This is a genomic window from Reyranella aquatilis, assembly GCF_020880995.1.
Lineage (GTDB): Bacteria > Pseudomonadota > Alphaproteobacteria > Reyranellales > Reyranellaceae > Reyranella > Reyranella aquatilis.
Map to the genome: position 1 here is coordinate 393,886 of NZ_JAJISD010000002.1, position 55,534 is coordinate 449,419.

54 protein-coding genes (2 of these 54 running past the window's edge) are annotated in these 55,534 nt (G+C 67.0%); 25 read left to right on the plus strand and 29 right to left on the minus strand.

What is annotated here, in order from left to right; genetic code table 11:
- The 4 genes from LJ725_RS07710 to LJ725_RS07725 all read right to left on the minus strand — a co-directional run.
- Window positions 1-753, minus strand: the 5' portion of a protein-coding gene (locus tag LJ725_RS07710; RefSeq protein WP_230550052.1) for an acyl-CoA dehydrogenase family protein. 408 nt of this gene lie to the left of the window's left edge; only the first 753 of its 1,161 coding nucleotides appear in the window; the start codon lies at window positions 751-753; the stop codon falls past the left edge of the window.
- Window positions 754-774: 21 nt separating this feature from the next.
- A complete protein-coding gene (locus LJ725_RS07715; RefSeq protein WP_230550053.1) occupies window positions 775-1,794 on the minus strand; it encodes an ABC transporter substrate-binding protein in 1,020 nt (339 codons plus the stop codon).
- Entirely contained in the window at window positions 1,791-2,579 is a 789-nt protein-coding gene (locus LJ725_RS07720) for a YdcF family protein (protein WP_230550054.1), read from the minus strand. Before LJ725_RS07720 ends, LJ725_RS07715 begins: the two co-directional genes overlap by 4 nt.
- Before the next feature lie 170 nt (window positions 2,580-2,749).
- Window positions 2,750-3,049, minus strand: a complete 300-nt coding sequence (locus LJ725_RS07725; RefSeq protein ID WP_230550055.1) for an HU family DNA-binding protein — start codon at window positions 3,047-3,049, stop codon at window positions 2,750-2,752.
- A 185-nt stretch (window positions 3,050-3,234) separates the two neighbouring features.
- Here LJ725_RS07725 and LJ725_RS07730 point away from each other — a divergent pair, with 185 nt between their 5' ends.
- Genes LJ725_RS07730 through LJ725_RS07740 form a run of 3 tightly spaced genes read left to right on the plus strand, consistent with a single transcriptional unit; the run spans window position 3,235 to window position 5,775 of the window.
- Complete coding sequence (locus LJ725_RS07730; protein ID WP_230550056.1) at window positions 3,235-4,131, plus strand: acyl-CoA thioesterase; 897 nt, start codon at window positions 3,235-3,237, stop codon at window positions 4,129-4,131.
- A gap of 10 nt (window positions 4,132-4,141) precedes the next feature.
- Complete coding sequence (locus LJ725_RS07735) at window positions 4,142-4,357, plus strand: hypothetical protein (RefSeq protein WP_230550057.1); 216 nt, start codon at window positions 4,142-4,144, stop codon at window positions 4,355-4,357.
- The gene (locus tag LJ725_RS07740; RefSeq protein WP_230550058.1) at window positions 4,354-5,775 is read left to right on the plus strand and encodes an amidase; all 1,422 of its coding nucleotides are present in this window, start codon (window positions 4,354-4,356) and stop codon (window positions 5,773-5,775) included. The genes LJ725_RS07735 and LJ725_RS07740 overlap by 4 nt, the downstream gene beginning before the upstream one ends.
- A gap of 111 nt (window positions 5,776-5,886) precedes the next feature.
- Here the strand turns inward: LJ725_RS07740 and LJ725_RS07745 are convergent, their stop codons facing one another.
- Window positions 5,887-7,389 carry an aldehyde dehydrogenase family protein gene (locus tag LJ725_RS07745; protein WP_230550059.1) on the minus strand — a complete coding sequence of 501 codons (1,503 nt, stop codon included), beginning with the start codon at window positions 7,387-7,389 and terminating at the stop codon, window positions 5,887-5,889.
- 229 nt (window positions 7,390-7,618) lie between these two features.
- On the opposite strand from LJ725_RS07745, the gene LJ725_RS07750 reads away from it, so the two are divergent.
- Window positions 7,619-8,479, plus strand: coding sequence for an amino acid ABC transporter substrate-binding protein (locus LJ725_RS07750; protein ID WP_230550060.1), 861 nt, complete (start codon window positions 7,619-7,621; stop codon window positions 8,477-8,479).
- Between the two features lie 23 nt (window positions 8,480-8,502).
- On the plus strand, window positions 8,503-9,522 hold the full coding sequence (locus tag LJ725_RS07755) for an LLM class flavin-dependent oxidoreductase (protein WP_230550061.1): 1,020 nt from the start codon (window positions 8,503-8,505) through the stop codon (window positions 9,520-9,522).
- 163 nt (window positions 9,523-9,685) lie between these two features.
- Here the strand turns inward: LJ725_RS07755 and LJ725_RS07760 are convergent, their stop codons facing one another.
- Window positions 9,686-10,267, minus strand: coding sequence for a hypothetical protein (locus LJ725_RS07760; protein ID WP_230550062.1), 582 nt, complete (start codon window positions 10,265-10,267; stop codon window positions 9,686-9,688).
- Window positions 10,268-10,353: 86 nt separating this feature from the next.
- Between LJ725_RS07760 and LJ725_RS07765 the strand changes: the two genes are divergently transcribed.
- A complete protein-coding gene (locus tag LJ725_RS07765) occupies window positions 10,354-12,759 on the plus strand; it encodes a DUF6600 domain-containing protein (RefSeq protein WP_230550063.1) in 2,406 nt (801 codons plus the stop codon).
- A gap of 34 nt (window positions 12,760-12,793) precedes the next feature.
- On the opposite strand, the gene LJ725_RS07770 is transcribed toward LJ725_RS07765, so the two are convergent.
- Window positions 12,794-13,762, minus strand: coding sequence for a D-2-hydroxyacid dehydrogenase (locus tag LJ725_RS07770; RefSeq protein ID WP_230550064.1), 969 nt, complete (start codon window positions 13,760-13,762; stop codon window positions 12,794-12,796).
- Between the two features lie 58 nt (window positions 13,763-13,820).
- Between LJ725_RS07770 and LJ725_RS07775 the strand changes: the two genes are divergently transcribed.
- The 3 genes from LJ725_RS07775 to LJ725_RS07785 are packed head-to-tail and all read left to right on the plus strand — an operon-like array spanning window position 13,821 to window position 17,933.
- Window positions 13,821-14,669: an HpcH/HpaI aldolase family protein gene (locus LJ725_RS07775; RefSeq protein WP_230550065.1), complete on the plus strand. Its 849-nt coding sequence runs from the start codon at window positions 13,821-13,823 to the stop codon at window positions 14,667-14,669.
- Between the two features lie 19 nt (window positions 14,670-14,688).
- Window positions 14,689-16,773 (plus strand): S9 family peptidase, encoded by a 2,085-nt coding sequence (locus LJ725_RS07780; RefSeq protein ID WP_230550066.1) that lies wholly within the window; start codon window positions 14,689-14,691, stop codon window positions 16,771-16,773.
- A complete protein-coding gene (locus LJ725_RS07785) occupies window positions 16,770-17,933 on the plus strand; it encodes a serine hydrolase domain-containing protein (protein WP_230550067.1) in 1,164 nt (387 codons plus the stop codon). Before LJ725_RS07780 ends, LJ725_RS07785 begins: the two co-directional genes overlap by 4 nt.
- On the opposite strand, the gene LJ725_RS07790 is transcribed toward LJ725_RS07785, so the two are convergent.
- Genes LJ725_RS07790 through LJ725_RS07810 form a run of 5 tightly spaced genes read right to left on the minus strand, consistent with a single transcriptional unit; the run spans window position 17,921 to window position 22,504 of the window.
- Window positions 17,921-19,171 (minus strand): adenylate/guanylate cyclase domain-containing protein, encoded by a 1,251-nt coding sequence (locus LJ725_RS07790; RefSeq protein ID WP_230550068.1) that lies wholly within the window; start codon window positions 19,169-19,171, stop codon window positions 17,921-17,923. The two genes, LJ725_RS07785 and LJ725_RS07790, sit on opposite strands and share 13 nt — an antisense overlap.
- A 7-nt stretch (window positions 19,172-19,178) precedes the next feature.
- Window positions 19,179-20,093 (minus strand): polysaccharide deacetylase family protein, encoded by a 915-nt coding sequence (locus tag LJ725_RS07795; protein ID WP_230550069.1) that lies wholly within the window; start codon window positions 20,091-20,093, stop codon window positions 19,179-19,181.
- 2 nt (window positions 20,094-20,095) lie between these two features.
- Window positions 20,096-20,938, minus strand: a complete 843-nt coding sequence (locus tag LJ725_RS07800) for a phytanoyl-CoA dioxygenase family protein (protein WP_230550070.1) — start codon at window positions 20,936-20,938, stop codon at window positions 20,096-20,098.
- Between the two features lies 1 nt (window position 20,939).
- Window positions 20,940-21,701: an SDR family oxidoreductase gene (locus LJ725_RS07805; RefSeq protein ID WP_230550071.1), complete on the minus strand. Its 762-nt coding sequence runs from the start codon at window positions 21,699-21,701 to the stop codon at window positions 20,940-20,942.
- A gap of 41 nt (window positions 21,702-21,742) precedes the next feature.
- Complete coding sequence (locus LJ725_RS07810; RefSeq protein ID WP_230550072.1) at window positions 21,743-22,504, minus strand: TerC family protein; 762 nt, start codon at window positions 22,502-22,504, stop codon at window positions 21,743-21,745.
- 149 nt (window positions 22,505-22,653) lie between these two features.
- On the opposite strand from LJ725_RS07810, the gene LJ725_RS07815 reads away from it, so the two are divergent.
- Window positions 22,654-23,820 carry an MFS transporter gene (locus LJ725_RS07815; RefSeq protein WP_230550073.1) on the plus strand — a complete coding sequence of 389 codons (1,167 nt, stop codon included), beginning with the start codon at window positions 22,654-22,656 and terminating at the stop codon, window positions 23,818-23,820.
- On the opposite strand, the gene LJ725_RS07820 is transcribed toward LJ725_RS07815, so the two are convergent.
- The 3 genes from LJ725_RS07820 to LJ725_RS07830 all read right to left on the minus strand — a co-directional run bounded on the left by LJ725_RS07820 (window position 23,793) and on the right by LJ725_RS07830 (window position 26,390).
- Complete coding sequence (locus LJ725_RS07820; RefSeq protein ID WP_230550074.1) at window positions 23,793-24,773, minus strand: aldo/keto reductase; 981 nt, start codon at window positions 24,771-24,773, stop codon at window positions 23,793-23,795. The genes LJ725_RS07815 and LJ725_RS07820 overlap by 28 nt on opposite strands.
- A gap of 79 nt (window positions 24,774-24,852) precedes the next feature.
- The gene (locus LJ725_RS07825; protein ID WP_230550075.1) at window positions 24,853-25,848 is read right to left on the minus strand and encodes a hydroxyacid dehydrogenase; all 996 of its coding nucleotides are present in this window, start codon (window positions 25,846-25,848) and stop codon (window positions 24,853-24,855) included.
- 62 nt (window positions 25,849-25,910) lie between these two features.
- Window positions 25,911-26,390, minus strand: coding sequence for an Lrp/AsnC family transcriptional regulator (locus tag LJ725_RS07830; protein WP_230550076.1), 480 nt, complete (start codon window positions 26,388-26,390; stop codon window positions 25,911-25,913).
- A gap of 91 nt (window positions 26,391-26,481) precedes the next feature.
- Here LJ725_RS07830 and LJ725_RS07835 point away from each other — a divergent pair, with 91 nt between their 5' ends.
- The 3 genes from LJ725_RS07835 to LJ725_RS07845 all read left to right on the plus strand — a co-directional run bounded on the left by LJ725_RS07835 (window position 26,482) and on the right by LJ725_RS07845 (window position 28,039).
- The gene (locus LJ725_RS07835) at window positions 26,482-26,730 is read left to right on the plus strand and encodes a DUF6356 family protein (protein ID WP_230550077.1); all 249 of its coding nucleotides are present in this window, start codon (window positions 26,482-26,484) and stop codon (window positions 26,728-26,730) included.
- A 59-nt stretch (window positions 26,731-26,789) separates the two neighbouring features.
- Window positions 26,790-27,587, plus strand: a complete 798-nt coding sequence (locus LJ725_RS07840) for an alpha/beta hydrolase family protein (RefSeq protein WP_230550078.1) — start codon at window positions 26,790-26,792, stop codon at window positions 27,585-27,587.
- 68 nt (window positions 27,588-27,655) lie between these two features.
- Window positions 27,656-28,039, plus strand: coding sequence for an HPF/RaiA family ribosome-associated protein (locus tag LJ725_RS07845; RefSeq protein WP_230550079.1), 384 nt, complete (start codon window positions 27,656-27,658; stop codon window positions 28,037-28,039).
- A 9-nt stretch (window positions 28,040-28,048) separates the two neighbouring features.
- Here LJ725_RS07845 and LJ725_RS07850 read toward each other — a convergent pair whose 3' ends face one another.
- The 4 genes from LJ725_RS07850 to LJ725_RS07865 are packed head-to-tail and all read right to left on the minus strand — an operon-like array spanning window position 28,049 to window position 31,159.
- Window positions 28,049-28,657 (minus strand): DsbA family protein, encoded by a 609-nt coding sequence (locus LJ725_RS07850; protein WP_230550080.1) that lies wholly within the window; start codon window positions 28,655-28,657, stop codon window positions 28,049-28,051.
- Window positions 28,654-29,187 (minus strand): hypothetical protein, encoded by a 534-nt coding sequence (locus LJ725_RS07855; RefSeq protein WP_230550081.1) that lies wholly within the window; start codon window positions 29,185-29,187, stop codon window positions 28,654-28,656. The genes LJ725_RS07850 and LJ725_RS07855 overlap by 4 nt, the downstream gene beginning before the upstream one ends.
- Entirely contained in the window at window positions 29,184-30,359 is a 1,176-nt protein-coding gene (locus LJ725_RS07860) for a M20 aminoacylase family protein (protein WP_230550082.1), read from the minus strand. The genes LJ725_RS07855 and LJ725_RS07860 overlap by 4 nt, the downstream gene beginning before the upstream one ends.
- Before the next feature lie 5 nt (window positions 30,360-30,364).
- The gene (locus LJ725_RS07865; protein ID WP_230550083.1) at window positions 30,365-31,159 is read right to left on the minus strand and encodes an alpha/beta fold hydrolase; all 795 of its coding nucleotides are present in this window, start codon (window positions 31,157-31,159) and stop codon (window positions 30,365-30,367) included.
- A 49-nt stretch (window positions 31,160-31,208) separates the two neighbouring features.
- Here LJ725_RS07865 and LJ725_RS07870 point away from each other — a divergent pair, with 49 nt between their 5' ends.
- Window positions 31,209-31,559, plus strand: a complete 351-nt coding sequence (locus LJ725_RS07870) for an MliC family protein (RefSeq protein WP_230550084.1) — start codon at window positions 31,209-31,211, stop codon at window positions 31,557-31,559.
- 139 nt (window positions 31,560-31,698) lie between these two features.
- Here LJ725_RS07870 and cydB read toward each other — a convergent pair whose 3' ends face one another.
- Genes cydB through LJ725_RS07885 form a run of 3 tightly spaced genes read right to left on the minus strand, consistent with a single transcriptional unit; the run spans window position 31,699 to window position 35,524 of the window.
- The gene (gene cydB / locus LJ725_RS07875) at window positions 31,699-32,706 is read right to left on the minus strand and encodes a cytochrome d ubiquinol oxidase subunit II (RefSeq protein WP_329958346.1); all 1,008 of its coding nucleotides are present in this window, start codon (window positions 32,704-32,706) and stop codon (window positions 31,699-31,701) included.
- A complete protein-coding gene (locus LJ725_RS07880; protein ID WP_230550086.1) occupies window positions 32,703-34,136 on the minus strand; it encodes a cytochrome ubiquinol oxidase subunit I in 1,434 nt (477 codons plus the stop codon). The genes cydB and LJ725_RS07880 overlap by 4 nt, the downstream gene beginning before the upstream one ends.
- 11 nt (window positions 34,137-34,147) lie before the next feature.
- Window positions 34,148-35,524 (minus strand): aminotransferase-like domain-containing protein, encoded by a 1,377-nt coding sequence (locus tag LJ725_RS07885; protein ID WP_230550087.1) that lies wholly within the window; start codon window positions 35,522-35,524, stop codon window positions 34,148-34,150.
- 75 nt (window positions 35,525-35,599) lie between these two features.
- Here LJ725_RS07885 and LJ725_RS07890 point away from each other — a divergent pair, with 75 nt between their 5' ends.
- The gene (locus LJ725_RS07890; protein WP_230550088.1) at window positions 35,600-35,986 is read left to right on the plus strand and encodes a DUF983 domain-containing protein; all 387 of its coding nucleotides are present in this window, start codon (window positions 35,600-35,602) and stop codon (window positions 35,984-35,986) included.
- Between the two features lie 21 nt (window positions 35,987-36,007).
- Here LJ725_RS07890 and LJ725_RS07895 read toward each other — a convergent pair whose 3' ends face one another.
- The 3 genes from LJ725_RS07895 to LJ725_RS07905 are packed head-to-tail and all read right to left on the minus strand — an operon-like array spanning window position 36,008 to window position 39,245.
- The gene (locus tag LJ725_RS07895) at window positions 36,008-37,027 is read right to left on the minus strand and encodes an asparaginase (RefSeq protein WP_230550089.1); all 1,020 of its coding nucleotides are present in this window, start codon (window positions 37,025-37,027) and stop codon (window positions 36,008-36,010) included.
- Window positions 37,024-37,551 (minus strand): hypothetical protein, encoded by a 528-nt coding sequence (locus LJ725_RS07900; RefSeq protein WP_230550090.1) that lies wholly within the window; start codon window positions 37,549-37,551, stop codon window positions 37,024-37,026. Before LJ725_RS07900 ends, LJ725_RS07895 begins: the two co-directional genes overlap by 4 nt.
- The gene (locus tag LJ725_RS07905; RefSeq protein WP_230550091.1) at window positions 37,548-39,245 is read right to left on the minus strand and encodes a hydantoinase B/oxoprolinase family protein; all 1,698 of its coding nucleotides are present in this window, start codon (window positions 39,243-39,245) and stop codon (window positions 37,548-37,550) included. The genes LJ725_RS07900 and LJ725_RS07905 overlap by 4 nt, the downstream gene beginning before the upstream one ends.
- Before the next feature lie 79 nt (window positions 39,246-39,324).
- On the opposite strand from LJ725_RS07905, the gene LJ725_RS07910 reads away from it, so the two are divergent.
- From LJ725_RS07910 to LJ725_RS07920, 3 genes are all read left to right on the plus strand, one after another.
- A complete protein-coding gene (locus LJ725_RS07910) occupies window positions 39,325-41,661 on the plus strand; it encodes a xanthine dehydrogenase family protein molybdopterin-binding subunit (RefSeq protein WP_230550092.1) in 2,337 nt (778 codons plus the stop codon).
- 19 nt (window positions 41,662-41,680) lie between these two features.
- Window positions 41,681-43,039 (plus strand): bifunctional 3-(3-hydroxy-phenyl)propionate/3-hydroxycinnamic acid hydroxylase, encoded by a 1,359-nt coding sequence (locus LJ725_RS07915; protein ID WP_289298025.1) that lies wholly within the window; start codon window positions 41,681-41,683, stop codon window positions 43,037-43,039.
- Window positions 43,040-43,145: 106 nt separating this feature from the next.
- Window positions 43,146-44,399: an SGNH/GDSL hydrolase family protein gene (locus LJ725_RS07920; protein WP_230550093.1), complete on the plus strand. Its 1,254-nt coding sequence runs from the start codon at window positions 43,146-43,148 to the stop codon at window positions 44,397-44,399.
- 21 nt (window positions 44,400-44,420) lie between these two features.
- Here LJ725_RS07920 and LJ725_RS07925 read toward each other — a convergent pair whose 3' ends face one another.
- Both LJ725_RS07925 and LJ725_RS07930 read right to left on the minus strand, forming a co-directional pair.
- On the minus strand, window positions 44,421-44,816 hold the full coding sequence (locus LJ725_RS07925; protein ID WP_230550094.1) for a Zn-ribbon domain-containing OB-fold protein: 396 nt from the start codon (window positions 44,814-44,816) through the stop codon (window positions 44,421-44,423).
- 3 nt (window positions 44,817-44,819) lie between these two features.
- Window positions 44,820-45,992, minus strand: a complete 1,173-nt coding sequence (locus tag LJ725_RS07930; RefSeq protein WP_230550095.1) for a thiolase domain-containing protein — start codon at window positions 45,990-45,992, stop codon at window positions 44,820-44,822.
- A gap of 128 nt (window positions 45,993-46,120) precedes the next feature.
- Between LJ725_RS07930 and LJ725_RS07935 the strand changes: the two genes are divergently transcribed.
- On the plus strand, window positions 46,121-46,957 hold the full coding sequence (locus LJ725_RS07935; protein ID WP_230550096.1) for a metal-dependent hydrolase: 837 nt from the start codon (window positions 46,121-46,123) through the stop codon (window positions 46,955-46,957).
- 13 nt (window positions 46,958-46,970) lie between these two features.
- Here the strand turns inward: LJ725_RS07935 and LJ725_RS07940 are convergent, their stop codons facing one another.
- Window positions 46,971-47,546 carry a class I SAM-dependent methyltransferase gene (locus LJ725_RS07940; RefSeq protein WP_230550097.1) on the minus strand — a complete coding sequence of 192 codons (576 nt, stop codon included), beginning with the start codon at window positions 47,544-47,546 and terminating at the stop codon, window positions 46,971-46,973.
- 3 nt (window positions 47,547-47,549) lie between these two features.
- Complete coding sequence (locus LJ725_RS07945) at window positions 47,550-48,764, minus strand: LLM class flavin-dependent oxidoreductase (RefSeq protein WP_230550098.1); 1,215 nt, start codon at window positions 48,762-48,764, stop codon at window positions 47,550-47,552.
- 81 nt (window positions 48,765-48,845) lie between these two features.
- Between LJ725_RS07945 and LJ725_RS07950 the strand changes: the two genes are divergently transcribed.
- The 6 genes in view from LJ725_RS07950 to LJ725_RS07975 are tightly spaced (at most 56 nt apart) and all read left to right on the plus strand, a layout consistent with a single transcriptional unit that may run on beyond the window.
- Entirely contained in the window at window positions 48,846-51,185 is a 2,340-nt protein-coding gene (locus tag LJ725_RS07950; RefSeq protein WP_230550099.1) for a CaiB/BaiF CoA transferase family protein, read from the plus strand.
- Window positions 51,186-51,188: 3 nt separating this feature from the next.
- Window positions 51,189-52,169, plus strand: a complete 981-nt coding sequence (locus tag LJ725_RS07955) for an NAD(P)H-dependent flavin oxidoreductase (RefSeq protein ID WP_230550100.1) — start codon at window positions 51,189-51,191, stop codon at window positions 52,167-52,169.
- A 56-nt stretch (window positions 52,170-52,225) separates the two neighbouring features.
- Window positions 52,226-53,338, plus strand: coding sequence for an S-(hydroxymethyl)glutathione dehydrogenase/class III alcohol dehydrogenase (locus LJ725_RS07960; RefSeq protein WP_230550101.1), 1,113 nt, complete (start codon window positions 52,226-52,228; stop codon window positions 53,336-53,338).
- A 41-nt stretch (window positions 53,339-53,379) separates the two neighbouring features.
- Window positions 53,380-54,261 (plus strand): MBL fold metallo-hydrolase, encoded by an 882-nt coding sequence (locus LJ725_RS07965; protein WP_230550102.1) that lies wholly within the window; start codon window positions 53,380-53,382, stop codon window positions 54,259-54,261.
- Complete coding sequence (locus tag LJ725_RS07970; RefSeq protein WP_230550103.1) at window positions 54,258-55,097, plus strand: SMP-30/gluconolactonase/LRE family protein; 840 nt, start codon at window positions 54,258-54,260, stop codon at window positions 55,095-55,097. The genes LJ725_RS07965 and LJ725_RS07970 overlap by 4 nt, the downstream gene beginning before the upstream one ends.
- A gap of 10 nt (window positions 55,098-55,107) precedes the next feature.
- Window positions 55,108-55,534, plus strand: partial view of an SDR family NAD(P)-dependent oxidoreductase gene (locus LJ725_RS07975; RefSeq protein WP_230550104.1) — the 5' portion only. 392 nt of this gene lie beyond the right edge of the window; only the first 427 of its 819 coding nucleotides appear in the window; the start codon lies at window positions 55,108-55,110; the stop codon falls past the right edge of the window.

The window sequence follows — 55,534 nt, forward strand, 5'->3', positions numbered from 1 at the left end:
CATCTGCAGGCGACGAATCGTGAGACGCATCTGCATGGGTGCGAAGCCCGCCCCGATGCGCCCCAGGACCTGGCTCTCGGGCACGCGGCAATCCTCGAACACGACCTCGTAGGTGCGCTGACCGGCCAACATCGGGATGGCGCGCGCCACCACGAGGCCCGGCGTGCCCTTATCGATCAGGAAGGCAGTGATGCCGCCGCGCGAACCGAGGTTCGGGTCGGTCACCGCCATGGCGATGGTGAAGTCGGCCTTGGCGATGCGGCTGATCCAGATCTTGCGGCCGTTGATGACCCAGTCGTTGCCGTCCTTCACCGCCCGGGTCTTCATGCCGGCCGGGTCGCCGCCGGCACCGGGCTCGGAGATGGCAATGGCGGAGCTGGTCTCGCCCGCCGCGTAGGGCTCGAGGTACTTCTTGCGCTGCTCGGGATTCGCGGTGGCGAGCAGCATGTGCAGGTTGGGCGAATCGGGCGGGAAGGTGAAGGGCACGCAGGTGTAGCCCAGCTCCTCGTTGACGCCGACCAGCGCCACGGCCGGCAGGTTGGCGCCGCCGACCTCTTCCGGCACGTCCAGCGCCCACAGTCCGAGATCCTTGCACTGCTTGAAGAGCTTGGCGTTCTCGTCGTCTGACAGCGAAGCCTGCTGGCCGGTGGCGAAGCGCTCGAGCACGTTCTTCTCGAGCGGCATCAGTTCGTTGCGCACGAACTTCTTCACGAGATCGCGCAGCATCTGATGTTCTTCGTTGACCTGGTACATGCCTGTTCCTCCTGAATTCCGCTACGCCGGTTTCCCGACGCCCTTGTTGACGAAGTCGAGCGTGTAGGCCCGGCCCACATCGAGCCCCCTGGGCAACACGTCGACATCGACCATCGACTGATAGAAGGCCTGCCAGCGCGCATCGGTCATCGCCCCGACGCCCGCCTGCAGCGCGTCGCCCGAGAGCACGATGCCGCGCTCGTTCATCACCTTGATGGCGTACTGGATACGATCGTCGGTCTGCTCCGGATTGGCCTTCTTGATGAGGTCATTTGCCGCTTCGGTGGCCGGGCCTCCCTTGAGATACTGCGCCCAGCCTTCGAGCGTCGCATTCACGAAGCGTTGAATGAGGTCGCGCTTTTCCGTCGCAAGCCTGCGCGAGATCGCGATGGTCGTCTGGTAGGCGCTGAAGCCGGCATCGGCGATCAGCAGGTAGGGCGGCATGCGCCCGAGCGCCCGCGAGATCGAATAGGGCTCGGAGGAAATGAAGCCCTGTTGCACCACGTTCCTGTCGGCGAGATAGGGCGCCATGTTGAACGTGTAGGGCCGCAGCTGGTCGTCGCTGAGCCCGTACTTCTTGCGCAGGTACGGCCAGTAGGTGACGCGGCCGCCGCTGCCGATCAGCAGCGTGCGCCCCTTCAGGTCGGCAAAGCCGTTGAAGCCGGTGTCGGGATGTCCGATCAGGACCTGCGGATCCTTCTGGAAGATCGCGGCGATCGTGAAGAACGGCGCATCCTCGCGCACGTAGGTGAAGGCCTCGAAGCTGTTCGACATGGTCATGTCGACGCGGCCCATCAGCAGGAGCTGGCTGATGTTGAGGCTCGGTCCGCCCTGTCGGATCTCGCAGTCGATCCCGGCCTTGCGGTACAGGCCCGCGGCGACCGCCTGGTAGTAGCCGCCATGCTCGGCCTGGGCGCGCCAGTCGGTCTGGAACACGAGCTTCTCGAGCGTCTGCGCCCGCGCCGGGCGCACCAGCGGCCACAGAAGCGGCGTTGCCGCAAGGCCGAGGGCCGCGCGCCGGCTGAGACGGTAGGCGGTCATGGAGCAAGAACCTCCCCGCGGCGGTCGAAGCGAAGCGCAATCAACTCCTTCAGAGCCATGGCCGACTCGCCCAGCGCGCCGATCGAGGGCATCCAGTAATCCCACCACACGGTGCCGTCGTCGGGGACCGTCCAGTCGACGCCGAAGATCGCGAAGTCGAGGCTGGCCCACCGGGCAAGCTTGGCCGCCCGCGGAATATGGAAGGCCGAAGTGACGATCGCCACCCGGCTGCCCTTCACCATCTCGCGTACGTTGCGGATATTCTCGATCGTGTTGAGCGCCTTGCCCTCGGACACGATGACGTCGTCGGGAACACCCAGCGCGACCAGGAACCGGCGCATGGCCTCCGCCTCGGTGGTCGCGGGGCCACCCCGTTGCTCGCTCAACGAGCCGCCGGTCACGATGATCTTCGGGGCCGCGCCGGCATGGAACATCCGCGCCGCCAGCCAGATTCGATCCGAGGCGTCGGTGAGTTCAGGCTCCATCGTATGCGGCGGCTGCGCCGGGGTGATGCCGCCGCCCAGAACGACGATCGCCTCGTAGCAGCACGGCTTGTTGCCGGCGACAAGCCGGCGGGCCTCGGCCTCGAGGATCCCGTTCAACAGCGTCGACAGAGGGGTGAACGACAGAACCAGCGTCTGCAGGATGGCGAGCCCCAGAACCACCGACGCCAGACGACGCCATCCGAACAGGCGCATCGACAGCCACAGCACGACGCCCAGCGCCAGCGAAGCCGGCGGCAACATCAGGTTGGCGAGGATTTTCAGGAGGATGAAGGTGTTCATGCCGGGACGCGTGCTCCGGCTATACTAGAAGAGCTGCCGCCAATCTCGTGCAAACGAACGCAGGCGTGTCGCTCTGCGATGAGGGAGTCGCACTGAAGCGTCGGGCCCAAAAAGAAGGGCGGGCCCGGCCTGCGCCGGGACCCGCCCGATCCTTACTCGTCGGAAACGAGTTAGATCGCTTCCTTGAGATCCTTGGCGACGCGGAAGGCCACCTTCTTGGAAGCCTTGATCTTGATCGCTTCGCCGGTGGCCGGGTTGCGGCCCATGCGCGCCGGACGGGCGCGGACCTGCAGGATGCCGAGGCCGGTGATACGGACCTTGTTGCCCTTCTTGAGGTGACGGACGACCAGGTTGACGAATTCGTCGAGCGCGCCCGTCGCATCCTTCTTGGTCATGCCCGTCTTCTCGGCCAGCTCGGCTGCAACCTTGGACAGCGGAACGGTCGGAACGGTGGTGGGTTTGGTAGCCATGGTTGAGGGGTTCCTTACATTTCTTGGTTTCGCCGACGTCCCTGACGCCCCAGGGCACCGTCGACGGCGCCAAGGTTATCCACGAATCAATCCCCCGCAAGTCCGGAATCCACGGAAAATGTCGATTTTTGGGGCTTTTTGGGCCATCAGAGGCAGTCATCCACAGATTGCAGAGAGAGTTTAGCGTGTCGAGTCCCGCCTTGATCCCGACTTTCAGCACCGCCGTGAACACGTGGCAGTGCGACGAAAACAACCATTTGAACGTGCAGTTCTACACCGAGTTCGCCCACGAAGCGTCGGCCAGCCTGCTGGCGCATCTGGGCTTCGGACCGCGTGCCCAGCGGAGCGCCGGCTCGATCAGCCGGCCGGTCGACGACCATGTCCGCTACCTGCGCGAGTTCCGCGTCGTCGAACCGGTCGAGGTCCACTCGGCCCCCGTTGAAGTCGGCGAGCGCGATCTCGTCGCCTATCACGAGGTGCGCAATCCCGCGAAGGGCGAGGTCGCCGCCACCATCCGTCGCCGCATCGAATGCGACCGTCCCTGGCCGGCTGCCTTCCGCGCGCGCGCCCAGGCGGCCTGCGTGCCCTTTCCCGAATCCGCACGGCCGCGCAGCGTCGGCAAGCTCGCCCTGCCTGACCTGACGCTCGCCGAGGCGCCCGCGATCGGGCTGGTTGAGGTCGGTCGCACGCAGATCACGCCCGACGAATGCGACGAACGCGGCGACTTCCTGCCGCGTCATCATTTCGGGCGATACTCCGACGGCGCACCGGTCCTGTGGAACCACATGGGTTTCGATCGCGCCGCCATGCAGGAACGGCAGGAAGGCTCGGTGGTGGTCGAGATGCTGAACCGCTATCGCCGGCCGCTGAAGGCCGGCGACCTCGCCGTGGTGATGAGCGGCCTCGCCAGCTTCACCGACAAGACCGTCGTCTTCACGCATTTCCTGTTCGAGGCGGAGAGCGGCACGCTTGCTGCTTGCGCCGAAGCCGTCGGCATGAAGTTCGACCAGAAGATCCGCAAGATCATGACGTTTCCGGCCGAGGATCGCGCCCGCATGGAGGCGCGCCGGCTCAGGCTCTGAGGAGAAGGCGATGGACGAGAATACGATGGACGAGAAGATCAGGACGGCCGCCGGCATCGCCGCAGGTCTTCAGGGCATCGCGTACGACGACAAGCGGCTTGCCGAACTGGCGGCGGAAGTCGAGATCCTGAACGACGCCGTGCGCAAGGCCGCCGCCCAGCGCCTCACCTTCGACGACGATCCGGCGGCTTTCGCCAGCATCATGGCGAAGGAAGCGCGCTCGTGAGGAACGACGATCTCGCGCTTGAGGATCTCACCGCCATCGCGGACGCGATCGCCGGGGGACGCATCACCTCGGTGGAAGCCACGGAAGCGTGCCTCGCGCGCATCGACCTCTGGCAGCCGAGGGTCAACGCCTTCCTGCGCGTCTATCGCGAGAAGGCGCTGGCCCAGGCACGCGCCATGGACGCCGAGCTCGCCGCCGGCAAGAGACGGGGGCCGCTGCACGGCGTGCCGATGGCGCACAAGGACATGTACTACCGCAAGGGCGAGGTCTCGACCGGCGGCAGCAAGATCCGCGGCGACTGGGTGGCGCCGGTGACGGCGACGGTCCTGAACAAGCTCGACGCGGCGGGCGTTGTCGAACTGGGCTTCCTCAACATGGCGGAGTTCGCCGCCGGTCCGACGGGCCACAACGTCCATCATGGACATTGCCGCAATCCCTGGGACCAGACGCGCGTGACCGGCGGCAGTTCGAGCGGCTCGGGCGCCTCGGTGGGCGCACGCATGGTCTATGGCGCGCTGGGCTCGGACACCGGCGGATCGATCCGCCTGCCCGCGGCGGCCTGTGGCGTGGTTGGCATGAAGGCGACCTACGGACGCGTCAGCCGCGCCGGCGCCGTTGCGCGCTCCTGGAGCCTCGACCATGTCGGGCCGCTGACCCGAACCGTGCGCGACAATGCCCGCATGCTGTCGGTCATCGCCGGCCACGATCCCGACGATTCGACCACCAGCGAGAAGCCGGTGCCCGACTATGAGGCGCTGCTCGACGGTGGCGTGGCGGGCCTGCGCATCGGACTTGCGCTGCCGACGGATGGGCTCGCCCCGCTGGACCCGCAGATCGGCGCTGCGATACAGGCCGCTGCCGATGCGTTGGGACGCCTCGGGGCTAAGGTCTCGACCGTCACCCTCCCCGACTTCACCGCACTCTATCGCGCCGCCGAGGTGATGGTGAAGTGCGAGGCGGCGGCCATGCACCGGCCGTGGATGGAGAAGACGCCCGAACTCTATGCCAACCAGGTGCGCACGCGCATGGAGGCAGGCTTCTTCATTCCCGCGACGCAGTACATCGACGCGCTGCGCCTGCGCTCCCATTTCGTGAAGGAGTTCCTGTCGAGCGCGATGGACGGCGTCGACGCAGTGCTGCTGCCGGCCATCCCCTTCCCGCTGCCGACCATCGAGGAGACCGACACCGAGACCAAGGGCGGTCCGGCGGTGCTGAAGATGGTGGCGGGCTTCACGGGCCTTACGCGCCCGTTCAACACACTCGGCATCCCCGCCCTGTCGGTGCCGTGCGGCTTCGACACGAACGGCGCGCCGATCGGCATGCAGCTCGTCGGCCGACCGTTCGACGAGGCGATGCTCTACCGGATCGGTCACGCCTACCAGGGGGCGACCGACTTTCACACCCGGATGCCCCTGTAAGACAAAGGTCCCTCGCTGACGCTCGGGATGACAATTTGCTGGGATCGACGCACTGCGCCAACCCTCTCAACAATGTCATCCCGCGCGCAGCGAGGGACCTTTGGTCAACCGTCAGACGGCCAGATTCACCGTCACGCTCTTGCGCTGGGTGAAGCTGTCGAGCATGCCCTCAAGCGAGAATTCGCGGCCGAGGCCCGACTGCTTGTAGCCGCCATAGGACATGCCCGGCGTCTGGCCACCGCCCTGGTTGACCTGGACCCAGCCAGATTCGATGGCGTGCGCGGCGCGCAGGCCCTTGCCGATGTCGTGCGTCCAGACATAGGCGGCGAGACCGTAGTGGCTGTCGTTGGCCATGCGAATCGCCTCCGCCTCGTCGCTCCAGCGGATCGCCACCAGCACCGGCCCAAAGATCTCCTCGCGGGCCAGGCGCCAGTCGTTCGAGCGGTCGGCGAAGACGGTCGGCATGGTGAAGTAGCCTTCGCTCAGCGGGCCGGTCTTGGGCGGCAGGCCGCCGAACACCAGCTTCGCGTCGGAACGGTCGAGACCGTCCTGCACGTACTTGCAGACCTTGGTGTACTGCTTGTTGTTGATGATGGTGCCGATGTCGCTCGCCTCGTCGAGCGGATCGCCGATCTTGAGCGCGGTGGTCTTCTTCTCGAGCTTCCTGAGGAAACTGTCGAAGATGTCCTCATGCAGGAACATGCGCGAGCCGGCGGTGCAGCTCTGGCTCTGGCGGGTGAAACGCATCGCGTTGATGATGCCGTCGACCGCCCAATCCTCGTCGGCGTCGGGATAGACGATCGAGGGGCTCTTGCCGCCCAATTCGAGCGATACCGGCACGATGCGCTCGGCGGCGGCGCGCATGATCACCTTGCCGACCTCGGTCGAGCCGGTGAAGGAGAGCTTGCGGATCTTCGGATGGTTGGCGAGCGGGCCTCCACATTCCTGGCCGTAGCCGGTCAGCACGTTCAGCACGCCCGGCGGCAGGAACTCCTGGCAGATGTCGGCCATCAGCAGCACCGCCATCGGTGCATCCTCGGCCGCCTTCATCACCAGCACGTTGCCGGCGCACAGCGCCGGCGCGATCTTGAGCGCGCCCAGCATCACCGGCGCGTTCCACGGGATGATGGCGCCGACGATGCCGATCGGCTCGCGCCGCGTGTAGGAGAGCACGTGCTCGCCGAGCGGCACGGTCTCGCCCTTGAGTTCTGAGCCGAGACCGCCGAAATAGCGGAAGATGTCGGCGGCCAGCTTGGCCTCGCCGCGCGCCTGGGTGCGCAGCGCGTTGCCGGTCTCCAGCGCGATGGTCCGCGCCATCTCTTCGCTGCGCGCCTCGAGCACCTCGGCGATCTTGAGCAGGATCTTACCCCGCTCGCGCGGCACGACGTTCTTCCAGGCGGGGAAGGCCTTCTCCGCCGCCTCGACGGCGGCGTTCACGTCGGCCTCGCCGGCGCGCGGCACTTCGGCAACGGCCGTGCGCTTGCCGGGATTCTCGATGATGATGCGGGCGCCGGAGGCACTCTCGACCCACTTGCCGCCGATCAGCATGCCCTTAGGCTTGTAGGTACCGGCCGGCTGGGCCTGGGTCTTCATTTCGGCAATGGCGGTCGACATGCGGGTCCTCCGGGGTCCAAAAAATCGGCCCGGAGTTTGGCCCGCAGGACGCCGCGCTACAAGCAGAACGGCCGTCCGCGTGCACTTCCTCCAGGCAACGTCGCGACATTCTTTCGCCTCGCGGGCAACTCGTCGCAGCGGCCTTGCACCCGCTGTCGCCGGCCGCGTTTCCAGTGGCGACCACGGGCCGAATGTCGGATTGTTCGGCCGTCATTCGAAGAGGGACGAGATGAAGCGATTCCTGAACGGCGTTGCCCCGATCCTGGCCGTGGGCCTTGGCCTCCTGGCAGCCGGCAGTGCGTGGGCGGGCACGCTGGACGACATCGCAAAGACCGGTGTCCTGCGCGGCGGCTTCCGCGAGAACGCCCATCCCTTCGCCTACAAGGGCGCCAACGGTGTCCCCGGCGGCTTCATGGTCCAGCTCTGCGAGGCCGTGGCCAAGGACATCGCCCAGCAACTCAAGCTTCCCGGCCTCAAGGTCGAGTTCGTGCCGGTAACCACCGAGAACCGCCTCGACATGATCAAGCAGGGCAAGATCGACCTGCTCTGCGATTCGCTTACCGAGACGCTCGACCGCCGCGCCGTGGTCGATTTCTCGATCACCACCTTCGTCGACGGCACCAGCTTCGCCATCCGCAACGACGGGCCGCGCGACCTGCAGGAACTCGCCGGCAAGAAGGTCGGCGCCGTCGCCGGCACGCTGACGGAAGAGGAACTGAAGAAGGCGCTGGCATCGATCCACGTCAACGCCACCATCGTGCCCTTCACCGATTTCACCACGGCCATGACGGCGCTCGAGAAGGGCGAGATCTCGGCTTATTTCGCCGGCGGCGCGATGCTGACGGCGATGATCAAGGATCACAAGGACGCCGCGAAGATCCTGCTGGCCAACACCTATCTCAGCCTCGAGCCGTTCGCGCTCGCCATGAAGCTGGGCGAGGGCCCGTTCCGTCTCGCGGTCGACCGGGCGCTCAGCCACATCTACCGGTCGGGACAGATCGCCACGATCTTCGGCGACGTGTTCGGCAAGAATGCGCGGCCGACGCAGCAACTCCAGACCCTCTACATGATCGCGACCTTGCCGGAATAGGCCGCAGGGCCCATCTCGCGTCCATGTCACGTCCTTTCCGCCTCTCCGTCCTCGACCAGTCGATCGCCGTCTCTGGCCGGCCGCAGGACCAGTCGATCCGCAACACGGTTTCGCTCGCCCGGCACTGCGAGGCGCTGGGCTACGAACGCTTCTGGGTGTCGGAGCATCACAACCATCCCACCATCGTCGGCACCGCGCCGGAGATCGTAATGGCTGCGATCGCCGCCACGACCGAGCGCATTCGCATCGGCAGCGCCGGCATCATGCTGCCGCACTATTCGCCGTTCAAAGTGGCCGAGGTCTTCCGCGTGCTCGAGGCGCTGGCGCCCGGACGCATCGACATGGGGCTTGGCCGCGCGCCGGGCTCGGACGGCCGCACCGCCTTCGCCCTCAATCCGGCGGCCAACGAACGACCGGAGCATTTCCCGGCCGACGTGCGCGATCTCATCGCGTGGGTGAACAACCAGCCGCTGGTAGAGCGCCATCCCTTCGGCTCGGTGAAGGCTTTTCCCCAGTCGCCCACCTCGCCGGAAGTCTGGATCCTCGGCAGCTCCGACTATGGCGCGCAGGTCGCCGCTTTGTTCGGCCTGCCCTATTGCTACGCCTGGTTCTTCAGCGACGGCGCGGGCGGCGAACGGGCCATCGATCTCTACAAGCGCAGCTATCGCCCGAGCGCGCGCCATCCCGAGCCGCATTCGGCCCTCTGCGTTTGGGCGCTGGCCGCCGAGACGACGGAGAAGGCGCAGTACCATTTCACGTCGCGGGCGCTCAGCCGCATCAATCGCGACAAGAACATCCTGGGTCCGCTGCTGCCGCCCGACGAGGCCGGCAAGGCGCCGCTCGCCGATTTCGAGCGCGCGAAGATGGAACAGTTCCGCAAGGACTCCTTCGTCGGCACCGGCCCCGAGGTCGCCGCCCGCATCACCGAGCTGAAGGAGCGCGTCGGCGTCGACGAGATGGCCGTCGTCACCTGGACCCACGACGAACAGGTCCGCCGCGATAGCTACACAGAACTCGCCAAGGCCTACGGCTTCGCGCCGTAAGCGGGCTGTTTAGCGTACCACCTCATACTGAGGAGCGGCCGCAGACCGCATCTCGAAGGATGAGCAACGAACGGGGTGCGTGTGCGCATGCTTCGAGACGGCTGCTGCGCAGCCTCCTCAGCATGAGGTCTTTGGTGCTGGTTAGCGGTCTTGCGCAGAAAGACTACCGCGGCTCCGTCCAGCTCTCCGAGAAGGCCAGCGCCGAGGTGCTGAAGGGACGGCCCTCGCGCTCGCGCGGCCACGGCTTGCCGCGGGCCTGCTGGCCGTTCAGCGTCAGGCGGCCGGACAGTGCCGGAACCAGTACGGTGCACACGCCGTAGGGGCGCGGGTTCGGCTCCTTGTTGGGCTCGGTGTGGATCAGCAGCGGATCGCCGATGTCGTGCCAGGTGAGCGCAATCTCGGCGTCGGCGGCCGAGACATACTCGGTCCAGAAGTAGCGCGGGTCGCCGGACTTGCTGAAGTCGGCGTCGATCACCGGGATCGACAGGTCCTTAAGCTCGGGATTGAGCATCCCCTGCACGGTCTGCTGCAGCCAGCGCGCCATCGCGATGTTGTCGGAATAGATGCGCCAGTGGCCATGAGTCAGCTCGCTCTTGAGATAGAGCACGTGACCGGGGCCGGCCGGGCAGAACAGGATGCGCCAGTAGCTGGCATCGGTCGAATTGGGATCGCCGTCCTTCTCGCTGAGACGCAGGAACGGATTCTCGCCCGTCAGGACGACGCGGTGCGGATCGGCGACGCTCATGGTTTTCCCCCTTGGTTCGACTGAATCGACGCAACCGCGCACATGGGCGGGCGTTCACGGGACCTAGCCTATCAGGAGGTCCCGCAATGGGCGAAGCCTTTGGTCGCACGACGTTGAAGCTTCTGGCCGGTTTCATCGGAGCGTCGCTGGTTACCGTGGCGGCCACCGCGCAAACCCAGGGGGAACCGCCCGGGCAGGTCGGACGGCTGGCTTTTGTCGACGGGACGGTCTCCTTCCACGACGACGAGCAGAGCGGCTGGACGAAGGCTGTCGTCAACACGCCCCTGACGAGCGGCGATGCGATCTGGACCGAACCCAATGCGCGCAGCGAGGTGTCCGTCGCGGGGACGCGCATCCGGATGGACGGCTCCACCGAACTCGACATGTCGCAGATTGACGACAGCCAGGTCCGCCTGCAACTGGCGCAGGGTCGGATCGACGTGAAGACCTTCGCGATGGACGCGACACAGCCGTACGAGATCGTCACGCCGCGCGGCACCATCACCCTGCAGCAGCAGGGCGACTATTACGTCGAGGCAGGCTCCACGCAGGACCCGACGCGGCTCGGCGTGCGGTCCGGCGCGGCGCAGATCCAGGGCCTCAACGGCCAGGTTCTGGCGGTGCGCGCCGGCGAAGTCGGCGAGGTGTCCGGCGACGGCAGTTCGCTGCAGCTCAAGGCCATCCACGCCGCGCCGCCGGCGCCGGCCGCCTCCTGGGCCGCGCGCGACCGGCAGGTCGTCTACGACCAGCAGCCGCAATACGTACCGGCCGGCATGACCGGCTACGAAGACCTCAACGCCTATGGCAATTGGGTCAACGACGGCAGTTACGGCCAGGTGTGGGTGCCGCGTTCGACGCCCGCCGGCTGGGCCCCCTATCGCACCGGCCACTGGTCGTATGTAAAGCCGTGGGGCTGGACGTGGATCGACGAGCAGCCCTGGGGCTTTGCGCCCTATCACTACGGCCGCTGGGCCAACAGCAACAATCGCTGGGTCTGGGTCCCGCCGCAGCGCGAGCAGCGGCCGGTCTATGCGCCGGCGCTGGTCGCGTTCGTGGGCGGCCTCGAACTGGCGGCGCAGCTCGGCAACCAGGGCCGCAATGCGGGTCCCGTCGGCTGGTTCCCGCTGGGACCACGCGAGGCGTACGTCCCGCCTTATTCGACCAACCGCGATTACTACCAGCGCATCAACCGGTCGGCGCAGATCCAGGACCGTGACCTGAACGATCGCTGGGAACGTGCGCAGCGCCGGGAGGCATTCGTTGCGGGCCGGAACTCGGCGCTGGCCAACCAGCGCTTCGCGACCGTGGTGCCGTCACAAACCTTCGTGCGCTCGCAGCCGGTGCAACGCGCGGCGCTGACGGTCACCGCCGACCAGATGGCGAAGGCCGCCGTGGCGCCTGTGTCGGCGCCGCCGGCTCCCACCGCTTCGTTCGCGGCGACGGCCGACACCAAGGCCGATGCAAAGACCGCGACCAAGCCGGATGATGCCAAGGCACCGGCCGACCCCAAGGCGGCGGCTGCGCGAAACGCTGCCGAGCCCAGGGGCAAGACCGGCGATTCAAAGGCCGGTGATGTGGGGGTCACAAAGACCACCGTTGCCGACATGCCGACACTCGCGAAACCCGTCGCAGCGGACCAGCAGAAGAAGGCTGCGGCCCCCGGTCCGAAGATCGCCTCGAGGGACGCCAAGCCGGGCGCCGACACCCAGGCCAAGACCGCCGAAAGCCCGGACGTGAAGACGGTCAAGCCCGCCACGCCGCCGCTGCAGCCCCGTCGGGGCGCCGCTCCGCCGGCGCTCAAGGAGACCAAGGCTGCGCCGGAGCCGGCCCGTCAGGAGAACGCCGGCAAGCCGGCGGTCAACCAGCCCAAGGAAGCGGCCCCCGCGCCGCCGAAGCCCGCCCTGGCCTCGCCCGAACCGTCCCCAGCGAAGCGTGACGAAGGCAAGCCCAGCGAGCCGAAGCAGGCCGCTCCGGCGGCCGAAAAGCCCGCCGAGAAGCCCTCTGAAAAGCCGGCTGAAAAGCAGACCGCGCCGCAGTCCCGCCCGGACCCGGGCAAGCAGGACGATCGCAAGCAGGCGGCGCCGGACCAGCAGAAGCCCAGCGCGGCTCCTCAGCCCCGCTCGGAGGAGCCCAAGCAGGCTGCGCCTGCACCGAAGCCTGCCGCCGTTCCCCAGCCGCGTCAGGAAGAGCCGCGCCAGGCTGCCCCGCAGCCTGCGCCGAAGCCTGAGGCCGCGCCCCGTCCGGAAGCGCCGCGTCAGGCCGCGCCGCAGCCCAAGGCCGAACCCGCGCCGCCGCCGCAGCAGGCCCAGCCGCCGCGTCCGCAGCAGCCGGCGCCGCAGCCGCCACAGCAGCAGGCCCCCAAGGACAAGGAAACGCGCGCTCCGCAGCAGCAGCCGCAGCAGATCGCCCAGCCGCCGAAGGCTGAGCCACAGTCGCAACAGCAGCCGCAACGCGGCAACAACGGCGGCGGCACCAAAAAGGACAAGGACTAGCCTGGCCCTCGGGGCGCAGGCCTCGAAGCCCGGCCTACAGAACCTGGTTTCGGAGCGTCGCCTCGCCCCGCCACAGGCGGTCGAGGTTCTCGATCAGGATGTCGATGACGTTGTCCTCATAGGCGCGGGTCTCGCCCGCCGTGTGCGGGGTGACGAAGACATTGGGCAACGTCCAGAGCGGCGATGCCGCCGGCAGCGGCTCCTCGGCGGTGACGTCGAGCGCCGCCGCCCAGATCTTGTTGCCTTCCATCGTCTCGATGAGAGCTGCTTCGTCGGCGACCTTGCCGCGCGCGACATTTACAAAGACCGACGAGGGCTTCATGGCGGCGAAGGCGGCCGCGCTCATCAGGCCGGTCGTCTCGGGCGTCAGCGCGCAGGTCAGCGCCACGATGTCGGCCTGCGGGACCAGCTTCACCACGTCCGCCATGCCGTGGATCTCGTCGGCGCCGTTGGCGCCCGCCTTCGGGTCGCGCCGGATGCCGATCACCTTCATGTCGAAGGCCTTGGCGAGCTTGGCGAGATGGCTGCCGATGCGGCCCATGCCGACGATCAGCAGCGTCTTGCCGCCCAGTTCGTCCTCGCGCTGGGTGAGATCGCCCAGCATGCCGCGCCAGACCTTTTTGTGCTGGTTGTCGCGCGCCTCGGGGATGCGGCGATAGACGGCAAGGATGAGGGCCAGCGCGTGCTCGGCCACCGCGCGGGCGTTGACGCCGGCGGCACTCGCCAGACGGATGCCCTTGGCGCCCAGCATTTCCTTCGAATACTGGTCCATGCCGGAGCTGATCGACTGGATGAACTTCAGCTTGGAGGCATGAGGAATGATGTCGTTCTTCCACATGCCGGAGACCGAGACCACATCGGCCTCGCCGACCCGCTGCACGAACTCGTCGTAGCTGCGTACCTGGAAGCTGTTGATGCCGGTATTCCGGGCATCGAACCGCGCCTTCATCTGGTATGCCGCATGCGCGAAGCAGATTGTCAGCTTATCTCTGGTCGGAAACATGGAACTCCCCCTGCACAAGGTGCCACACTAGCGCGAACGACCACCCTGGGGGAACAAGATGAGCCGCAATCCACTTCGCGAAGCACTGAACGCGGGCAAGCCGACCGTCGGCACGCACATCCTGTCGGCCTGGCCGACGCTGGTCGAATTGATCGGCCATTCGAAGCAATACGACTATGTGGAGTTCACGGCCGAGTACGCGCCCTTCACCATGCACGACCTCGACAATCTCGGCCGCTCGTTCGAGTTGATGGGCATGTCGGGCATGATCAAGATCGAGCAGACGCAGTACACGCACCAGGCAATGCGCGCGATCGGCTCGGGCTTCCAGAGCGTGCTTTTCGCCGACATCCGTTCGGTGGAGGACGCAAAGGCCGCGGTCGACGCGGTGCGCGCCGAGACGACGATGGCGCAGGGCGCCCGGGCCCGCGGCCGGATGGGCGTCGGCATGCGCCGCGACGTCGGCACGGTCCGCACCGGCGGCTCGCCGGCTTACGTCGACGCGCTGAACGACGTGGTGATCGCCATCATGGTCGAGAAGAAGTCCTGCGTGGACGATCTCGATCGCGTCCTCGACGTGCCGGGCCTCGACATGATCCAGTTCGGTGCTTCCGATTACTCGATGAGCATCGGCCTGACAGGACAGGCCAATCACCCCGACGTGGTGGCGGCCGAGAAGAAGACTATCGAGATGGCGCTGAAGAAGGGCCTGCACCCGCGCGTCGAGCTGCGCGACCCGAGCCAGGCGGCCAAGTATCTCGACATGGGCGTGAAGCATTTCTGCATCGGCTGGGACGTACGCATCCTCGCCGACTGGTGGGACACCAAGGGCGCCGAGATGCGCGGCCTGCTGGGCGACAAGCCGGCGGCGCCGGCCAAGGCTCCCGCCAAGGCCGGCAACTACTAACCTCCCCTGCGAGAGCCTCATGAAGCCACCGATCGCGCCGCGACGTCCGTCGCGGCGCACCCTGCACGGCGTCACGCTCGACGACGAGTACGCATGGCTGAAGGACGCGAAGTGGCAGGAGGTGCTGCGCGATCCGTCACTGCTCGATCCCGACATCCGCGCCTACATCGAGGCCGAGAACACCTATGCCGAGGAGAGGCTCGGGCCGACGCAGGCGCTTCAGAAGACGCTGGTCGCGGAAATGCGTGGCCGGATCAAGGAGGACGATTCCGGCGTGCCGACGCCCGACGGCCCCTTCTCGTATCTGTGGAAGTTCCGTGAGGGCGGCCAGCACCAGCAGATCGGTCGCACGCCACGCGACGGCGGCGAAATGCAGACGATCCTCGACGGCGATGCGCTGGCCAGGGCGTCCGACTATTTCAAGTTCGGCGGCACGCGCCATTCGCCCGATCACCGGCTCGAAGCGTGGAGCGCCGACCTGCGCGGCTCCGAGTACTTCACCGTGCGCGTCCGTCGCTGGGACAGCGGCGAGGACCTGCCCGACACGCTCACCGAGACCAGCGGCAGCGTCGTATGGGGACACGATTCCTCGTTCTTCTTCTACGTCAAGGTCGACGAGAACCACCGCCCCCTGAAGGTCTACCGGCACCGACTGGGCACGGCGCAGGCGGAGGACGTGCTGGTGTACGAGGAGCCGGACGTAGGCTGGTTCACCCGCATCGACGAAAGCGCCAGTGGCCGCTTCTGCATCGTTTCCGGTGGCGATCACGATACGACCGAGCAACGGCTGATCGACCTTTCGGTGCCGGACGCGCCGCCGCGGCTGGTCGCGCCGCGCGAGAAGGGCGTGCGCTACAACGTGGCCGATCGCGGCGAGGAACTGTTCATCCTGACCAACGAAGGAGCCGCCATCGACTTCAAGATCGTCACCGCGCCGCTCGCCACGCCGCAGCGCGCCCACTGGCGCGAGTACGTGCCGCACCGGCCGGGCACCTACATCCTGGGCATCGATCTCTTCGCCGGCCATCTCGTGCGGCTGGAACGGACCAATGCCCTGCCCTCGATCGCGATCCGCGATCTCGCGACGCAAGCCGAGCACACGATCGCCTTCGACGAGACCGCCTATTCGCTCGACATGGTGGGCGGCTTCGAGTTCGAGACCACGGTGATGCGCTTCGCCTATTCGTCGATGACGACGCCGTCGGAGGTCTACGAATACGACATGGCTACCCGGCAGCGAACCTTGCGCAAGCGCCAGGAGATCCCGTCCGGACACGACCCCGCCGCCTATGTCACGACGCGCATCACCGCCGTCGCGCACGACGGCGCGGAGGTCCCGGTGTCGATCCTGCATCGCCGCAACCTGGTGCGCGACGGCCGCGCGCCACTGCTGCTCTACGGCTACGGCTCCTACGGCATGGCGATGCCGGCTTCCTTCTCGGCCAACCGCCTGTCGCTGGTCGATCGCGGCTTCGTCTATGCCATCGCCCATATCCGCGGCGGCTCCGACAAGGGCTGGTCGTGGTATCTCGACGGCAAGCGCGAGAAGAAGACCAACACGTTCGACGATTTCGTCGCCGCGGGCCGGGCCTTGATCGAAGCGAACTACACTTCGGCGAAGCGCATCGTGGGCCATGGCGGCAGCGCGGGCGGGATGCTGATGGGCGCGGTCGCCAACCGAGCGCCGGACCTCTTCGCCGGGATCATCGCCGAAGTCCCGTTCGTCGACGTGCTGGCGACCATGCTCGACGACAAGCTGCCACTCACGCCGCCGGAATGGCCCGAATGGGGCAATCCGATCACCGACCCGGAGGCGTTCCGCTACATCCGCTCCTATTCGCCCTACGACAACGTGACGGCGCAGAACTACCCGGCGATCCTGGCGATGGCCGGCCTCACCGATCCGCGCGTTACCTACTGGGAGCCGGCCAAATGGGTGGCCCGGTTGCGTGCGACCATGACCGGCGGCGGCCCGGTGATCCTGCGCACCAACATGGGTGCGGGGCATGGTGGCTCGTCGGGCCGCTTCAGTCGCCTGGACGAGGTCGCGATCGCCTATGCCTTCGCGCTGGATACAGTCGGACTGGCAGGAGGGGCACCATGAAGGCGCGCATCGACAGGATCCTGAGCGAGGCCGTACAGCGCGGCGACGTGCCCGGCGTGGCGGCCGTCGCGACGGGCGAGAACGGCAGGCTCTACGAGGGCGGCTTCGGCAAGGCGATCCTGGGCCAGGAGGCCGAGATGACGCCGGACACCGTCGTCTGGCTCGCCTCCATGACCAAGGCGGTGACCGGCGCGGTGGCGATGCAGCAGGTCGAGCGCGGTGCGCTGAAGCTCGACGCCCCGGCGAAAGAGATCATTCCCTATCTCGGCGAGGTGCAGGTGCTCGAAGGCTTCGACGCGGCGGGGCAGCCGCGCCTGCGCAAGCCCGTGCGCGACATCACCCTGCGTCATCTGCTGACGCACACCGCGGGCTTCGGCTACGACATCTGGAATCCGGAGATCCTGCGCTATCGCGAGGTCATGGACGTGCCCACCATCGGCACCGGCCTCGACAAGTCGCTGACCACGCCGCTGCTGTTCGATCCCGGCGTGCGCTGGCAGTACGGGATCGGCATCGACTGGGCTGGCAAGATGGTCGAGGCGGTCACCGGCCGGAAGCTCGGCCAGGTGATGCACGACGACCTGTTCGCGCCGCTCGGCATGGACAGCACCGCCTTCCGCCTGACGCCGGCGATGCGCGCGCGCATGGCCCGCGTCCACCATCGCAAGGAAGACGGCAGCCTGGTTGCGGACCTGAAGCGCGAGGTCCCGCAGGAGCCGGAGTTCGAGGCGGGCGGCGGCGGCCTCTACTCGACGGCGAACGACTACCTGAAGTTCGTGCGCATGGTGCTCGACGACGGGAAGTCCGCGACCGGCGACGTCGTGATGCAGCCCGCGACGGTCGATGCGATGGCGACGAATGCGATGGGCGACTCGACGGTGAGCCTTCTGAAGACCGTGATGCCGGCCCTGTCCAATGACGCGGAGTTCTTTCCCGGCATCACCAAGCAGTGGGGCCTCAGCTTCCTGATCAACAACGAGGAAGCACCCACGGGCCGCTCCGCCGGCAGCCTCTGCTGGGCCGGTCTGCCCAACACCTACTACTGGATCGACCGCCGGAAGCGCCTGGGCGGCGTCTACATGACCCAGATCCTGCCCTTCGCCGACGTGAAGTCGCTACCGCTGTTCTACGCCTTCGAAAGCGCCGTCTACGGGCGCTGATCTCTCGAGACTCCGTTCGAAACCGAGAGACCGAACAGCTCCGTGTCTTCGCGCACGCCGCGAAGGCGGTGGCGGCCGAGGCAAACCAGCCGGTCGCGGCTCGCGGTCGCGACTTCCGCGAAGGCCTGGGAAATCAGCAAGGCCTGGTCGAGCGGCTGGCACAGCGCCTCGATGCGCGAGGCCTCGTTGACCGCCGGACCGATCACCGTGAAATCGAGCCGCGTGTCCGAGCCGACATTGCCGTAGAGCACGCGCCCGATATGCAGGGAGATGTCGAGCGAAGTGGCGGGCTGGCCCGCTTTGCGGCGCTCGACGTTCAGCGCCTCGACACGGGCCAGCACCTCCTGTGCCGCCGCGAGCGCCTCGGCGCAGCCCCCGGCGCGCTCGCCTCCGATCACGGCAAAGGCGGCCAGCATGCCGTCACCCATGAACTTCAGCACCTCGCCGCCATGCGCTGTCACGGGCTGGACCATGCAGCTGAAGTAGTCGTCGAGCAGCACGATCAGGTCACGGCCCGGCATCGTGTCGGCGAGCGCCGTGAAACCGCGCAGGTCGGTAAAGAACACGACGGCCTCAACGCTCTGGACTTCGCCGCGCAACACGGTGCCGGACAGTACGCGGCTCGCCGGGTCGTTGCCGAGATAGGCCGCGAGCAGGCCGTGGCCGATGCCCCGCATGCTGGTGGCCTTCACGGCAAGGGCGAAGACCGGCATCACCTCGCGCAGGAGCGCCAGATCCTCGTCGCTGAAGCCGCCGGGTCGGTCGGTCGCAGCCGAGACGGCAAGCCACAGGCGCTCGGCATGATCGGCCTCGCTCGAGCTGCCGACCTGCGGCGTCAGCTCGCCGAACGGCTGCACCCATCCCATCCACTCCGTCATGCCCTCGCCGCGCAATTCGTCGAACACCGGAATGCCGGGCAGAACGTCGGCAGCGTCCAGAGGCTGGCGGAGCTCGGCGATCCCGTCGCGCAGCATCGCGGCAAACGGGCTCTGCTGGATCTGCGCCGAATCGATGTCGGCGTGGGCGAACTCGAAATGCCGGGCGACACCTTCGCCCGAAGTCCAGATCAGGCTGCGGGCCCGTACCATGGGATGCAGCGTGTTCATGCCCACGAACATGCGCTCGATCCGCAACCCCGCCTCGTTGAGGCGGCGGCCGAAACCGTCGACCAGTTCCTCGAGAGACATGTTGCGCAGGCCGGCCTGCGCCAGCCAGCCGGCCATCGCGATGGCCGTCATCGCACGCTCACGCCGCCGGCGGCACCATCGTACCCTCGGGGAGCGCGGCGCAGTAATCGTAGATGTCGCTCGGCCGCGTGAACCAGACCTTGTCCTTTTGCGGATGGTTCACGATGTGCGACAGCGCCTCGCGCAGCGCCCGCAGCCGGTAGGGCTGGCCCACGATCATCGTATGGAGGGCGATGCCGCAGACCAGCGGCTGCTTCGCCGACTGGCGCAGCAGCTCCTCGAACTGGCCGATGATCATGTCGCGGAATTCCTCGCCGCTGTGATGGCGCACCAGCACCTGCGGGCTGTCGTTGACCTCGATCGGATAGGGCACGCTCATCAGCGGGCCTGAGCGTGTCTTCATCCAGATCGGCTGATCGTCGTTGGGCCAGTCCATCAGGAAGTCGTAGCCCGTCTCCTTGAGAAGGTCGGGGGTAACGCGGGTCGAGGCCATCCACGGCGCCATCCAGCCGCGCGGCCGCTTGCCCGAGGCCTTCTCGATCGAATCGCCGATCTCCTGCAGGAAGCGCTTCTCGTCGGCCTCCCACATGCCGCCGTGGCGCTCGGCATTGGTGCGGCCATGGCCGATGAACTCGTCCCCGCGCGCCTTCAGCGCGTCGACGATCTGCGGCGCATAGTCGAACACCGTGGTGTTGATCAGGTGCGCGGCCGGCAGGTTTAGTTCGTCGAACAGTTCGAGGCAGCGCCACACGCCCACCCGGTTGCCGTAGTCGCGCCAGGCGAAGGTGCGCGGATCGGGCGGCGGGTTGGCGACGGTGAGCAGATGCCCCTCGCCCGCGCCGAAGGCGAAATGCTCGATGTTGAGGCCGAGATAGACCGCGAGCCGCTTGCCCTCCGGCCACGAATAATCCTTGCGCTCGGTGATCGGCGAATAGGGATAGCGGTCGTGATACGGCAGCTTGATCGTGTGCATTCCTACCTCTTGACGACCGCAACCGCGTTGTCGGTCTGCTCGACATTCATCTTGCGGAAGCGATCGACCGCCTCCGCATGGAAGGCCCGTTCCGCGGGGCCCGCCTCCTCGACCGGCCGGCGCTCGTCGTCGAAGTGCCCGTACTTGTCCTCGCCGCGCACCAGCATGGCACTTACCCGCGTCGGCGAGGTGCAGCGCGCCCAGGTCGGGATGTAGCTGATGCCCAGACCGATGCGCCGGTCGTTCGAGCGGTTGGGACGCGAGTTGTGGACGAGATGCGTGTGATGCAGCGAGAACTGGCCGGCCTTCACGGGCATGAAGGCGGTGCGGCTGCGATCGACGTCCACCGCCAGCTCCTGGCCGCGCGACAGCAGGTTCTCGGGATCCTGCATCTCCGCATGCGGCAGCTGCCCCAGCTTGTGCGAGCCCGGTACGACCTCCATGCAGCCGGCCTCGACCGGCGCATCGGTGAGCGCCACCCAGGCCGTGACATGGCAGGCCGGTTCGAGCGCGAAGTAGGTCGCGTCCTGATGCCAGCTCACATAGGCGCCGGAGCCCGCATCCTTGGGCCAGACGCTGAGATGGAACAGCCGGATGTCGGGGCCGATCAGGTCCTCGACCGCGTCGAGCACCTCAGGCGAATGGACGATCTCGTCGACCCAGGGAAACAGCAGGTGCGGCTTGAAATTGTGGCCGCGGGTCAGCTTCTGGCCCTGGGCGCGCTCGAAGCTCTCAAGCCGGTCGCGCCAGGCGCGCGTGCGCTCGGTCGAGAAGGCATCGACGGGACAGACAAAACCGTCGCGGGCATAGGCTTCGACCTGTTCCGGGGTGAGCTTCTTCGGCATGTCAGTGTGCCGTCCAGCCGCCGTCGACGAACAGCAGCGAGCCCGTGGTGAAGGAGGAATCGGACGAGGCGAGGAACAGCGCCGCCTTGGCGACTTCCTCCGGCTGGCCGATGCGGCCCATCGGATGGCGCACCTTCCAGAAGGCGCGGGCGGCTTCCGGGTCGGGCTGGCGCTTCAGGGAGCGCGCCGGCATCGGCGTGTCGATGACGCCGGGCATCAGTGCATTGATGCGGATGCCCTGGACAGCATGATCGACGGCGACGGTCTTGGTGAACGACACGATCGCACCCTTGGAGGCGATGTAGGCCACGTTGGTGCCGAGGCTCGACTGGGCGAGCTGCGACCCCAGCGTGACGATCGCGCCGGACTTCGCGGCGATCATCGGCTGGATGGCGTGATGCACCCAGAGGAAGGTGCCCTTGACGTTGATCGCGAAGGTGCGGTCCCAGGTCGCTTCGTCGATCTTGTCGACCGTACCGCCGAACGAGGCACCGGCCGCGGTCACCAGCACGTCGATGCGGCCCCATTTGGCCATCACCTGCGCCACGCCGGCGCGGGCCTGCTCGCCGTTGCTGACATCGGCCGCGAAGGTGAGCGTCTCGCCGCCCGTCGCGCCGATCTCCGCTGCGACCCTGGCGAGGCCTGCCTCGTCGAGATCGACCAAGGTGACCTTCGCCCCCTCGGCCGCGAAAAGGCGGGCGGTCGCGGCGCCGATGCCGGACGCCGCTCCCGTGACGATGGCGACCTGATCCTTGAGTTTCATGGCGGGAAGCTTAGACCTTCCCGCCGCGTCTTGTCAGCGCGTCAGCGCGGCCGCTTGCGCAACGGACGTTTGTGCTGGGCGCGGCGCGCCAGCATGTTGAGCCCCTCGACCAGGCCCGAGAAGGCCATCGCGGCGTAGATGTAGCCCTTGGGCACGTGCATCCCCATGCCGTCGGCGATCAGGGTCATGCCGATCATCAGCAGGAAGCCCAGCGCCAGCATGACGATGGTCGGGTTGTTGCCGATGAACTTCGCCAGCCCGTCGGCCGCCAGCAGCATCAGGGCGACCGCAAAGACGACGGCGATCACCATGATCGGGATGTCGTCGGTCATGCCGACGGCGGTGATGATGCTGTCGAGCGAGAAGACCAGGTCGAGGATCAGGATCTGCCCGATCACCCCACCGACCGTGGCCCGGCCGACGGCGTCGGCCGTGACTTCCTCTTCCTCGCCACCGCCCGTGACGTGATCGTGGATTTCACTCGTGGCCTTGTAGATCAGGAACAGGCCGCCGGCGATCAGGATGAGATCGCGCCAGGAAAAGTCACGGCCGAGCAGTGAAAAGATCGGCGCCGTGAGCTGGACGATGAAGGCGATGCCGCTCAGGAGGCCGAGCCGCATGAACACCGCCAGCCCGATGCCGATGCGGCGGGCGCCGGAGCGCTTCTCTTCCGGCAGCTTGTTGGTCAGGATCGAGATGAAGATCAGGTTGTCGATGCCCAGCACGACTTCCATGATCACCAGGGTCGCGAGCGCGGCCCAGGCCTGCGGGTCGCGCGCGAGGGCGAGGAGTTCTTCCGTCATCCCCGCACCATAGGTCATTGCAGGGTCGCGCCGAGAGACCTTTATTTCGCAGGAGCGAGCCGCTAAGCCCGCAACCGATGCCTTCCCCTGCCGCCCCGCCGCGGCCCGCCCCCGATTCTGCCCCGCCCACGGCGCCCACGATCGCCATCGTGCTCCTGTCGGTCGCCGCCTTCGCGTCGGCGGCCAACATGCGCGTCATCGACCCGCTGCTGGTCCAGTTGTCCGCCGCCTTCGGGGTCACCGTTGGCGCGGCCTCGATCGCGGCCACCGCCTTCCTGTTCGCCAACGGCGTGTTCGTGCTGGTCCACGGGCCGTTCGGCGACCGCTACGGCAAGATGCCGGTGGTCGCCATCGCCTGCGTCGGGGCCGCGCTGTGCTGCCTGCTGAGCGCCGTCTCCGGCTCGCTGGCCATGCTGACCCTGGCGCGCTTCCTGACGGGCGTGACCGGATCGGCCATCATCCCGCTCGCCATCGCCTGGGTCGGCGACAATGTCGGCTACGAGAAGCGTCAGGCGACGCTGGCGCGCTTCCTCACCGGCCAGACCCTGGGCCTGATGACCGGCTCGGCGCTGGGCGGGGCCATCGGCGACTGGCTGGGCTGGCGTTCGGTCTTCTGGGTCCTGGCCGCGATCTATGTGCTGGCGGGTAGCGCACTGTTCCTCGTCATGCGGGCGCGGCCCGACATCGCCCGCCCGGGCGAGCGGGCGGCCGGCTCGATGATCGGCCAGATGCTCGGCGTCCTCAAAAGGCCGTGGGCCCGCACCGTAATCCTGGTCGTGGCCCTCGAGGGCGGCGTCTTCTGGGGCGCCTTCACCTTCGTGGGCGCCGATCTCCACCAGCGCTTCGACCTGGGCTTCGCAGCGATCGGGCTGGCGGTGGCGGCCTTCGGAGCCGGCGGCTTCGTCTACGTGACGGTGGCGCACCATCTGGTGCGCATCCTGGGCGAGCGCGGCCTCTGCACCTGGGGCGGCACCGGCCTCGGGATCGCCTTCGCGGCGATGGCTCTGGCGCCCACCGCAGAGGTCGAGTTCGCCGCCATCGTGCTGTCGGGCGTGTCGTTCTACATGCTGCACAACACGCTGCAGACCAACGGCACGCAGATGGCGCCGGAAGTACGCGGCGCCGGCATGGCCCTGTTTGCCCTCTGCCTGTTCGTCGGCCAGGCGGTCGGCGTGCCGATCGCGGCGCCCATCGTCGACCGCTGGGGCGCACCACCCGTCTTCTGGGTGGCGGCCATCGTCCTGCCGCTGCTGGCCTTCTGGTTCTCGGCCGCGATCGGCCGGCGCGCTCAGTTGACCGGCGAAACGCGCGCCTGATACGGCGCCTCGAGCAGCTTGCACTCCTCCGCGGTCAGCGCGATGTCGGTCGACTGTGCCGCCGACGTGAGCTGGTCGAGACCGGTGGCGCCGATGATCGGCGAGCCCATGTAGGGCTTGTGCAGCAGCCAGGCGAGCGCGACCTGGGCGGGCGTGCAGCCCTTCTCCTTCGCGATCTTCTTCAGGCGCTTCACGATCTCCCAGTCGCAGTCGCGATAGGTACCGTCCTTGACGACGGTGTCGTTCTTCGCGCGCTCGGTCGAGCCGCCGCCATCCTTGCTGCGGTTGCCCGCAAGGAAGCCGCGGGCCAGTGGCGAATAGGGGATGAGGCCGACGCCCTGCTCGAGGCAGAGCCGGTTCATCTCGTGCTCCTCCTCGCGCTGGATCAGATTGTAGAGGTTCTGCATGGCAATCGGCCGCGCATAGCCCTTCCAGTCGGCGACCATCACCATCTGCGCGAACTTGTAGGCCGGCATGGTCGAGCCGCCGATGTAGCGGACCTTGCCGGAGCGCACGATCTGGTCGAGCGAGTACATCGTCTCCTCGATCGGCGTGTGCGGATCGAGCCGATGGACCTGGTAGACGTCAATATAGTCGGTCTGCAGGCGCTTGAGCTGTGCGTCGACCGAGGCCATCAGGTGCTTGCGGCCGGTGCCGACGTCGTTCTGGTTCTCGCTCATGCGGATGCCGACCTTGGTCGACAGCACGAAATCCTCGCGCTTGGCCATCTTCATGAGCGTGGCGCCCATGATCTCCTCGGAGCGGCCGAAATTGTAGGTATCGGCGGTATCGAAGAAGGTGATGCCGACGTCGAGTGCCCGCTTGAAATAGGCCGGCGCCTCCGACTCGTCGAACTTGCCCCAGCCCCGCCGGCCCTTGGCGCCCCACGAATTTCCGCCGAGACAGATCCGGCTGACGATCAGGCCCGAGCGGCCGAGCGGTCCATACTTCATCTATACCCTCTCCAAAAGGCTGCGGCACCGGTTGCTTCCGACCGATGCCGCCTGTCCACGCTCTGCTCTTGTGGGGCCCCTAGCCCAGCACTTCCTTGTTCACGACATTGGCCGCATTGGTCCTTCCGTCGAACACGCTGAGGATGTTCTCGACGGCGGTGACGGCCATGCGGTCGCTGGCTTCCTGGGTGACGCCGGCCATGTGCGGGCTGAAGAACACGTTCTCCAGGGTGAACAGCTTGTTGGCCGGATCCGGCGGCTCACGGTCGAGCACGTCGAGGCCGGCGCCGCGCAACTTGCCCGTGCTCAGCGCCTCGTAGAGCGCATCCTCGTTGACGATGCCGCCGCGCGCCGTGTTCACCAGGAACGCCGTCGGCTTCATCAGCCCCAGCGTCTCGGTGTTGAACATGTTGATCGTCTCCGGCGCCTTGGGGCAGTGGATCGACACATAGTCGACCTGCGGCAGGATCGCCTTGAGATCGGTGACCTTGGTGGCGCCGGCCTTCTCGATGTCGGCCTTCGAGATGTTGGGATCGAGCACATAGGTCTCCATCTCGAACGCCACGCAACGCTTGACCGTGCGCGAGCCGATGCGGCCCATGCCGATGACCAGCACCTTCTTGCCTGCGACGTCGGACGGCAGGTCGCTCAGCCGCTCTGCCCAGGCGCCCGTGCGGACCCAGCGGTCGGACTTTCTGGTGAGGCGCGCGGCGGCAAGCAGCATGTACATCGCGTGCTCGGCCACCGAGACCGAGTTGGCGATGCCGGTCGTCATCAGCGGGATCTTGCGCTTGTTCAGCGCCGGGATCTCGACGGCGTCGAAGCCGACACCGAGCCGGGCCACCACCATCATGTTGGGCGCCGCGTCGAGCTCGGCCTGGCGGAACGGCGTGGCACCCAGCGTGACGGCGTTGGCATCGGCGAGCTTGGGGTGCAGCGACGGAACGCGGTCGTCCGTCAGGATCTCGTAGTCGACATCGTCGCGCGCCTTGAGGACGGCGATGCCGGCCTCCGGCATGCGGCCGACGATCAGCACCTTCTTGCGGTTCTTGCCTGTGTTCGGGCCCGTATTCATCGTTTCCCCTGCGGTCTTGTCATGCAAACGGGCGCGATCCTAAGGCCGGCCGGAGCGCGAGGCTAGGGCAAGTAGTTGAGCGGCAGCCGCGTGGTGGACTTGATCTCCTCCATGGCGAACATCGAGGTGACGTCCGACAGCTCGACCTTGGCGATGAGCCGTTTGTAGAACGCGTCGTAGGCTTCGATGTCGGGCAGGGCGAGCCGGATCAGGTAGTCGATTTCACCGCTCATGCGATAGCAATCCATGACTTCGGGAAACGAGGCCACGGCCTTCGCGAACCGGGTCAGCCACTGGGCGTTGTGCTGCGCCGTGCGCACCGCAACGAACACGGTGACGTGCGCGTTGACCGCCTTGCGGTCGAGCAGCGCAACGCGCGAGCGAACGATGCCCTCCTCCTGCAGGCGGTTGATGCGCCGCCAGCACGGCGTCGTCGACAGGCCCACCCGTTTCGCGACTTCCGCCAGCGGCATGTCGGCGCTGTCCTGCAGGCAATCCAGAATCTTCTTGTCGAAGGAATCGAGTGTGAATTTTCCGGCCATTCCGCCTCCCGAAGAATGATATTCTCAAGTTTGCGCGCCGGCGTGCAAAGGTAGCAAGCCGTTTCCCGTGGGTGCCGGTACAATTTCTCCCATGCTTCGCCGCTTCACCGAACATCCCGCATCCGTCAACGAAACCTATTTCCAGCACATGGGGATGGCGTTCGGCTTCGGCGGAAGAATGCTGGTTGGCTCGATCGCCTGTTTCCTGCATGGTCTGTTTCCATGGCTGTGCCTGACCCGCGGCAGCGATACGGTCCGCGCCCTTCATCACCGAATGGTGACTCACCGCACGGTGCGCCCGTCCAAGGACGGCGCCACGGTCGTCGCGGCGGGCGACTAGCCCCGCTCTCCAGCTTCGTTGGTTGGCTCGTCGCGACGATTACCGTCGCGGCAGTTTCCGTGTCCGCACAGGACCGCGCCCTGGTGCCGGTCACGATCGACGGCGCGCCGGTCAAGCTGGCCACCATCACCTACAAGCCGGCCGGCAGCGGGCCCTTCCCCACGCTGATCTTCCACCACGGTTCGACCGGGCGCGGCACCGACCCGGCGGCCTTCGCGCGCCCCTACAATCCGACCACGATGGTCCAGTGGTTCACGGACCGCGGCTGGGCGGTCATCCTGCCGTCGCGCCGCGGCCGTGGCGGATCGGAAGGCCTTTACGACGAGGGTTTCTCGATCAACCGGTCACTGGGCTACAGCTGTGAGGAAACGCTGGCGCTGCCCGGCGCGGACCGCGCACTGCGCGACATCGACGCGATCACACCAGTCCTGCTCGCGCAGCCCTTCGTCGACCGCAGCCGCGTCGCGATCGGCGGCCAGTCGCGTGGCGGCATCCTGACCATCGCCTGGACGGGCCGCCAGCCGGGCGTGGCGCGGGCGGCGATCAATTTCGTCGGCGGATGGATGGCCGATGCCTGCTCGACCGCGACCTCGATCAACCAGAATCTGTTCCGGCGCGGCGCACCGTTTCCCCATCCGTCGATCTGGCTCTACGGCGAGAACGATCCATTCTATCGGATTGCACACTCGCGTGCGAATTTCGCGGCGTTCCAGTCGGCCGGGGGGCGCGGCACCTTTCATGAGTATGCACCGCCTGCGGGCCTGAACGGCCATCAAATAAATTCCGCACCGGCCCTTTGGAATGCGGCGATGGAGGCTTACCTCATGGAGAGAGGGCTGCCGGGACGCCCTCGATAGAAACCGCAACCCCTTCCCGACATGCTACGTTTTGATGCGGGGGAGCGAACAGAAGCGGAGGCTCAAAAATGGAAACACCATTGCGCATCAGCTACCAGGGCGGCACCCCCAGTGAAGCACTGAACGCGCTCATAGGCGAGCACGTCGAGACGCTGGAGAAGCTCCATGGCCGTCTGACCTCCTGCCAGGTGATCGTGCGGGTCCCCGAACGCCATCACCGCACCAGCAACCTCTTCAGCGTCAACATCCACATCGCGCTGCCGGGCCATATCGACGTCAACATCGACCACATGTCGCATGACGACGAGCGGTTCGCCGATCCGACGTTCGCTGTGAACGACGCCTTCCGGCGCGCCAAGCGCCAGATCAAGGAGCGCGCCCGCCGACAGCGTGGCGACGTGAAGAACCTCCATGAGCGGGTCGAGCGTACGCTGGACCGGCCCGAGCCTTAGCCCGAAGGCCTAACGACGGCGCGGCACGCCCTTTTCATCGAGTCTCTCGCGAAGAAGGAAGACTCGATCGCCGCCCCAGAAAATCTCGCCATCGAGGACGAAGCTCGGCACGCCGAAGATGCCCGAGGCCTCGGCCTCGGCGCGCAACGCGTCGTGCCGGGCACCGCCCGCGCCTTCGAGGAAGGCGGCGAAACCCGGTGGCGCTCCCGCCTGCTCGAGAGCCGCGCTCACCGCCTGGACGTTCTCGGGATCGAGTTCACGCCGCCAGAAGCGGTCGAACGCCAGATCGTTGTAGGCCCGGAAGACGCCGTGCTGCTGGGCGTAGAGCATCCCGGCATTGATCGTCCGCGCATAGAAGATCTTCTTGGGGCCCATCAGCACGAGGCCCTGCTTGTTAGCGAAGCGGCGCGCGTCCATGTAGGCATAGCGCACGCGACGCCAGTGATGCGGATCGCGTTGCTCGACCGAGCCCTGGAAGGACGCGATGTCGAGCGTGTAGGGCCGCCACTCGAGATCGATCTCGTAGTCGGCCTCCAGTTCATAGGCCCACGCCTTGGCAACGAAGGCGTAGGGACTGACATAGTCGGTCCAGAGGACGACTTTGACGCGTTCGGTCATGGCGTGCGGGATTCGCGTCGCAGCAGCCACCAGAAGAGACCGCCGGCAACGATGGCGAGCAGGGCGCCGACCAGCAGAAGCATCGCGGAGTCCTGGATCCATGCCACGGCCGGCACCGACAGGGCGAGGAACAGGCCGACCAGGCAGATCCGCCAGACTCGCGCATGGACACCCGCCACGAAGGTGCCGAGCGCCAGAAGGATCAGGAGCGCGAGGCTCGTCGCATTGTCGTTCACCACGCCGCGCACCTGCGGCAGGAACATCAGCCACATGGCCGCCAGGAAGGCGAGCCAGTGCAGCGCCTGCGTCACGATGAGCCTCAGGTGATCGGCAGTCTTGTCGACCTCCCGCCAGCCCGACATCACGCAGGCCAGACCATAGATCGGCGCCAGCACCATCCAGTAGGCGTATGTGGTGGGACCGCGGAAGCCGGTGAGGATGACGCCGCCGACCGCCAGGGCCAGCATCGCCACGTAGGGTAGTTCCCGCAGCAGCCAGTGCCGGCTGGTGCCGTCGCCGGCGGTGCTCACCGCGCGTCCTTCGCCAGCCGCTTTTCGACGACGCGCGCCCACAGTGTCGAGCCCAGGGTGAGCGCCTCGTCGTTGAAGTCGTAGCTGGGATTGTGGACCTCGCAGCCGCCCTCGCCGCCGCCGTTGCCGATGTTGATGAAGGCCCCGGGTACCTGCTCAAGCATGTAGGAGAAGTCCTCGGAGGCCATCACGAACGGGCCTTCGCGGTTCATGTTCTCCGGGCCCACGATCTCGGCCGCGACGTCGGCGATGAACTTCACCGCGTCCTTGTCGTTCACCAGTGGCGGGAAGACGACACGCACGTCGGCCTTGGCACTGCCGCCGAGGCTGGCGGCAATACCGCTGGAAATCGTCTCGATTCGCTCCTTGATGAGCGCCATCGTCTCCTTGCGAAAGGCGCGGATCGTGCCGCGCAGCACGGCTTCCTGCGGGATCACGTTGTAGGCATCGCCGGAGTGCATCTGCGTCACCGAGATCACCGCCGAATCGAGCGGCGCCACGTTGCGCGACACCACGCTCTGAAGCGCGGAGATGATCTGCGTGGCAATGATCACCGGGTCGATGCCCGATTCCGGCCGGGCACCGTGCGCGCCCTTGCCGGTGATGTGGATGTCGAACAGGCCGCCGCCCGCCATCTGCGGGCCCGAGCGGATGGCGAACTTGCCGACGTCGAGCTTCGGCCGGTTGTGCATGCCGAAGATGATCTCGCAGGGGAATTTCTGGAACAGGCCGTCCTTGACCATCGCCTCGGCACCGCCACGACCCTCTTCCGCCGGCTGGAAGATCAGGTGCACCGTGCCGTCGAAGTTGCGGGTCGCCGCGAGATACTTGGCGGCGCCCAGCAGCATGGCGGTATGGCCGTCATGGCCGCAGGCATGCATGCGGCCCTTGTGCGTGCTGCGATGGTCGAAGGTGTTGAGTTCGTCCATCGGCAGGGCGTCCATGTCCGCCCGCAGGCCGATGGCGCGCGGATTGTTGCCAACGCGGATGGTGCCGACGACGCCCGTCTTGCCGATGCCGGTGGTGACCTCGCAGCCCCATTCCTTCAGCTTCTGGGCCACGATGGTGCTGGTACGGTCTTCCTCGAAGCCCAGCTCCGGATGGGCGTGGATATCGCGCCGAATGGCGGTCAGCTCGGCGGCGGCGGCGGCGATCAGCGGTTCGATTTTCATGGCGGTCACGACTCCAGCAGGAAGGCGGTCATTACACGACGAAACTCCGGGCCGTGCACGTTCGGATATGCATGGCCGCCGTCCGGCAGCACATAGGCGCGCGCCCCCGGGATCAGGCGTACGAGTTCCTCGGTGAAGTAGAGCGGCGTCACCGTGTCGTCGCGGGCGCAGAGGGCCAGGGTACGCGCCTTCACCTTCTGTAACTGCTCGCGGCGGTCATGGGCCACGATGGCGGCAATGCGCGACAGGACGATCTCGGGGACCGGGATCGTGTCGGAAGCCCGGGCCTCGGCGGCGATCAGAGCGGCATCGTGGTCGCGCACCCAGGCGGGCGAGTTCAGCGCCAGCGCACTCGACTTCAGGTAGGCAGCCGGGCCCAGTTCGCGCAGCACCAGCGAACGCACCTCGAACAGCCGGCGAAAGAAGGCGTCCGTCTTCGCCCAGGTGGCGCTCAGCACCAGCCGGTCGATCCGCTCGGGATGCTCGATCGCCAGCACCTGTCCCATGGCGCCGCCCGTCGAATGGCCGCACCAGTGAACCTTGTCGTAGCCGAGCCCCTCGATGAGCTGCAGCGCATCGTCGGCCATCTGTGAAACGCTGTAGTCGATCCGCGACAGGCTGCTGCGCGCGGTCCCGCGATGATCATGCACGACGACGGTGAATTGCCGGGCCAGTTCGGACACGTTGTCGCCCCACCAGCGTCCGTCGCCGCCGAGACCGGCGACGAGGAACAGCACGGGGCCGCTGCCGTGCACTTCGTAGTGGAGTTCCGCGCCGTCGCGCAGCTTGAACAGGGGCATTCCGTCTCCTCGGCGATTTGCTATGGTCGCCCCAGGAGGTAAGCGCACCATGAAGCGCCTGTCGATTGTCGCGTTGGCCCTACTGTGCGGATGCACCCAGAAGGAGCAGCCGCTGACCACCACGATTCCGCGGCCGGCCCCCGAAGAGGCAACGCCGACGGGCATCGCCTATCTTTGCGATGGCCGCAAGGAAGTCGCCATCGTCTACGCCAAGAACCGGGCGTCGGTGACGATGGGCGACAGGACATGGCGGCTCGAATATCAGGGCGCCGGTCAAGGCTTCCGCTATGCCGATGCCACGACGGAGTGGTCCGGCCGCGACAATGCGGGCACGCTCAAGGCGCTCAGCGGCGGCGCGCCACTCGCAGCCAACTGCCAGCCGTTGCGTCGCACGACCTGACGCGGGCGGTCTACTTCAGCCAGAACTTGATCGCGTAGCTGACCAGGGCGGTCACGCCGACGCCGGCCGCCCACAGGCCGACGAACCACAGCCATTGCCGCGGACCGGGCATCACCGACGGTCCATCATCGCTGGCCCATCAGTGGTAGCCGTCATGACCGGTCTTGCCGCGGAAGACCCAGTAGGAATAGCCCGTGTAGGCCAGGATGATGGGCACCATCACCAGCACGCCGGGCAGCATGAACTTCAGGCTGTCATGCGGGGCGGCGGCGTCCCAGATCGAGACCGACGGCGGCACCACATAGGGATAGAGGCTGATGCCGAGTCCCGCGAGGCCCAGGCCGAAGAGCGCCAGCGCCATCAGGAACGGTGTGTAGTGATGACCGCGCCGCAGGCTCCAGAAGAGCACGAAGGTGACGATCGCGACCAGCAACGGGACCTGGGCCGTGAAGAGAACCTGCGGCCAGGCAAACCAGCGCAGCCAGTAGGCATCGCGCAGGAACGGCGTCGCGGCACTCACCGCCGCCATCGCCACGATGGTTCCGATGGCGAGGCGAAAGGCCAGCCGGTAGCAACGCTCCTGCAGGGAGCCTTCGCTCTTCATCACCAGCCAGGTCGAGCCCAGCAGCGCGTATCCGCAGACCAGGCTCACCCCCACGAGGAAGCTGAACGGCGTGAGCCAGTCGAACCAGCCGCCGGCATAGGTGCGATCCTGGACGGCGATTCCCTGCAGCAGCGCGCCCAGCGTGATGCCCTGGGCGAGCGCGGCGACGATCGAACCGCCGCTGAAGGCCACGTCCCATAGCGCGCGATGGCGCGGATCGCGCCAGCGGAACTCGAAGGCGACGCCGCGGAAGACCAGCGCCAGCAGCATCGCGATGATGGGGGCGTAGAGCGCCGAGAGGATCATGCCGTAGGCCAGCGGGAAGGCCGCCAGCAGGCCGCCACCGCCCATCACCAGCCACGTCTCGTTGCCGTCCCAGACCGGCGCCACCGAGTTCATGGCGCTGTCGCGTTCCCGGCCCACCGGCAGGAACGGGAACAGGATGCCGACGCCGAGGTCGAAGCCGTCCATGACGACATAGGCCAGGATGGCGAAGGCGATGATGAAGGCGAAGAAGACCGGAAGATCGAACGGCATGATCAGGCCTCCTTTCCGGTCGCCAGCGATTCGGCGACGACCGGAGCCGGCGTGATGCCGGCGGCCCGCACCGGCTGGTCGCGCCTCGGTCCCTCCTCACCGCGATGCGGCGGATGGCTCATGAGCTTCAGGATGTAGTAGGTGCCCGCGCCGAAGGCGAAGAAGTAGACGATGACGAAGGACACCAGCGAGGCGCCGACGGCCGGCGCATCGAGCTTCGATGCCGAATCGACGGTGCGCAGCAGACCGTACACCGTGTAGGGCTGACGGCCGACTTCGGTCGTGACCCAACCCGCGATGACGGCGACGAAGCCGGCCGGCCCCATCGCGATCGCGAGGCGATGCAGCAAGGGCCACTCGTAGAGCTTCCCCCGCACGCGCGCGAGCAGGCTGAACGCCGCCAGGGCCAGCATCAACATGCCCATGCCCACCATAATGCGGAAGGCCCAGAAGACGACGGCCACCGGCGGCCAGTCCTTGCGATCGACCGTGTCGAGGCCTTTCAGCGGCGCGTCCAGCGAATGCTTCAGGATCAGCGACGAAGCCTTGGGGATCTCGACGGCGAACAGGTTCTTGCCCGCCGCCTCGTCGGGCCAGCCGAACAGGACGAGCGGCGCCCCGTCGGGATAGCTCTTGAAGTGGCCCTCCATGGCCATGACCTTCACCGGCTGGTGCTGGAGCGTGTTCAGCCCGTGCTGGTCGCCGGCGAAGATCTGCAGCGGCGCCACGACGGTGATCATGCCCATCGCCATGGAGAACATGACGCGCGCGCCCTCGTTTGCCTGCTTTTCGGCAGGCTTCGCCCGCAAGAGATGCCAGGCGCCGACCGCGCCGACGACCAGCGCCGTCGTCAGGTAGGCACCGAACACCGTGTGGACCAGCCGGTAGGGGAATGACGGATTGAAGATGATGGCCCACCAGTCGGCCGGGACGAACTGGCCGCCGGCGTTGATCGCGAAGCCGGCCGGAGTCTGCATCCAGCTGTTGGCCGAGAGGATCCAGAAGGCCGAGAAGAAGGTGCCGACCGCGACGGCGAGCGTCGCCGCGAAATGCAGCCCCTTGCCGACCCGGTTCATGCCGAACAGCATGACGCCGAGGAAGCCCGCCTCGAGGAAGAAGGCCGTGAGTACCTCGTAGGCCATCAGCGGGCCGATCACCGGCCCGGCCTTGTCCGAGAAGACCGACCAGTTCGTGCCGAACTGGTAGGACATCACGATGCCCGACACGACGCCCATGCCGAAGGCGAGCGCGAAGATCTTCAGCCAGTACTTGAAGAGGTCGAGATAGACCTGGCGTCCCGTCCACAGCCACAGCGCCTCGAGCACGGCGAGATAGCTCGCCAGTCCGATCGAGAAGGACGGGAAGATGAAGTGGAACGAGACGGTGAAAGCGAACTGCAGCCTTGCCAGGAAGACTGCGTCCAATCCCTCGAACATGGTGCCTCCTCCTAAACGATACGCGAGGCGTAGGCCGGCGACTTCAATGCCACGACAAGGACGTCCAGTGCCGCGACGAGTTCTGAGCGGTTTCGCGCGGCGCCGAGCGCGATGCGGATCGCATGCTCGGGCTCTCCGTCGACGCTGAAACTGTCACTCGTGACCACGGTGAGGCCCTGCCGTTGAACGTGCGCCGCGAACTCGGCCCGCGTCCATGAACACGGCAGGTGCAGCCACACATGGTGCCCCTTCGGATGGGCGAGGTGAATGTGGCCCGAAAGCGCTTTGGCCGCCAGCTTCTGTCTTGCCGCAGCCTCCGCGGTAATCGCCGACATGATCGCGTCGGCGCTGCCGTCGGCCATCCACCGGCTGACGAGTGCGACCATCAGCGGCACCGGCATCTGCGACACAGTGCGCAACGCGTTGGCCAGCACCGAGGCGGCGGCGCGATCGGGCGCCTGTACATAGGCGACACGCAGCCCCGGGGCCATGCACTTGGACAGTGTCATGGCGAGATAACTGCGCTCGGGGATGAGCGTCGCGATCGGCTGGGCCTTCGGCTCGAAACTTCCATAGGCGTCGTCCTCGATCAAAATCAGGTCGTGACGACGAATGGCCGCCGCAAGTTCTTCGCGACGTTGTGACCCAATCGTCTGCGTCGTCGGGTTGTGGATCGTCGGCAGCAGATAGACGGCTTTCGGTGCATGGGCGCGGCAGGCCTCGGCGAGTGCAGCCGGGTCCATGCCCTCCGCATCCGATGCCACCCCGACCAGGCGAACACCGAGCGATGCCGCCGCCGATTTGAAGCCCGGATAAGTGAGCCGGTCCGTGAGCACGACGTCGCCGGCTCGCGTCAGCGAGACAAGCAGCGCCATCAGCGCGCTCTGCGTGCCTGGCGAGATCACCAGCCGGCCCGCTTCGGCATTGCGCACGCGCCGCCGCAGCCAGTCCGCCGCGATGCCGCGATCCACCGTGCTGCCACCCGCCTGCTGGTAACTCAGCAGTTCGGAGAAACCATGGTCGCGCTGCAGCGCCACCAGCCCGCGCATGATCCGCCCCTCGATGTCGGCCTCGATCGGCGACGGTGGCAGGTTCATCGAGAGGTCGATGGCGATGCCGGCCGCCGCGTGGCCGGACGGACGGACGCGGCTCTCGGCCACGAAGGTCCCCTGCCCGACCCGGGCGTCCGTCAGGCCCCGACGCCGCGCCTCATTGTAGGCCCGTGTGACGGTGGTGAGATCGACGCCCAGGGCGCTCGCCAGCGCACGATGGGTCGGCAGCCGCTGGCCCCGGTGCAGGCGGCCCGAGGCGATGTCGCGCTCGAGCGCCTCGACGATCCCCTCGTATACCGGCCCACTGGCGGTATCGAGTGTAGGGCTCCAATCCATACAATTTGTCTCCTTGATCTTGAATGTATGGCCAACTGTATGGATATCCAAGCACGACAATTCGAGGAGGTGCGGATGGCCGACAAAGGCGGTGTCTATCTTCTGCGCGGCATGCTGGGCCGCTGCCCGGCCTGCGGCGAGGGCAAGCTGTTCCGCGCTTTCGTGAAGGTCGCGGACCGTTGCTCAGCCTGCGGAGAGGACCTGCATCATCACCGCGCCGACGACTTCCCGGCCTACCTGACGATCTTCCTGGTCGGCCATCTGGTCGTGCCGATCGCGATGTATGTCGAGATCGCCTATCAGCCGTCCTACTGGCTGCACGCCGCATTGTGGGCGCCGATGGTGATCGCGCTGTCGGTGGGCCTGCTGCAGCCGATCAAGGGCACGATCGTCGCCCTGCAGTGGCACATGGGCATGCACGGCTTCGCCGCGGCGAAGCAGGCGCGGGCCGAGTACTGCTGACCGGCCGCGCGCGACTTTCCGTTAACCGAAAGTCTCGAAGACTTCGGCGATCGCCGCGCGGTCCAGCCCGGCGCGCAGGCAGGTTTCCAGCAGCACCCGCGCCTTCAGCGGGTTGAGCCGGCCGCCCCACAGCAAGCCCGCCTTGCGCAGGGCGATCTCCGAACTCGGGCCGCCATAGGTCTGGCGCAGCAGCGGCCCGCCGCCGGCGCGGGGCGCCACCACGGTGGGAATGATCTCGCCAAGCTGGCCGACCAGCGACGCGACGCGCTCGGGAACGTGACCGCCACCCATGGCACCCAGCACGACGCCGCGATAGCCGAGCTGGTCGCGATGATCGATCATCGCCTCGAGAATGTAGCCGGGCTCGTCGAGCCCCAGCCACAGCAGCGCCACCGGCTGCTCCCGGCCCTCCGACGCCTTGCCCAGCCGCTTGCGCGCCGCTTCGACCGGCGCGCGCACCGGCAGCGACAGCGGCACGAGCCTGTCCTCGACCAGTGCCGCCAGCGGACCGGTCTGCGGCGAGGCGAACGCGTTGAAGCGTGTCGGATGGACCTTCTGCACGTCGGCCGCTGCATAGACTTCGTCGAGCATCACCGCGACGACGCCCAGCGCCTTGGCGTGCGCCTTCATCCAGGGATCGCAGGCCACGCGCACGGCCGCCAGCAGGTTGCCCGGCCCGTCGGGCGAGGTGAGCGCGGGATTGCGCATTGCCGCCGTCACGATCACCGGAATGTCGCGTTCGACCAGCAGGTCGAGCAGGAAGCTGGTCTCCTCGAGCGTGTCGGTGCCCTGCGTCACCACCACGCCATCGACGTCGAGGTCCATGATCTTCGCCGCCAGTGCGTGGATCTGGTCGAAGGACAGCGAATGGCTGCCGACCCGCGACACCGTCTCGGCGCGAATGTCTGCAAGCGTCGCCAGCAGCGGCACCGCGGCGACGAGGTCGTCGGCGCCCAGCCCCATCTGCATGGCACCGGACGCATCCGGTGCGGTCGCGATGGTGCCGCCGAGGGCCAGGATCTGGACGCGCGGAAGGGTCATGACAACAGCCTCAGTGAACGGAAGAAGCGCTCGGCCTCGGGCGCGCGCATCGCATCGGCCGGCGCGAGATATCCCAGCGATACGTAGCGGCTACCCTTCAGCAGGATGAGCTGGCGCAGTGCGTTGCCACCCGCGACCGGACCGGTCGATTCGACCGCGGGCGCTCCCTGCACCGTTTTCCAGTCGATCTGGGCCCACTTGCCGCCGGCCAGGCGCTGCGCGCGATCGTCGAGCGCCGACTGCAGGTTGAGCTTGGGCTGGCGCACATCGACATCGGCGGGATAGAGCGCGCTCTGCGCCACGAACGACAGGCGCCGGTACTCCAGGCTGTAGGAATTGTAGACGAAGGGCGTGCCGCCGGGCGACGTGGTGTCGATCTTCTTGTAGATCGGCGCCCCGGGCATTTCGACGAAGAACGACTTGTCAGCGCCCTCGACCGGAAACCACGAGGCCGATTGCGCCGCCGCCTCGGCTGCCAGCAAGGCCGCCGGCAGCGCGAGAAAGAACCGTCGCGAGCGCATCATTCGGCAGCCCGGGTCGGGCCGAACTTCTCGCGCGCTTCCGCTTCGGTGTAGTAGCCGCGCACCACGTCGCGGGCGATCGATTCGCGGCTCCGCTTCGCGGGATCGCCGAAGCCACCACCGCCCGGCGTGGAAACGCGCACGACGTCGCCGACGCCGATCTCGATGTCCTGGTCCTTGGAGATGTGCGGTGGCCGATAGACCCGCCCGCCCTGGTCGATCTGGACGAGGTTGGTGCCGCCGTCGTGGCCGCCCAGCACGCCCTGTGGGCCGGTTCGGCCATGATCCATCACCATCGATACGCGCGCTTCGCCGCGCCGCAGCTTGATGGCGTAGTTGATACCGAAACCGCCGCGGAACTCGCCGGCGCCGCCCGAGCCCTCGCGCAGGGAGAACTCCTCGAACAGCACGGGATAGAACTGCTCCAGCACCTCGACCGGCGGCATCTTGGAGATGCCGATGGTCGAGCAGCCGTTGCTCAAGCCGTCGCCGCCCTGGAAGCCGCCGTAGCCGCCGCCGGTGAAGAGATACATGATGTAGTTGCGCTTGCGCTCCGGGTCGTAGCCGCCGACGCCGAGATTGCCCGACGTCCCGGCCGGCGCCGCGAACAGCAGGTCGGGGATCGCCTTGGTGAGGGCAGCGAACACCGCCTCGGCGACGCGCTGGCTCACCTCGGCGGCGCAGCCCGACACGGGCCGCGGATACTTCGCATACAGGAACGTGCCCTCGGGCTCGACGATGCGCAGGGGTTCGAAAGTGCCCGCATTGATCGGCACGTCGGGAAAGACGTGCTTCACCGCCAGGTAGATCGCCGACTTGGTGGTCGCGATCACGCTGTTCATCGGGCCGCGGCAGGGCGGGCTCGAGCCGCTCATGTCGAAGGTGAGCTCGTCGCCCTTCTTCGTGATCTTCATCTTGATCGTGAGCGGCTGATCGACGACGCCGTCGCTGTCGACCTGCGAGGAGCCCTCGTACACACCGTCAGGAATGTCGGCGATCTTGGCGCGCATCTGGCGCTCGGCGCGGTGGCGCATCTCGGCGATCGCGGCCCGCACCACGTCGGCGCCGTAGCGGTCGATCAGCTCGGTGAGCCGGGTCTCGCCGGTCGTGAGGGCTGCGGCCTGCGCCTTGATGTCACCGATGCGCTGATCGGCGATGCGGATGTTGGACATGATGATGGACAGGATCTCCTGGTCCATCTCGCCCTTCTTGAAGAACTTCACCGGCGGCAGGCGCAGGCCTTCCTGCTCGACCTCGGTGGCGCTGGCCGAGAAGCCGCCCGGCACCATGCCGCCGACGTCGGGCCAATGGCCGGTATTGGCGAGCCAGGCAAACAGCTCGCCCTTGTAGAAGAACGGCTTCACGAAGCGCACATCCATGAGATGCGTGCCGCCGAGGTAGGGATCGTTGACGATGAAGACGTCGCCCGGATCGACCTTGCCGGCATAGTGCGTCTTCACGCGCTCGATCACGGCGCGGGTCGAAAACTGCATGGTGCCGACGAAAACCGGCAGACCAAGTTCGCCCTGGGCGATCAGGGAGCCGTCGACCGTGTCGTAGATGCCGTCGGAGCGGTCCATGCCCTCCGAGATCACCGGCGAGAAGGCGGCGCGCACGAAAGCCAGATCCATTTCGTTGCAGACCTGGATCAGGCCGTTCTGGATGACTGTCAAAGTGACGGGATCGAGGTTCGACATGACCGAATCACTAGCACAGCCCATGCCTTGCTGCGCTATGATGGCGTTCAAATCCCCCACTTTTCGAAGCGGAATAGCCATGAACGCGCCTCTCGCCGCCGACAAACTCGATCTGATGAAATTCGGCGTCGGCCAGCCGGTGCCGCGCCAGGAGGACCCGACCCTGCTCAAGGGCCAGGGCCGCTACACCGACGACGTCAACCTGCCCGGCCAGGCCTATGCAGTGATGGTGCGCAGCCAGGTCGCGCATGGCCTGCTGAAGGGCATCGACGCCGAGGAAGCGCGCAACATGCCGGGTGTGCTGGGCGTCTGGACCGGCGCCGACCTCAACGCCGCCGGATACGGCGCGCTGAAGACCGTGATGATGGTGCCCAACCGCGACGGCTCGCAGATGAAGACGCCGACGCGCTATTCGCTCGCCACCGACAAGGTGCGCTTCGTCGGCGATCCCGTGGCCTTCGTCGTCGCCGAGACCCAGGCACAGGCGCGCGATGCCGCCGAGGCCGTGGTCCTCGACATCGAACCCCTGCCTGCCGTCACGGAGGCGCGCGCCGCCACCCAGCCCGGCGCGCCGATCGTGTTCGACGACGTGCCGGACAATGTCTGTGCGGACTTCCAGTTCGGCGACAGCGCGAAGGTGGCGGACGCCTTCGCCAAGGCCGCGCATGTGACGAAGCTGCACCTCGTCAGCAACCGCATCGTCGTCTGCGCGATGGAGCCGCGCACCGCGATCGGCCACTACGACAAGGAAACCGACCGCTCGACCCTCTATGCCGGCTGCCAGGGCGTGTTCGGCCTCAAGAACCAGATGGCCGCGCTGCTGGGGATCAAGCCGGCGCAGATGCGCGTCGTCACCGGCAATGTCGGCGGCTCGTTCGGGATGAAGGGCTCGCCGTATCCCGAATATGCCGGCCTCTTCCATGCCTCGAAGATCCTCGGCCGCCCGGTCAAATGGACCGACGACCGCTCGGGCAGCTTCCTCAGCGACCAGCATGGCCGCGACCACGATTTCGACGCCGAACTGGCGCTCGACAAGGACGGCACCTTCCTCGCCGTGCGCCTCAAGGGCTACGCCAATCTCGGCGCCTATCTCTCCAACGTCGGCGCGGCCATGGGCGCGCTCGGCGTCTCGCGCAATCTCGCCGCGGTCTATCGAACGCCGCTGATCGAGGTGCAGACCAAGGTGGCCTTCACCCACACCTCGCCGATCGGCGCCTATCGCGGCGCGGGCCGGCCTGAGGCCAACTACTTCATGGAGCGGCTGATCGCCACCGCAGCCCGCGAGATGGGCCTCGACCAAACGGAGATCCGCCGGCGCAACCACATCAAGCCCGAGGAGATGCCCTACAAGACCGCCTCGGGCACGGTCTACGACAGCGGCGAGTTCACGGTGCTGCTGGACAAGGCGCTGGAGCTGGCCGACGTCGCGGGCTTCGCGGCCCGCAAGGAAGAGAGCGCCAAGCGCGGCAAGCTGCGCGGGCTGGGCATCGGCGATTATCTCGAAGTGACGGCGCCGCCGACGAACGAGATGGGCGGCCTCCGCTTCGAAGAGAACGGCGACGTCACCATCATCACCGGCACGCTCGACTACGGCCAGGGCCACTGGTCGGCGTTCGCGCAGGTGCTGACGACCAAGCTCGGCATCCCGTTCGAACGCATCAAGCTCAAGCAGGGCGACAGCGACCTGCTGATCGCGGGCGGCGGAACGGGCGGCTCGAAGTCGATCATGGCGTCGGGCGCGGCGATCGTGGAAGCCTCCGACAAGGTGATCGAGAAGGGCAAGCAGATCGCGGGCGTGGCGCTCGAAGCCTCGGCCGCCGACATCGAGTTCAAGCTCGGCCGCTTCGAGATCGTCGGCACCGACCGCGGCATCGGCATCATGGAACTGGCAGCCAAGCTGCGCGGTGGCCTGAAACTGCCCGAGGGCGTGCCCGACACGCTCGACGTCAGCCATGTCCACGAGGCCGCGCCCTCGGCCTTTCCCAACGGCGCGCATGTGGCAGAGGTCGAGATCGATCCCGACACCGGCACGGTGGAGGTCGTGAAGTACACGATGGTCGGCGACTTCGGCACGGTCATCAACCCCATGCTGGTCGAGGGCCAGAGCCATGGCGGCGTCGTGCAGGGCATCAGCCAGGCGATCTTCGAGCGCGTGGTCTACAGCGAGGAGGGCCAGCCGCTCACCGGCAGCTTCACCGACTACGCCATCCCGCGCGCGGGCGACGCGCCTTCCTTCAGAATCGACTATCACTCGGTGCCGGCGAAGACGAACGTGCTCGGCGCCAAGGGCTGCGGCGAGGCCGGCTGCGCGGGCTCGCTGCCGTCGGTGATGAACGCAATCTCCGACGCGCTGGGCGGCAAGCACATCAACATGCCGGCCACGCCCGAGCGCGTGTGGGAAGCGCTGAGATCCTAGCGACGTTCAGGCCCGCCCCGTGACCTCCCCCCATCCCGATGTCGCCATCGTCGGCTGCGGACCGGTGGGGGCGATGCTCGGCAACCTGCTGGGCCAGGCCGGCCTCTCGGTCGACATCTACGACCGGGAGCGCGAGATCCACCCGCTGCCGCGCGCCGTGCACTTCGACGGCGAGGTCATGCGCATCTTCCAGTCGGCGGGCCTCGCCACCGCGGTCGCCGCCGCCTCCCGCCCCTCGTCGAAGGGGATGCACTTCGTCAACGCCGCCGGCGTCACGCTCATGGTTCGCCGCGGCCTCGAAGGACCGGGTCCGCAGGGCTGGGCGGGCAACTGGTATTTTCACCAGCCAGCCCTCGAGCAGATCCTGCGCTCGGGCCTCAGCCGATTTCCGAACGTGCGCGTTCATCTCGGCCGCGAGATCAGATGCACCGACGAGCTGACCGCCCGTTTCGTCGTCGGCTGCGACGGCGCCCGTTCGATGGTGCGAAACGCCATCGGCAGCCGTTCGCACGACCTCGGGCTGCACCAGCCCTGGCTCGTGGTCGACCTCCTGTGCGACCGTGAGCGGCCGAGGGTGCAGGCCCTGCCGGACTATACGCTCCAGCTTTGCGACCCGGCGCGGCCGATGACCGTCGTCCATGTCGGCGGCCGGCGATGGCGCTGGGAGATCATGCTGATGCCGGGCGACGACCCCACCCGCCTCACCGAGCCTGCCACCTTCTGGCCGATGCTGGAGCGCTGGGTCGGGCCGCAGGACGCCACGCTGGAACGCAGCGCCGTCTATACGTTTCACTCGGTCGTACAGGAAGGATGGCGGCGCGGCCGGCTGGTGCTCGCCGGCGACGCCTGCCATCAGACGCCGCCCTTTCTCGGCCAGGGCATGTGCGCTGGCATTCGCGATGCCGCCAACCTCGCTTGGAAACTGGCTGCCGTCGTCAGGGGCGAGTCCGATGATGGGTTGCTGGATACCTACGAGAGCGAGCGCGTACCTCACGTGCGCGCGTTCATAGACCTGGCGGTCAGGCTTGGCGCCATCCTGCAGGAGACCGATTCGGCAGCCGCCGCGGCACGGGATGCCCGCTTCGCCTCAGGTGCCTCGCTCTTCGATTTTCCGCAGCCCCAGCTCGGGCCCGGCCATCGCGCCGACGCGCCACCGCCGGTCGGCATGATCTTTCCACAACCGAAGCTGGCCGATGACCGGCTGATGGACGATGCGATCGGCCAGCGCTTCGCGATCGTCGGCGAGACGTCATTGCTCGAACACCTCAGGCCCGATGCCGTGCCGCTACCCGAGGTCGGAAAGGAATGGCTGGAGCAGAACGGCGTCCGAGCGGCATTGCTCCGACCGGACCGCTATGTCTTCGACGTCGCCCGCTGACTGGCCGATCGTCGCGATCGACACATTTTGACACGCACGAGGCGTGCACGTGCGATGAAGGCGCCTCGTTGGAAAGGCGGGTTCATTTCGCTAAGACCTCCGCCCGATGAAGCAAAGACGTTTCTGGCTCTGGAGCACGCTGGTCGCACTGCTCGTGGCATTCACCGTGGCGGGGTTCGAGGCGCTCAGCGCCTTCGTCGTGCCGCCCTGGCCCGCGCGCGAGCTGCGGCCGATCGAGGTTTCCAACGCGGCGATCGCGAGCACGCTGAGCGGCGCGCAGGCGATGCCACAGTACAACAGCTGGAGCCTGCGCGACGGGGAGCATCCGATCGCCAAGCCAGCCGGGATGTTTCGCGCGGCAATCGTCGGCGACAGTTTCGTCGAAGGTGCCTTCGCCGACAGATCGGTCGGCATGCGGATCGAGGAGCTATGGCAGTCGCAGGGCCGACGCGATCTGGAACTGGTGAGCCTGGGCGTATCGGCGACCGGGCCGCGGCAATACTACTACCGCATCCGCGACATCGGCCTGCTCCTTCAGCCCGACGCCCTCGTGCTGGTCTTCTATTCGGGCAACGACTTCGTCTCCGACCCGCTGTCACCCTGGCAGGTCCCGCCTCTCGTCGCTGAACGGCCCCGGCCCTCCTGGCTGGGCGCTGTCGCCCCCCGGCTGACCTGGTTGCTGGTCAATCGCCTCGGCCTCTCGGAGTTCGGAAGCGGCAAGGTCGTCGGGGTCGAAGACGTGGCGGCGATTCTGAAGAAGCCGCGCGCCGAAAGACTCGATGCGATGGTCAGCTTCCTCAAGACCTACTACTACCCGCAGAAGGACGAGCGGGTGATGCGCGAGATCCTGGCGCGCGGCGGCGACCGGTTCTGGGATGCCTTCGAGCCACGCGAGCGCGACCAGGAGTATCTTCAGGGCTGGTGGATGGCGGGCATGGTCGACTGGGAGACCGCCACCTGGTCGGTGCCCTTGACCCCATCGGAGATTGAGCAGTCCCTGAACAGGTCCGACATTGCCGCGACCATGAGCTGGTTGCTGGGCGCGCAGGACCTCGCACGCCAACGGGGCATCAGGTTTGCCATTGCCCTGGCGCCGGTCGGGCTGGTGGATCCACGCTACGCCGAATTCTGGAGTCCGTGGCCGCGCTATCTCAGCTTTCCGCGACAGCGCGAGGCCATGCACCGCGTCCTGCGGGCGGAACTGGAAGCGAGGGGCGTGACGGTCGTCGATCTGGAAGACGACCTGAAGGGCGTGCCGGGGACTTATCGCGTGTCGGATGGGCACTGGACCGAGCTCGGCACCGAGATCGCCGCCAGGCGACTCGAGGCCGAACTCGTGAAGATGCGCGGGGCCCGCTGAAGCGGGCCCCCAACGCCGGCCTCAGGCCGGGGTGAACATCGGCAGCGGCGGGCCTCCGTCGGTCGGCTTGAAGACCAGCTTCACCGGCTGCTCGCACTTCAGCTTGTCGAAGTCGCAATCGACGATGTTGGTCACCATGCGCGGACCCTCGGCCAGCGTCACGTAAGCCATGGCATAAGGTACAGGCGCACGGCGCATGACGCTGAACGAATAGATCGTGCCCTTGCCCGACGCCTCGACCCATTCGGTCTTGTCGCTGAAGCAGAATGGACAGATCGTGCGCGGATAGTGATGCACCTGGCCGCAGCTCGTGCACTTGCGCACCAGCAGCTTGCCCTTGCCGGCGGCATCCCAGTAGGCCTGCGTCTCGTCGCTGATGGCCGGCGCGGGCAGCTTGCGTTCCTTGGTCTCGGCCATGGGTTACTCCCTTTCCAGAATGACGGTGGCGCTGCCGTGCCGCAGCCCGAGCGAACCGCCCGTGCCGTGCGCGATCGCGAGATTGCAATTGGGGACCTGCACCTTCGGGTGCGCCTCGCCGCGGAGCTGCCGTACCGCCTCGAGGACCTTTGTGAGGCCGCCGCGATTGCCGGGATGGTTGCTGCACAGGCCGCCGCCATCGGTGTTGAACGGCAGCTTGCCGGTGCCCGCGATCAGGTTGCCGTCGGCGACAAAGGCGCCGCCCTTGCCCTTTTCGCAGAAGCCGAGATCCTCGAGTTGCATCAGCACGGTGATCGTGAAGCTGTCGTAGATCGAGGCGTACTTGATGTCTGCCGGCTTCACGCCCGCTTCGGCGAAGGCCGCCGCGCCGGTGAAGCGTGCGCCCGAATAGGTCAGGTCGACCTTGCCGCCCATCTGCGTCTTCACGAACTCGGAGGCGCCCAGCAGCTTGACCTTCGGCCGCTTGAGCTTGGCTGCGATCTCCGGCGCCACGACGACGATCGCACCGCCGCCGTCGGTGATGACGCAGCAGTCCAGCCGGTGCAGCGGATCGGAGATCATGGGCGAGTTGACGACCTCCTCGACCGTGACGACGTCCTTCAGCAGCGCATGCGGATTGTATTGCGCGTGATGCGACGCCGCGACCTTGATCCAGGCGAGCTGCTCGGAAGTCGTGCCGTACTCGTACATGTGGCGCATGGCGCACATCGCGTACATGTTCACGACCGTCGGCCCGTACGGGAACTCGAAGGGTTCGTCCGGCGTCGGCGTGCCACCGCGGCTGCGCGGCACGGTGCCCGTCGCCATGCCCTCGGCGCGCGGCCGGCCGGCCAGGGTGATCAGCGCCACCTTGCACTTGCCGGCGGCGATCGCCTCGGCGGCGTGGCCAACATGCAGCACATAGGAGGAGCCGCCGGTGTCGGTCGAATCGACGTGGCGGGGCTTCAGGCCCATGTACTCGACCATGGACATGGGGCCGAGGCCCGGCGCGTCGCCCGCGCAGAAATAGCCGTCGACATCGTCCTTGGTGAGGCCCGCATCCTCCAGCGCGCCCTTGGCGCACTGCGCATGGATCTGCGCCAGCGAAATGTCCTTCGCGAGCCTGGTCGGGTGTTCGTAAATACCGGCGATATAGGCCTTGCCCTTGATGCTCATAGGCGCGCCATCTCCCTCGTCATTGTGCGGTGCACATGGTGAGGGATCGCAGCCTCACAGGAAAGTGCGCTCTTTCGCTGCGAAGAACGATGCTAGGCTCTGCGAAACGAACCGGGGAGCATTGCCACATGACCTTCCGTCTTCTGTCCGTCATAGCCGCGGCCTGCTTGGCGTTCGCCGGCAACGCCAGCGCCCAGGCTCCGACTCCCGCTCCGGCAACGGGCAAGGCCGAGTTGCTGTGGTACAGCCAGGCCGCCTTCAAGCTCACCACGCAGACGGGCAAGGTCATCATGATCGATCCGTGGATCATGGGCGCCACCCGGATCCCGCCGGAACTGAAGGATCTCGACAAGATCGGCAAGGTCGACCTGATCCTGGTGACGCACGGTCACGGCGACCATCTCGGCGACGCGCTGGAGATTTCGAAGAGGAACAACGTGCCGATCTGGGCGCCGGCCGGCCTCAACCAGACGCTGGCGACGCTCGGCCTAATGCCGGCGAACCTGGTGCCGCGCATGAGCAAAGGCGGCACCATCGAGCCCTTCCCCGGCGTGAAGATCACGATGGTCCATGCCGACCATTCCTCGGAGATGATCCTCAAGGACCCGGCGACCGGCAAGGACACGAGCTACGCCGCCGGCGAGCCCTGCGGCTTCATCATCGAGCTGGAGAACGGCTTCAAGATCTACCACATGGGCGACACCGGCCTGTTCGGCGACATGAAGCTGATCGGCGAATACTACAAGCCCGACCTCGTGTTGATCCCGATCGGCGGCCACTTCGTCATGGACCCGAAGGCCGCGGCCTACGCCACCAAGGAACTGATCAAGCCCAAGATGGCCTGGCCCATGCACTATGCCAGCAACCCGTTCCTCCGCGGCACGCCCGCCGAATACAAGGCGGCGCTGGGCCAGACCTCGATCGAGGTGATCGACGCACAACCGGGAACGAAGAAGACCTTTTAGACGTCTCGCGGCTCTAGTCGTTCCGCTCGAGGACGGCTTCCCAGACAGACTTGGGGTGATCGTACCGGTCGATCACCATTTCCCCGATGGCAAGCGCACGCCAGCCGCGCGCGAACAGCCGATCGATGGCCTCCCGATCGAAGAAGCGCTTGGGCGCCCCATCGACCTCGTAGAAATTCTTCTCGATTTCCGGATGACCGCTGGCGCCGAAATGGTGGTCGTTGGTCGAGTTGAGCCGGCACAGCAGCACGCCTTCGGGAGCGAGCGCATCGCGCACGCGATCGACAAGGTCACAGGTCTCCGCCCAGCCGAAGTAGTGCAACGAAAGGCTCGCCAACACCACGCCGGCCGGCCCGGTTATCGGGAGCGGTGCGCGTATGTCCTGGCAATGGATCTCGGCTGAGGGCACGCGATCCCGGGCTCGGCTGGCGGCCGCGGCCAACAGTTCCACACCGATCACACGATGCCCGGCCTCGGCTAGCGTGGCGGTATCGCGTCCGCCGCCACAGCCCAGTTCCAGCACCGGCCGCCCGCCAGCCCGCTCGGCGAGGAGCGGCAGCCAGCGCGCCAGCCATGGATCGCCCGCCAAGCCTCAGTCGCCCGCGACGTCGCGGGCGCCCGGCGTGCGGTTGCGGAACTCCTCGGGCGCCTCGCGGCCGGCGTCGGTGAAGGCCTTCTTCACGGCCGCCACGTTCGGTCCGAAGATGCCCTTGCGGTTGTCCTTGGCCCACTGGTTCGAGTTGACGATGGTGTCGAGCGAGCCCTGGAAACGCGGCATCACGTAGCGCGCGAACAGCTCGTAGGAGCGCATCGTCTGCTCACGCGTCGCCCATTCGTGCGCGCGGAACAGCACGCCGCCGAAGCCGCCATTGGAGAAGCCGAGCAGCCGTTCGATGCCCTTGGCGACGGTGTCCGGACTGCCGATCAGGGTCGTGCCCATCTTCACGCCGTCGCGCAGCGGGTCGTCGGCACGGCCGGGCGGACGGCCCAGCGTGTCCTCGAAATAGGTCACGGTCTCGCGGCGCTCGCCGGCGTGGACCTCGCGCAGCGCCTGCTCGTCGTCCTCGGTCACATGGGCGTTCACCACGACGCGCCACTTGGAGCGGTCCGCGGTCTTGCCGTGCTTGGCCGCCGTCTCCTCGTAGATGCCCCACTGCTTGCCGAGCATCTCCGGCCCGCCGGGAATGCCCGCGCCGATCGACAGGACGCCGAGCCCGTGCTTGCCGGCGGCGATCATGCCCGAGGGCGTGATGGTGCTGGCGCAGGCGATCGGGAAATGCGGATAGCTGTAGGGCGCGAGGTGCAGCCGCGCCTCCTTCAGCTCGAACCAGTCCGTCTTCATCGTGACCGGCTCCTTGCATTCGAGCAGGCGCATGATGGCTTCGAGCGCCTCCTCCATGCGCGGCCGCTGGGTCGAGGGATCGATGCCCATCATGTAGGCGTCGGACGGCAGCGCACCCGGGCCGCAGCCCAGCATCGTGCGGCCGCGCGACATGTGGTCGAGCTGCACGAAGCGGTTCGCGACCATCAGGGGATGGTGATAGGGCAGGCTCGTGACGCCGGAACCCAGGCGGATGTAGCGGGTGCGCTCGATGGCGGCGCCGATGAACACTTCCGGCGAGGCGATGGTCTCCCATCCGGCGGAATGATGCTCGCCGATCCAGGCTTCGTCATAGCCCAGCTCGTCGATCCATTCGATCAGCTCCATGTCTCGCGCCATCGCGAGCGTCGGGTTCTCGCCCACGCGATGGAACGGCGCCAGGAAGATGCCGAACGTCAGTCCCTTGTGATTGCCGGTCTGTGCCATTGCTTGAAGTCCTCCGTCACGCGAGACGGTAGCACGCGCGTGACATTGACCGCAGCACCGGCTTGCGCAGATCATCCTGCGATGAACGAAGCTTCCGCCCCGCCGCTCGCAGGCTTCAGGATCGTCGAGGTGAACGACGCCAAAGTGCCGCTCTGCCTGCGTCTGGCGACGTCCCTCGCCGCCAAGATCGCGGCCGACCTCGGCGCGGACGTACTCAAGGTCGAGCCGCCCGGCGGCGACCCTGTCCGTCGTGCGCAACCCTTGCTGCCGCAGGGCGAAAGCGCACTATTCCAGTTCCTCAACACGTCCAAGCGCTCGCGGACGCTCGACCTCGCGGCCGAGGACGGACGCAAGGACCTCGCCGATCTCGTCGGCGAGGCGGACGTCGTGCTGTTCGAGGAGCCGGCCGTCGTCGCGGCGATGCTGCGCTCGTCGAAAGCGGCGCCCGTCGAGATCGCGGCCTTCCCGGCCGAGATGAATGCCGCGCTGCGTCCCGTCAGCGAACTGGCGAGCCAGGCACTCGGCGGGCTGATGCACATGGTGGGCGAGCCCGCACGCAAGCCGTTGAAGCTCGGCGGGCACCAGGCGTCCTATCCGGCGGGCCTCACTGCCTTCACCGGACTGATGGCGGCGCTCGCGGCGCGCGAGGCCGGCCGGCCGGCACCGGCGGTGCGCGTATCGCTCGCGGAAGTGATGCAGTGGGTGAACTGGAAGGCGGCGTCCGGCGCCGCCGCCTCCGGCACCTCGCCGGGCCGCGAAGGCAGGAACTCGGAGTTCCAGGTCCTGCCCTGTCGCGACGGTCACGTGGCCGTCGTCTACACAGTGACGCAGTGGCCCGCGACCCGCGCCCTTGTCGGCGATCCCCGCCTCGACGATCCGAAATTCAATACGCGCGCGGGGCGACGCAAGAACATCGCGGAGCTCTATGCAGCGCTGGCGCCGTGGTTCGCCGGCAAGACACGCGAGGAGATCCAGAAGACGGCGCAGGCCAAGGGCGTGCCTTTCGGCCCGATCTTCTCGCCGGCCGAGCTTTTGCGGACCGAGCAATACGTGGCGCGCGGCTTCCTCGCCGACATGCTTCATCCGACCGAGGGCACATTGCGCCTGCCGCAGCTTCCCGTGCAATGGAACGGCCGCTCGTTCTCGCCGCGGCCTGCGCCGCCCCTTACGTCTCACCATTCAAATGGGGAGGTACCCTCGTCTTGCGAGGGCGGAGGGGTCAAAGCGGCGAACCCGAACACGATGCCCCCTCCGTCGCGGAAGACCGCGACACCTCCCTATTTGAATGGGAAAGTGGGCCAGCGTCCTCTCGCCGGTATCCGCGTGCTCGATTTCGGGCTGCTGACCGCCGGCGCGAACACCTCGGCGATGCTGGCCGATCTTGGCGCCGACGTGATCAAGATCGAATCGGGCGCCTATCTCGATCCCTTCCGCGTGGTCGGCAAGATCGACGATGACGACGGATGGTGGAACCGCTCGCCGCAGTTCCGATTCACCAACCGCAACAAGCGTGGGCTGGCGCTGAACCTGAAGGATCCGGAAGGTCAGCGCGTCATCCGCGAGCTGGCGGCACACTGCGACGTCGTGGTCGAGAATTTCCGGCGCGGCGTGCTCGATCGCGCCGGGCTGGGCTACAGGGACCTGAGCGCGATCAATCCGCGCCTGGTGTTCGCCGCCATCTCCAGCCAAGGCGACACCGGACCGGAGCGCATGAACGTCTCGTTCGGCAGCACTCTCGACGCCACCTCGGGCATCGCCTCGCTGACCGGCTACGAGGGCGAGGAGCCGCGCATCTCGGGCATGGACGTGAACTATCCCGACCAGATCGTGTCGCTGTTCGCCACCGGCATCGTGATCGCCGCCGTCACCGAAGCGCGCCGCACGAACAGGGGCGCATTCCTCGACTTCTCCCAGCGCGAGGTCGCGTCGTTCACCCTGGGCGAGGAGATCCTCGCCGCCTCGGCCGATCCGGCTCACCGGCTTGAACCACGCGGCAACACGATGCCCGGCGTGCCACAGCAGGACGCCTACAGTTGCAGCGACGGCAAATGGCTGGCCGTAACGCTTGATGCGCCCGATCCGGCGATGGCGGACTTCTGCGCCGCCACCGATCGCGAGACGGCCGTGAAGACGCTGCTCGGCAAGGGGATCGCCGCCGCCCCCTGCCTCGACGGCAACGACCTGCTGCGCGACACCGCGCTTCAGGGTGTCACCCTGGTACGCGACGAACACGGCGCGCTCGTGAAGGGCCTGCCCTATCGGCTCGACGGCAAGGGCCTCGCCATCGAGCGGCCGGCGCCCGATCTCGGCCAGCACACGAGCGAGGTGCTGCACGAGTTGCTGGGCTACGACGATGCCCGACTGAAGCAATTGAACGACAGCGGCGTGACCTCGACCACGCCCACCATCGGAGAGGTTTGATCCATGCCGCGCACCGAAGTGCACAAGTTGATGGAGCGCATGGCGATCCCCGCCATCGCCGCTCCCATGTTCCTGGTTTCCAACCCTGCGCTCACGCTCGCCTGCTGCGGCGAGGGCCTGATGGGCAGCTTCCCTGCCCACGGCACGCGCAGCCGCGAGGAGTTCCAGGCCTGGCTCGACGAGATGGTCGAGGGCATGAAGCGCCTCGAGGATGCCGGCAAGCAGCCGGCGCCGTGGGCCGTGAACCTCGTCGTTCATGCCTCGAATCCGCGCTACCAGGGCGACCTCGAACTGGTCGAGAAGTACAAGGTGCCGGTCGTGCTCACCTCCAAGGGTGCGCCGGGCGATGCCATCAAGCGCATCCATGGCTGGGGCGCCGTCGCGCTGCACGACATCGCCAACCGGCGCCATGCCGAGAAGGCACTGGAAGCCGGCGTCGACGGCGTGATCGCCGTGGCGGGTGGGGCCGGCGGCCATACCGGAACGATCAATCCCTTCGCGTTGATGAACGAGGTGCGTCAGCTCGGCGACAGTTTCGCCGTCGTGCTGGCCGGCGGCCAGACGACGGGCCGTGATGTGTTCGCCGCCGAGGCGATGGGCGCCGACCTCGCCTATATCGGCACGCGTTTCATCGCGACCGAGGAAGCGATGGCGGCACAGGCGCACAAGGACATGATCCTCGGCACGCGGGCGACCGACGTCTTCCTCACCGCCTCGATCGACGGCGCGCCGGCCAACTGGCTGACGCCCAGCCTGCTGGCGGCCGGCATCGACCTCGACGTGCTGCGCACCACCCTCCCGGGCAAGATCGTCGGCGCGCAGGAGAACAAGAAGCGCTGGAAGGACATCTATACGGCCGGTCATGGCGTGGGGAACATCGACGACGTGCCCGCCGCCGCCGACCTCGTGCGGCGCCTCGTCAGCCAATACCGCGAGGCGAAGTCGGAAATGGCGCATAGGCTCGCCGGCCGCGCCGCAGCGTAGACGGTGGGCGTCCCCCTGCTCTAGGTTTCATCACCAGTGTTTTGAGGGGGCATCGCGTGAAGACAAAGGCAGCCGTCTGTTTCGAGGCCGGCAAGAATCTCGAGATCGAGACCGTCGATCTCGAAGGGCCGAAGTTCGGCGAGGTCCTGGTCGAGATCAAGGCGTCCGGCGTTTGCCACACCGACGAGTTCACGCGCTCCGGCGGCGATCCCGAGGGCCTGTTCCCGGTGATCTTCGGCCACGAGGGCGCGGGCGTCGTGGTCGATGTCGGTCCAGGCATCGTGTCGCTCAAGAAGGGCGACCACGTGATCCCGCTCTACACGCCCGAATGCCGGCAGTGCAAATCCTGCCTCTCGGGCAAGACCAACCTCTGCACCTCGATCCGCGCGACGCAGGGCCAGGGCGTGATGCCCGACGGCTCCTCGCGCTTCTCGATCAAGGGCAGGAAGATCCATCACTACATGGGCTGCTCGACCTTCTCGAACTACACGGTGCTGCCGGAGATCGCGCTGGCCAAGATTCGTCCCGACGCGCCGTTCGACAAGGTCTGCTACATCGGCTGCGGCGTGACGACCGGCATCGGCGCGGTGATCAACACCGCCAAGGTCGAGCCCGGCGCCAACGTCGTCGTCTTCGGCCTGGGCGGCATCGGCCTCAACGTGTTGCAGGGCGCGCGCATGGTCGGCGCCAACATGATCGTTGGCGTCGATCTCAACCCGGCACGCGAGGCGCTGGGCCGCAAGTTCGGCATGACGCACTTCGTCAACCCAAAGGACCTCGGCGACAAGGATCTGGTCGCGCATCTCGTCGAGCTGACCGACGGTGGCGCGGACTACAGCTTCGAATGCGTCGGCAGCACCAAGCTGATGCGTCAGGCGCTTGAATGCTGCCATCGCGGCTGGGGCAAGTCGGTGATCATCGGCGTCGCCGGCGCCGGCCAGGAGATCGCCACACGCCCGTTCCAGCTCGTTACCGGCCGTACCTGGATGGGCACCGCCTTCGGCGGCGCCAAGGGTCGTCGCGACGTTCCGAAGATCGTCGACTGGTACATGGACGGCAAGATCGACATCGATTCGCTGATCACCCACACGATGCCGGTCGAGAAGATCAACCATGCGTTCGACCTGATGCACAAGGGCGAGTCGATCCGCAGCGTCGTAACGTTCTAAACGTCCCTTTCCAGTCCTCAATTCCTGCAGGAAGCCACGCCATGACCGTGCGAACGCTGGGCGGAGCCACCATCGAGAAGGTCGAGGAAATCTGCGGTCCAGGCTTCAAGCCCGGCCGCATGTTTCCGAAGTTCGACCAGGACGCCTTCGACGCCCAGAAGCACTGGATGGTGCCGGAGCATGTGCAGGAGGGCAGCGACCGGCTAATCGGCTCGGTCCACACCTGGATCGTGAAGACGCCCCGGCACACGATCCTGATCGACACCTGCCTCGGCAATCACAAGCAGCGCCACAATGCCGGCTGGAACAATCTCAATACGCCGTTCCTCGACCGGCTGAAGGCCTGCGGCTGCCCCGCGGAGTCCGTGGACTTCGTGATGTGCACTCACTTGCATGTCGACCATGTCGGCTGGAACACCAAGCTGGAGAACGGCCGCTGGGTCCCGACCTTTCCCAATGCGAAGTATCTCTTCGCCAGGCGCGAGTACGCGCACTGGGAAAGCGAGCGCAAAACTCAAGGCGAGGGCAAGGTCAACGACGGCTCGTTCGACGATTCGGTCCTGCCGATCGTCGAGGCCGGCAAGGCGGTGATGATCGACAAGGATCACCAGCCCGACCCATTGCTCACCATCAAGGACTATCCCGGCCACACGCCGGGCTCGATCGCCATCAACCTGAAGGATCAGGGAAAGCAGGCCTGCTTCTCGGGCGACATCATGCATCACCCGATCCAGGTCTATCATCCCGACTGGTCGAGCCAGTTCTGCTGGGACCAGTCCATGTCCGCCGTCTCGCGCCGCAAGCTGCTCGAGGACTGCGTCGAGAGCAACGCTCTCCTCTGTCCCGCTCACTTTCCCGGCGCCAACGCGGGCTACGTCAAGCCAGAGGGCAATTCCTTCCGGATCGAGTGGGACCGGACATGAAGCTCGAACCGCTGCTCGACGGCCTTTCCTTCGGCGAGGGCCCGCGCTGGCGGGACGACCGGCTCTATTTCTCGGACTTCTACGTCCACCAGGTCCGCACCGTCGACGAAACCGGCAAGGCCGAGACGATCGTCGAGGTGCCGGGCCGGCCGTCCGGGCTGGGCTGGCGGCCCGACGGCACGATGCTGATCGTGAGCATGACCGACCGACGGCTGATGCGCTTTGCCAACGGCAAGCTCGCGGTCGAGGCGGAACTCGGCGCCCTCGCGACAGGGCTCTGCAACGACATGGTGGTCGACGCGAAGGGCCGCGCCTATGTCGGCAATTTCGGCTTCGATCGCCATGCCGGCGAGAAGCCGCGCGCCGCCGTGCTGGCCCGCGTCGACCCTGACGGCTCCGTCCATGCGGCAGCCGACGAGCTGATGTTCCCCAACGGCACGGTCATCACGCCCGACGGCAGGACGATGATCATCGGCGAGACCTTCGCCAAGCGCCTGACGGCATTCGACATCGCGCCCGACGGCACGCTCTCCAATCGGCGAGTCTGGGCCGAGACGCCGACCTGCAATCCCGACGGGATCTGCCTCGATGCCGAAGGCGGCATCTGGGTCACCGGCGCCTTTACCCATCAGATGGTTCGCGTGCTCGAGGGCGGCACGGTCACGCACGCCCTCGACCTCGGCGAGCGCGCGGCCTACGCCTGCATGCTGGGTGGCAAGGACCGCCGCACGCTCTTCGTCATCACCAACAGCGGCAGCGGGCCCGCCATCGCCGACAAGCAGGACGGTCGCATCGAGACGATGCGCGTCGACGTGCCCGGCGCCGGCCTGCCCTGAGGAGGAACGCGTGAAAGGTCCAGAGGACGACGCCGGCCTGGCCGGCAAGGTGGCGGTGATTGCCGGCGGCGGCGCCGCGGGCGACGGAATCGGCAACGGCCGGGCGGCGGCGATCCTGCTGGCCCGCGCCGGCGCCCATGTGCTGGTGGCCGACCGTGACCTCAAGCTGGCGGAGCGCACGGTCGAGATGATCAAGGCCGAGGGCGGTAGCGCCGCGGCCCATGCAGGCGACCTGACGCAGGAGGCCGAGTGCAAGCGGCTGGTCGATGCCGCCGTCGATCACTGGGGACGACTGGACTTCCTCGACAACAATATCGGCATCGGCAGCCGCGGTTCGGTGGTCGAGGAGAAGCCCGAGGAGTTCCGCCGCGTCATGCAGGTGAACGTCGAGACGATGTTCCTGGTCTCCAAGCACGCGATTCCGGCGATGATCAAGA

Excerpts from the sequence above, each read along its gene's own strand:
- LJ725_RS07715 (WP_230550053.1), bottom strand. The coding sequence starts at position 1,794 with ATGACCGCCTACCGTCTCAGCCGGCGCGCGGCCCTCGGCCTTGCGGCA.
- LJ725_RS07720 (WP_230550054.1), bottom strand. The coding sequence starts at position 2,579 with ATGAACACCTTCATCCTCCTGAAAATCCTCGCCAACCTGATGTTGCCG.
- LJ725_RS07725 (WP_230550055.1), bottom strand. The coding sequence starts at position 3,049 with ATGGCTACCAAACCCACCACCGTTCCGACCGTTCCGCTGTCCAAGGTT.
- LJ725_RS07735 (WP_230550057.1), top strand. The coding sequence starts at position 4,142 with ATGGACGAGAATACGATGGACGAGAAGATCAGGACGGCCGCCGGCATC.
- LJ725_RS07745 (WP_230550059.1), bottom strand. The coding sequence starts at position 7,389 with ATGTCGACCGCCATTGCCGAAATGAAGACCCAGGCCCAGCCGGCCGGT.
- LJ725_RS07750 (WP_230550060.1), top strand. The coding sequence starts at position 7,619 with ATGAAGCGATTCCTGAACGGCGTTGCCCCGATCCTGGCCGTGGGCCTT.
- LJ725_RS07755 (WP_230550061.1), top strand. The coding sequence starts at position 8,503 with ATGTCACGTCCTTTCCGCCTCTCCGTCCTCGACCAGTCGATCGCCGTC.
- LJ725_RS07760 (WP_230550062.1), bottom strand. The coding sequence starts at position 10,267 with ATGAGCGTCGCCGATCCGCACCGCGTCGTCCTGACGGGCGAGAATCCG.
- LJ725_RS07765 (WP_230550063.1), top strand. The coding sequence starts at position 10,354 with ATGGGCGAAGCCTTTGGTCGCACGACGTTGAAGCTTCTGGCCGGTTTC.
- LJ725_RS07770 (WP_230550064.1), bottom strand. The coding sequence starts at position 13,762 with ATGTTTCCGACCAGAGATAAGCTGACAATCTGCTTCGCGCATGCGGCA.
- LJ725_RS07775 (WP_230550065.1), top strand. The coding sequence starts at position 13,821 with ATGAGCCGCAATCCACTTCGCGAAGCACTGAACGCGGGCAAGCCGACC.
- LJ725_RS07780 (WP_230550066.1), top strand. The coding sequence starts at position 14,689 with ATGAAGCCACCGATCGCGCCGCGACGTCCGTCGCGGCGCACCCTGCAC.
- LJ725_RS07785 (WP_230550067.1), top strand. The coding sequence starts at position 16,770 with ATGAAGGCGCGCATCGACAGGATCCTGAGCGAGGCCGTACAGCGCGGC.
- LJ725_RS07790 (WP_230550068.1), bottom strand. The coding sequence starts at position 19,171 with ATGACGGCCATCGCGATGGCCGGCTGGCTGGCGCAGGCCGGCCTGCGC.
- LJ725_RS07795 (WP_230550069.1), bottom strand. The coding sequence starts at position 20,093 with ATGCACACGATCAAGCTGCCGTATCACGACCGCTATCCCTATTCGCCG.
- LJ725_RS07800 (WP_230550070.1), bottom strand. The coding sequence starts at position 20,938 with ATGCCGAAGAAGCTCACCCCGGAACAGGTCGAAGCCTATGCCCGCGAC.
- LJ725_RS07805 (WP_230550071.1), bottom strand. The coding sequence starts at position 21,701 with ATGAAACTCAAGGATCAGGTCGCCATCGTCACGGGAGCGGCGTCCGGC.
- LJ725_RS07810 (WP_230550072.1), bottom strand. The coding sequence starts at position 22,504 with ATGACGGAAGAACTCCTCGCCCTCGCGCGCGACCCGCAGGCCTGGGCC.
- LJ725_RS07820 (WP_230550074.1), bottom strand. The coding sequence starts at position 24,773 with ATGAAGTATGGACCGCTCGGCCGCTCGGGCCTGATCGTCAGCCGGATC.
- LJ725_RS07825 (WP_230550075.1), bottom strand. The coding sequence starts at position 25,848 with ATGAATACGGGCCCGAACACAGGCAAGAACCGCAAGAAGGTGCTGATC.
- LJ725_RS07830 (WP_230550076.1), bottom strand. The coding sequence starts at position 26,390 with ATGGCCGGAAAATTCACACTCGATTCCTTCGACAAGAAGATTCTGGAT.
- LJ725_RS07835 (WP_230550077.1), top strand. The coding sequence starts at position 26,482 with ATGCTTCGCCGCTTCACCGAACATCCCGCATCCGTCAACGAAACCTAT.
- LJ725_RS07845 (WP_230550079.1), top strand. The coding sequence starts at position 27,656 with ATGGAAACACCATTGCGCATCAGCTACCAGGGCGGCACCCCCAGTGAA.
- LJ725_RS07850 (WP_230550080.1), bottom strand. The coding sequence starts at position 28,657 with ATGACCGAACGCGTCAAAGTCGTCCTCTGGACCGACTATGTCAGTCCC.
- LJ725_RS07860 (WP_230550082.1), bottom strand. The coding sequence starts at position 30,359 with ATGAAAATCGAACCGCTGATCGCCGCCGCCGCCGCCGAGCTGACCGCC.
- LJ725_RS07865 (WP_230550083.1), bottom strand. The coding sequence starts at position 31,159 with ATGCCCCTGTTCAAGCTGCGCGACGGCGCGGAACTCCACTACGAAGTG.
- LJ725_RS07870 (WP_230550084.1), top strand. The coding sequence starts at position 31,209 with ATGAAGCGCCTGTCGATTGTCGCGTTGGCCCTACTGTGCGGATGCACC.
- LJ725_RS07880 (WP_230550086.1), bottom strand. The coding sequence starts at position 34,136 with ATGTTCGAGGGATTGGACGCAGTCTTCCTGGCAAGGCTGCAGTTCGCT.
- LJ725_RS07885 (WP_230550087.1), bottom strand. The coding sequence starts at position 35,524 with ATGGATTGGAGCCCTACACTCGATACCGCCAGTGGGCCGGTATACGAG.
- LJ725_RS07890 (WP_230550088.1), top strand. The coding sequence starts at position 35,600 with ATGGCCGACAAAGGCGGTGTCTATCTTCTGCGCGGCATGCTGGGCCGC.
- LJ725_RS07895 (WP_230550089.1), bottom strand. The coding sequence starts at position 37,027 with ATGACCCTTCCGCGCGTCCAGATCCTGGCCCTCGGCGGCACCATCGCG.
- LJ725_RS07900 (WP_230550090.1), bottom strand. The coding sequence starts at position 37,551 with ATGATGCGCTCGCGACGGTTCTTTCTCGCGCTGCCGGCGGCCTTGCTG.
- LJ725_RS07905 (WP_230550091.1), bottom strand. The coding sequence starts at position 39,245 with ATGTCGAACCTCGATCCCGTCACTTTGACAGTCATCCAGAACGGCCTG.
- LJ725_RS07910 (WP_230550092.1), top strand. The coding sequence starts at position 39,325 with ATGAACGCGCCTCTCGCCGCCGACAAACTCGATCTGATGAAATTCGGC.
- LJ725_RS07920 (WP_230550093.1), top strand. The coding sequence starts at position 43,146 with ATGAAGCAAAGACGTTTCTGGCTCTGGAGCACGCTGGTCGCACTGCTC.
- LJ725_RS07925 (WP_230550094.1), bottom strand. The coding sequence starts at position 44,816 with ATGGCCGAGACCAAGGAACGCAAGCTGCCCGCGCCGGCCATCAGCGAC.
- LJ725_RS07930 (WP_230550095.1), bottom strand. The coding sequence starts at position 45,992 with ATGAGCATCAAGGGCAAGGCCTATATCGCCGGTATTTACGAACACCCG.
- LJ725_RS07935 (WP_230550096.1), top strand. The coding sequence starts at position 46,121 with ATGACCTTCCGTCTTCTGTCCGTCATAGCCGCGGCCTGCTTGGCGTTC.
- LJ725_RS07945 (WP_230550098.1), bottom strand. The coding sequence starts at position 48,764 with ATGGCACAGACCGGCAATCACAAGGGACTGACGTTCGGCATCTTCCTG.
- LJ725_RS07950 (WP_230550099.1), top strand. The coding sequence starts at position 48,846 with ATGAACGAAGCTTCCGCCCCGCCGCTCGCAGGCTTCAGGATCGTCGAG.
- LJ725_RS07955 (WP_230550100.1), top strand. The coding sequence starts at position 51,189 with ATGCCGCGCACCGAAGTGCACAAGTTGATGGAGCGCATGGCGATCCCC.
- LJ725_RS07965 (WP_230550102.1), top strand. The coding sequence starts at position 53,380 with ATGACCGTGCGAACGCTGGGCGGAGCCACCATCGAGAAGGTCGAGGAA.
- LJ725_RS07970 (WP_230550103.1), top strand. The coding sequence starts at position 54,258 with ATGAAGCTCGAACCGCTGCTCGACGGCCTTTCCTTCGGCGAGGGCCCG.